Here is a 57671-nt window from a genome sequence, read left to right on the forward strand (position 1 = left end):
TTTCAAGGCCATTTAGAGAAGAACTATCTCAAAGCATTGGAATTCCTCAAGGAAGCACGCAAAAGCCGCGCTCAAGTCGTGCTTTTTCCAGAACTTTGGAGTAGCGGTTATGACCTAAAAAACCAATCTCTATATGCCCAACAAAATCTGGAGTTGATGTCTGAGTTAAGCCAACAGGCTCAAGAAAATGGATTTTTTATTGGCGGGTCTTATATCACCCTTCAGGAAGGTCATTATTATAACTCCTTTATCCTCATTGCTCCCTCAGGACAGATTATCAGCCAATACCATAAAATCCATCTCTTCGCGCCCTTGAATGAAAATCGGTACTTCTCACCTGGTCAAAAACCAGTTACAGCCCAAATTGCTGGGTTGACCGGTGGATTAGCCATTTGTTACGACCTGCGTTTTCCCGAACTTTTCCGCACCTATCTTGATCAAGATGCCGATTCGTTTTTCCTTGTAGCCCAGTGGCCAACATCCCGTATGGACCATTGGGAAATCTTACTGCGCGCTCGCGCTATCGAAAACCAAGCCCTCATTGCAGCATGCAACGCTGTCGGTTTATCTGGAAAAGTAACAAATGGAGGGGGAAGTCTGATCCTATCCCCATGGGGTGAAATCCTAGCCCGCGGAAGCATCAATGATGAAGATTTTGTCCAGGCGACAGTCTCTCTGGAAAGCATTCATGATATCCGCACCAACTTCCCGGTCTTGCGCGATCGGCATGTACATCATTACCCAAAGAATTAATACCTCGTCTCACCCAAACCAATTTCTCGAGGATGGACGGGCCTGGAAAGGCGATAATACACGTGATAATCCCCAATTTTCACTTCCTGATATTTAACCCCCAAACGCGAAAACGCTTGCTTTAAATACTCATCCAACGCAGGATTGTGAGTAGTGATGTAGGCAACACGATCGCTTCTTTCGACCATAGAAGTATAAACCGGATAACGATCATCCCGCGTTGTATAGCGGAGATCAGGATGATAAGGTAATCTTGGGCTAAAAATCAGTCGTTCTTTAGAAACAAAGGCTAGGGGGTAGGCCACCCAATAATTAGAATACCCGCGCGTTTCTCCGGTTTGCTCAAGGAACGCCACAAGGTCAACCAGATAACGCTGATCTATTTGTGCAGGCGCGTAAAATTGGGTCGTAATTCCGGGCGGATTCACTGCTGCACACGCCAACGTCCCCCAGAGATGATAAACAAGAACCAGTCCGGCCCAGGCGATACCTAAAAGTTTTCGACGTAGACTGTAAACCCATCGTGCTGCACCATAGGCCATGGGTAACACCAAAGGCAAGAAATAACGGCCTGAGGGATCCACGCCGAATGGGGTAAACAAAAACCCTATCACTAATGTGAACACCAACCCCATCAAGAGCAGACGAGATGGTGTGATCTTTTTGTCCCCTCGCCAGCGCCAAATGCTATCCCCAACGACTAATAGCCAAAAACTTAACACCATAGGCATTAATGGCAAAACCAGCCACTGTACCGCCCATGGTGGTCGGAACCCCAAAATTACCGTTATGCCCAATACGGCCAGATTAAGTGCATGTTGTATGACACGTGTCAACCAAGGCCCGCTTTCCACAGCCACCGCACTGCCTAACAATTCATCTACTAAAGGTTTCCATCCATGGATAAGTGCGTAATACCACCAAGGCAACGCCCCTAAAACGAAACCCACCCCCAGATTCAAGATCCATCTCATGCCCCATTTTCTTTGTCTGGAGAACCAGAAAAGTGTTACCGCCGCAGGTACACTATAGACCAGAGTAATGCCATGCACCCATAACCCTAAGCCGACCCAGAAGCCCAGAAGAACCCATAATCCTTCAATAGACTTCGTTACATGGCGAGAATTTTGCATCTTGCGCAGGATGTATATCAGCGTAATGAATATAAAGTTACCAATAAGCAATGCTTCACCGTATCCCCCAAGGCTCACGGTAGTGTAAAGGGTAACATTTACATTTGGGATAGCAAGAAATAAACCGGCTAGGATCCCGATCCGCCAGTTATTCCAGATCATCCACCCCAATAAAATTGTGCTTAAAACTGTTATTGCATAGAGCAGGACTTGAACCAAACGAATAATCGCGATTTGCTCACCAAACACTCTAAACCCCAATGCTACCAACCAGGCATCCAAACTCCCCATATAAGCCTGCCCATAAAAAAACACCGGACGCGCACCTTGCAAGATGTGGCGTGCCATCAAACCAACCACCGCCTCATCGGCGTTGAAAGGAAACGCATTCTGAGAAAGAAGGAATGCTTTTAGCAGTATACTCAATAAGACCACTCCAACTGCCCAGCTGAACCAATATATTTGCCTCTGGTTATGAAACAATGACGGCTTTACCACCACCTAATCCTCAACCTCGGAATTGGTTAAATCGCATTAGATTATGGTTGCAAACCCACTTAGAAGCCATAGCCTTATTTTGTGCCATCGCTCTAGTCACTTTATTTTATACGCTTGGAATTTCAGAAGTGCCATTTCACCCCGATGAAAGTACTCAGCTTTACATGAGTCAAGATTGGCTTATCCAATTGCGCAACCCATGGGATCTCGCCTGGCAACCTGGTATTCCTATCATTGATCGAGTTGCGTATCGTCTTCTCGACCCTCCCTTCACCCGACTTTGGCTTGGCTTCTGGCTCGCATTAACTCAAAATCCCGCCCCCGTTCACGACTGGAATTGGAGCGAGGGTTGGGCGAATAACATCCTTACGGGTGCGTTACCAACATCTGATAGCCTATTTGTGGCTCGCTTGGGAATCACACTGCTATTACCATTATCGCTTGTTAGCATTTGGAAATTAGGAAAAGACCTCGGGGGATACCGCAGCGCTTGGATCGCTTTTGCGTTATTGAGCAGCAATGCTTTGGTTCTCCTCCATACACGCCGCGCCATGGCAGAAGGCCCCTTATTAGCATGGAGTACTTTCACATTATGGCTTCTAAGCCAACCCAAAGTTAATCCCTGGTTGATTGGATTGTGCGCGGGACTGGCCTTCAATGCAAAATACACCACGCTCCCCTTATTATTACTTGCCTTATTGGTTTTATGGTTTCAAAAACCCCAAGACAACCCACTCAGATCTCGATTAAGAATAACAGCAATCGTTTTGATTACCTTCATTCTACTCAGTCTGGCGCTAAACCCCGTGCTTTGGAAATATCCCTTCCAAACACTAAAAGAAGCCATCGCGGCCCGCGAGCGCCTGCTTTCCGCCCAAATCACCGACTTTACCAACGCAAATCCTCTGCTGGTTGCAACGTCATTTCCGGATCGGATTCGGAACCTACTGCTTCAGGTCTTTTTTGCCCCACCCCAAACCAGCGAAGCCGCCAACTACGCCGAGGTTCTAGAAACATCCTATCAGCGTTACCTGGCCTCCCCAATCCACCATGCCCTAAGGGGATTGTTAGGGGGAGGGTTTTTGCTCTCTCTGACCACACTGGGGATGTTTTCGTTCCCCCTAAGGCAACACCACACCCTCCCCTCCGCGCGTAAGCCCCTCCTGGTTTTGATCGGAGGCACACTCCTCCAAAGCGCCTTTATTCTTGGCTGGCTACCGCTTACGTTTCAACGGTACTACATCCCATTGATCCCGTATTTCGTCTTGTGGGCGTCATTGGGCTTGGACAGCCTAATTGAGATTCTTTATCGCGCCTCTGATCAAATATGGCGGAAGTAAACCCGATGATTCTTGTATGCTTTACCTCCGATTGTAATGAGATCCTTACGCATTTGCACTGCCGACTCGGCTACCTGAGTCAGTTCAGCATGCTCAAACCCAAAATCAAGAACTGTTTTCTGCATTTCAGCATAGAGTAGCGCATTGCCACCACGCCCATGATATTCGGGTAATACCCCCGCTCCGTTCAACGATACCCACTTGGTTCGCCGCATTTCTAACAGCAAATCCACGATAGCCCATGGAGTCAGTCGGCCTCGGGCACGCTGTAAAGCCTCGGATACATCTGGGAAACCAAATAAAAAGCCAACCACTTTATCCTTGCTTAGGATAATTTTGATCAAACGAGGATTGGCTACGGTGATAAGCGTATCTACGACAAAATCAATCTCCCGCTCGGTCAGTGGATAATACTCCCAATTGTTGATAAAAGTTTCGTTATAGGCTTTGCCGATTTTTTTAGCCCACTGGCGTAATTCGCTCTTCGTCTCAAAACTCTTGACTTCAAAATACCCCCGCTCCTGAACCCGTTTGGCTACCTCTTTTACCTTTTCGGGCAAGACAAAATTGGTTCGATGCAAGTAGCACGAGACAAAGTCCACCTCTTTTTGAAATCCCAAAGCCTCCATGAATTGCGGGTAATAGGGTGGGTTGTAATTCATCATGGTCATCATCTGACGGTGTTCGAACCCTTCGACCAGAATCCCATACCCATCGAACGGGCTGAATCCCTTTGGCCCAACAATTTCGTTCAGACCGCGTTGGCGTGCCCACTCGTAGGCTCGTTCAAACAAAGCCTGTGCCACCTCCAAATCTTCAATCGTCTCAAAGAGATAGAACTGAGCCTGCTGGGTGCCATGATACTGGTTATAGGGGCGATTTTCCATCACAGCAATACGCCCCACAATTTCCCCATCGCGCTTGGCCACAAAGAAATCCGCATCCGAGTGCTCATAAAACGGATGCTTGTTGCGGTTAAGCATGAGCCGAATATCGCTCAAAATTGGCGGTACCCATTGTGGGCAATCTTTGTAGATCTTAAAGGGAAAGCGCACAAATGCCTCAACTTGAGCCTTGTTCGCCGTATCCAACAATTCAACTTGGATCGCCATAAGACCTCGCTTGGGTATAAAGGATGAGATGGTTTTCAGTATACCCTCATTTTTAATAATGGCAAGAGGGTTTCATATTGTTACAACCCAAGATCCTTTACAAGGTTTTCTGGTTATAATCATGACAAGTCTAGTCATATTTCTTCACGGTGGACAATCCGATGAACCGCTTGCAACGTTCAGCATCTCCTTATCTCTTGCAACACGCCAATAACCCCGTTGATTGGTATCCTTGGGGCGAAGAGGCTATTGCTAAGGCACGCCGCGAGGATAAGCCCATTTTTCTTAGCATTGGCTATGCCGCATGCCATTGGTGCCACGTGATGGCTCACGAATGTTTCGAGAATGAGCAGATTGCCGCTTATCTAAACTCTCACTTTGTCCCCATCAAAGTAGACCGTGAGGAACATCCCGATGTGGATACCCTCTATATGAACGCCGTCATAGCCATGTCCGGACAAGGGGGATGGCCACTCTCGGTCTTCCTCACTCCCGAATTAGAACCGTTCTACGGCGGGACGTATTTTCCGCCCGTGCCTCGCTACGGCTTACCCTCGTTTTTACAAGTCTTACAAGCCGTCCACCTCTCTTGGGAACAGGATCGCGAAAGTATACAAACCTTGGCCAAAAAGGTATATGAACATTTGCGTCAAACCCACACTTGGCAACCTTCCCCGCTCCCCACAGATCTCGAAATCGCGCTTACTGCCGCCACAAGTGAACTCGAACGAACCTACGACTGGCACCATGGGGGATGGGGACGCGCACCCAAATTCCCCCAGCCACTGGCAATTGAATTCCTTTTCACTCAGGCCACCCGTGGAAATAAACGGGCATTATCCCTCGCCACCCATGCACTCCACGCGATGGCAAACGGGGGAATTTTTGACCTCATTGGGGGTGGTTTCCATCGTTACAGCACCGACGCTGAGTGGTGCATTCCCCATTTTGAAAAAATGCTTTATGACAACGCTCAATTAGCCACGGTTTATCTCCAGGGCTACTTGCTCACTCAGGATGAGGTTTTCCGCTTTATTACCGAACGCACGCTTGATTTTATCCTGAATGAATTAACGCATCCTTCGGGAGGGTTTTATTCCAGCCTAGATGCCGACTCGGAAGGTGAAGAGGGCAAATTCTACACCTGGGCAATAGACGAACTCAAAACCCTTCTAGGTGAAACGAACGTTTGGGAGCAATTTACTCAAACCTTTCGCCTTGACGATACTGTAATCCATGATGGGAAAATCGTTCTAAAAGCCCAATTGACATGGTCAGAACTCGCTCAGCGTCAAAATCTCCCCCTCTCTGATGTCTTGCCCATGGTTACTGAAATGATCTCACCCCTCTTCCAGCAACGGCAACGTCGTATCCGCCCAGCCACAGATGACAAAATCATCGTGGCCTGGAATGCGTTAGCCATTCGTGCTTTTGCTCTAGCAGGCCGCCACTTGGAAGACCCCCGCTATTTGTCCGCCGCTCAAAATGCCGCCAATTTCATCCTGAATGAACTCTATCGGGAACAGCGCCTCCACCGTTTATGGCGACAAGGCGCGCTGGGGCCCTACGCCCGTCTAGAGGATTATGCCGCTCTAATCCTCGCTCTGCTCGAACTGTATCAATCCGACTTTGACACCGCCTGGTTCAAATGGGCGATAAATCTTGCCGAGGAAATGATCCACCTCTTCCAAGATACATCAGGTGGATTCTTTGATACCCCATTTGATGATACCACCCTCCCCCTGCGGTCGAAAGAGATTCAGGATAGTGCCACCCCATCCGGCAACGCGCTCGCCATACAAGCCCTTTTAACCCTCTCCCTTTTGGAACAACGAGATTCGTGGTACAGCCTGGCACAGAACAATTTATCTTGGATTAGCACAGCATGCCAACGCTATCCCCTAGGGTTTGCCGCCTTCCTGCGCAGTATAGACATTGCCCAAGGGCCGGTACAGCAAATTGCTTTTTTATGGCACGATTTCCAAAAGGTAAAGCCCTATTTGCGATACCTTCATCGCCACTACCGCCCGCGCACGATATTAGCGGGGAGCGCAATCCCACCGGCCCCAGACGCACCATATTTAGTAAGGGCTCATCTCCCCCCTTCAGAAACCCCGGTAACCGTGTTTATGTGTGATCGCTTCGTGTGCCTACGACCAATTACCTCATTCGAAGACTTTGTAGAACTTATCTAAGCCTCAACCCTGCAGTGTGTTTAGAAACTCCGTAGATAATTTACGCACCTCAGCAGCCTTGGCACACGCCAGCGCTTTTTTGCTCAGCACCTGTGCGTCGCTTGACGCCATCGCTCGGATCAGCGCTTTTACCTTGGGAATACCCGCGGGGTTAATACTTAATTCGTCCACACCCAATCCCACCAAAATTGGCACGGCTTCGGGTTCACCAGCCAATTCACCGCAAACACCAACCCATTTGCCCGCTGCGTGCGCTGCTTGTACCACCTCCTCGATTAATCGCAACACTGCCGGATGAAGCGCATCCGCCAGATAAGCCAAACGAGGGTTTCCGCGCTCAGCCGCCAGGGTATATTGGGTGAGATCATTGGTGCCGATGCTGAAAAAATCCACCACAGGCGCCAGGGCATCCGCCTTTATCGCCGCCGAGGGGATTTCAACCATAATCCCGGTATCAATCGGCCAGGCATGTGCAATCCCCTCTTGCGCCAATTCGTTATGAACCTGCGCGAGAAATTCACGCGCTTGCTCCACCTCTTCCAAACTGGCTACCATAGGGAACATAATCCTCAAGGGCGTTATAGCGCCTGCGCGCAGAATTGCGCGTAACTGGGTTCGGAATAAGTCGGGTTGCTGGAGCGATAAACGCAATGCTCGGACCCCTAGGAAGGGATTAGCTTCAGGCTCCATTGGAATATACGGTAAGGGCTTATCCCCTCCCACATCAAGCGTACGCACAATAACTGGTTTACCTTTCAGCGCAAGCCCAATATCCCGAATGGCTTGAAATTGTTCCTCTTCTGAGGGGGGCGTTTGTCGGGTTAGAAAAAGGAACTCGGTGCGAAGTAAGCCAACTCCCTCAGCCCCGTTTTTAGCCGCCAGTTGGGCGTCGGCAAGATTACCCGCGTTTGCTACCACTTCTATCCGCAAACCATCGCGGGTCATGGCGGGTTGCAGGCTGGTCTCTTGAAGCTTCTGACGTTCCTCAAGCCAACGTTTGCGCTTAGTCTCCAATTCGCGCTGCACTTCCTCAGCGGGCTCAACCCAAACGCGCCCTTGAAAACCATCTAAACCCAAGAGGGTGTTTTGCCGCAAGCGCTTAATCGTTGGTGACAAACCGGTGACCGCAGGAATCCCCAGCGAACGGGCCAATATGGCACTGTGTGAGGTGGGTCCCCCGCTCAGTGTAACAATCCCCTGGATGTGCTCAAGATCCAATTGAGCAGTTTCTGTGGGAGTCAACTCATCGGCAACAAGGATGACCGGATGCTCAAAGATCACTTTCTCGTGGATTTCTCCGGAAAGCGCACGCAACACTTGATTTCCCACATCCTGCACATCCAGGGCGCGCTGGCGCAGATAAGGATCTTCCAAACGCTGATACTGAGCCACCACAGCCTCAACACTGCTTTTCCAAGCCCGTGCCGCGTTATAACGCTGATCAAAAATCAACTGCCGCGCTGGTTGTAACAAATCGGGGTCATCTAGTAAAAGGACATGGGCCTCGAATATCGCCGCTTCTTCCGCACCAACGCGCGCTAGCATTTCCTTATGGCGCATTTGGATGGCGTGCCGAACTTTCCCTATTGCCTCCTGTAATCGTTTCCATTCGGCTTCGGGATCAGCAGCATCCTCGGTGGGTATTACCGGTGGCAAAGATTCATAGTGGTAGAGCGGGGCAACAGCCACCCCATCCGAAACCGGAAGCCCCACTAAAATCCCGTGGCCTTCTTGGGCAACGGCTTCGCCTTCTGGCACTTTCGGCGGCATAGAAATCGCCTTCGGTTCAGCGAGAACGCCAGCCGGCTCACCAAAGCGTTCCTCGACTAACCTGCGTAATGCCTCCAGCGCCTCGGTGGCCTGTTTACCCCGCGCCATGATGCGAATGCGATGATCCCGCAGTGCTCCCAGCGTTGCTAATGCATTAAGGCTTTTGGCCGAAACGGGGCCTTTTTGGTTGGTTAGATTGGTGACCAGAATTTCAGCATCAAACTTTGAAGCTAGTTGAACAAACCGCGCTGCAGGACGGGCATGGAGACCGTGGGCGTTTTTGAGCACAACTTCAACCTGTTGATAGTCCTGCCCCTCTTGGGTGGGGGTAATCGTTTCAGCAGGTGGTATAGCCTCAGGGCCTCCTTCGAGTTGCTCGGCTTTGGGCTGCAGGGCACGGTGAGCTTCCTGGCACACGGTCTCGATGTCACTGCCTAAGCTGGCCTGGACACCTGCAGCAATTCCTCCTTCGACAAGTGGGCCGGGGCAAAAACGCACCCGCTGACGTACCTCAGGGGGGATTAATTCCAAAGCCATCTCCGCACTCAGGATAGCACTCCCCAGATCCATTAGCACCAGGATGCCATCCGGGCTATCCACCTCGGTGATCACGCGCGCAATGTCGGTGGCATCGGTGCCGAACTCATTATGATCAGGTCCGGCACCTGCGGCAACGCCAATTTTCAGCGTCTCCCCCGCCATTTGCCGAATTAAGCCCTCTAACGACTCGGCCAACGCCTTGCTATGTGAGACCAATACCAGGCTTACCATATGAGGTGCTCTAAGCCCCCCAGTTAATAACTGCAAATAATAACCAAATCCCGTAGCCCGTAGCCACCAACCCAATGAGGACTAACAATGCGTCGATGATACGCATCACGGCCTTCTTGGGGTTCAAATCCAGTAGAATACTGCGGGTACCGATTAAAGAATGGGATACCACAAAAACCAGGAAGAACCCCTCCATTATAGGCACAATGGGGTAGTTGCGATAATAAGCCACGACCTCCGCGTGTGAGAGCAATCCTTCAGGCGCCAGATAGTGATTGACCAGAAAATGGATAAACAGAATCACCACAATCAATAAACCGGACACAATCTTAATAAACCACAAAAGATAACTTTCACCGGCTTTGGGTTGGGAAATTGTATTTTGCATAGCGCCTCCTCATCAATGCGCTGCAATCATGCGCAGCCCAAAGATCAACGACCCCACGATGGTGAGCGTTAATACACCATAAAGCAACTGCTTTTGGGCATTGACACCTACCCCAAAACTGTTCAAAGCAATGCGTATCCCATTGAGGCCATGATAAAGCCCCCCAATAATCACCAGAATTTCACCAAAGAGGATCAGCGGCTGTTTGGCAAAAGCGATAAACGAATCATAAGCCTCTGGGCCTTGAGCCAATTTTCCTAACATCACCAAGTGAAGGTAAAGATACACGGTCAGCCCAATCGCCGATAAGCGGTTGAGGATGAACCCCCATCCACCAACCTTTCGCCCGCGTGGGTCAAACCAATCCCAAATGCCCCGGGTGTTGGGTTTCTTTTCCGGATTTTCCATGTTGACTCTCCTCCTCTTGGATTAGGCTGCTCCAAACCAACGTCGGATGCGTTGGGCCAAAACTTGTCGTCGCAAATCCATGATCCGCCAACCCGGATCTACATTGGAAGGACAGACTGCCGTGCACTCATAAGCGCTATGGCAACGCCACACCCCATCCACGCAATCCACTATCGCAGTTAGATCCGGTGCACGATTAAGCCCTTGTAATTGAGCCGCCGCTAGAACGGCCGGTCCAAGGTATTCCTCAGCCGTACCGGCTATCGGACACGCACTGATGCACAAACCACACTCAATGCAATCTGCCAAACGCAGATATTCCTTGCCATCATCCATGGGGACTTCACGTGGGGGCTTAATGCCCTCTCCTTCCAACGGTGCCATTGAAAGAGGATGAACCGCGGGCGCATGCACTTTATCCATCCCCACATATAGCCGGCTCATATCCACCACCAAATCGCTGATCACCGGAAAATTGCGCAACGGTTCAATCCGCAATGTGCCGCCGTTGGTGGTAACATCCCGAATACGGGTGATGCAGGTCAACTTTTCCACCCCGTTCACCCGCATACCACAGGCACCACAGGTGGAATGATGACAGGCATGGGCAAAAACCAGCGAACGATCATGGAAAGCCCAGATACGTTCAACCCCATCAATCACATACTCATCTGGGCTGACCTCAAGCGTAAACGTCTGATAATGGGGTTCTCCCTCCCCTTTCTTGCGATACACCACAAAATTTACCGTCCACTTTTCTTCGCTCATAGGTGTGCTCCGGGCAAAGGTTTGGGTTAGTGCAGCCAACTAATTGACGAAGAATTTACGATAGGATATCAGCGGTGTCTCCGCAGTAGTGCAAGGCGCATTGACACCAAGTTTCTTGCATACCAAATCCACTGTTTTCTCCGCCATCAGGCGCAAGGTGGTTGCCTTTCCGCCTGTAATAGTAACCAATCCTTCAACGTTGTCGGTCTCTTTGTGATCATAGGCTTTGAAGGTACGTGAAATGCTTCGGCCGGGTGCACCGCTCCCAATCAATGGACGAGTAGCCATGTAAGCCCCTCGCTCCTTGGTCTGGCGAAGGGCAGGGATCAATTCCGAACCGCGCTCGATCATCAAGGCCACATGATCCGGTAGCACAGGGACATAGTCGGGGTCTTCGATCGAGAACGACGTGGTTCCAACGACCATCATCCGCCGCTGCGGTAGCACAATATCGCCATCGCCGGGTTTATTCAAACGGTTGATAGCCCGTTGGGTTAGACGTTTATCATAAGCAACCATGACCCCCGGCGTTGGGGCAATCGGTACCCGGATACCAGCCATGGAGGTAATTTGGCCCACCCATGCTCCGGTGGCATTGACCACGATATCCCCTTCAATCTCGAAGCGTTTATCCGCAGCCCGATTCCAAACCTTCACCCCCTTAATATTCCCCTGTCCATCGGTCAGTAAGTCCACCACATCGGTGTAGAGATGGAAAACTGCGCCATTAGATTTCGCGGTTGCCGCAAAGGCTAATGCCAGGCGCAAGGGATCAAACGTTCCATCAGGCACGGTGAAGGCGGTTAGCAATTTGGGGTTCAGGTTGGGCTCAATCCGCAGGGCTTCCTTAGGCGTCAATTCTCGAATCGGGATTTTGCACTCCTCGCAGCCCTTAATAAACTTCTCGCGATACTCCAAATCGCTTTCATCCACCGCGATGAAAAGACCGCCGTTTGGCTCAATAGCATCGGGGACAATCAAGCGCAAAATTTGATTCTCCTGGATACACTCAATGGCTGACTCCTGATCATTCACCGCGTAGCGAGCCCCGGAGTGTAACAGACCATGGGTTCGTCCCGAGGTACCGTTGGCAATTGGCCCCCGTTCCACCACCGTAACCCGAAACCCACGTAGGGCCAGATCATGGGCAATCGCTACGCCGGTAAACCCGGCACCTATGACGATCGCGTGATATTGGCTCATAGAAACGCTCCTATCCTGGGTTAAAGTTCCTTGTTAAAAACTCATCTCATCCATGAATCCTGATCACTAGCGGCGGAAGAGACGATGAATCAACAAGAATAACAAAAACACGATCCATATACTGCCGCCAAATACCAAACCCCATAATAAACTCTCACCCAAAGGTTTTGAATAAGAACCCTGCCAGGTTACCCATGCCACCATCAAGACACTTACCACAGCCATGGTAATAATTGCACTTTTCATAGATAGCCAAGGTTGACCGGTAGCAAAAGGATCCGATTCGACCTGGCGTTTTTTCTTTTTGCTCATTAGGCACCATCCGACTATCTGTGAATTTTATCATTATTTAACATTGCAACTTCAAAAAATCACCCGCTTTAGAGGCATACAAAGAGCGGTTTACGGTCAATCCGGCGCCCTGCCCTCTTGACCCCACCGCCCTACACCTTATGATCACAGGTTTGGGGGCAGGGAAACCCTGCCCCCAACCAACATCAAATGAGATTATTCGACCCACCCAAAGGTGCGCTGGACGGCTTTCTTCCAACCGGCATAGAGCCGTTCGCGTTCTTCAGGGCTCATCTGCGGATTCCAGACCTTGTCCACCTGCCAGTTCGCGCGCAATTCATCGAAGTTGGTCCAGAACCCAACCGCCATACCCGCCGCATACGCTGCACCAAGGGAAGTGGTTTCAGCGACCTTCGGGCGAATGACGGGCACACCCAGGATATCCGCCTGGAACTGCATCAGCAACTCGTTGTAGACCATACCACCATCCACCTTGAGGGCAGTTAGCGGCACGCCAGAGTCGGCGTTCATCGCGTCCAACACCTCACGGGTCTGGTAAGCCGTGGCCTCCAACGCAGCCCGAGCAATGTGACCGCGGTTGATGTAGCGGGTCAGGCCCACAATCACGCCGCGGGCATCGCTGCGCCAATAGGGCGCGAAGAGGCCAGAGAACGCCGGCACGAAGTAAATGCCACCATTGTCCTCCACGGTGCGGGCTAACGCTTCTACATCCTTTGAGGACTCGATCATCTTCAGGTTATCGCGCAGCCACTGTACCAAGGCTCCGGTGATGGCAATCGAGCCTTCCAACGCATAAACCGCCGGCTGATTGCCGATCTTGTAGGCTAGCGTGGTTAGCAAACCGCTCTTGCTGGGCACGGGGCGGGTGCCGGTGTTCAACAGCATGAAGCAGCCGGTGCCATAGGTGTTCTTGGCTTCGCCAGGGCTATAGCAGGCCTGACCGAAGAGCGCTGCTTGCTGGTCACCCAAGTCACCTGCGACCGGGATGCCCTCGAGCAAGCCCTTGGCATACCCGTAAACTTCGGAAGATGGGCGAATCGCCGGCAGCATCGCGCGTGGGATGCCCAGGATTCCCAGGATTTCATCATCCCAATCCAGGGTCTCCAGGTTCATTAACATGGTGCGCGAGGCGTTAGAAACATCTGTTACATGCACACCACCCTTCGGACCACCGGTCAGGTTCCAGATCACCCAGGTATCAATGTTTCCAAAGATGACCTCACCTTTCTCGGCTTTCTCGCGAACACCCGGTACATTATCCAAGATCCATTTGATCTTGGGGCCCGAGAAATAGGTGGCTAGCGGTAGACCGGTCTTGGGGCGGAAGCGATCCTGGCCACCATCGGCTGCCAACTCGTTGCAGATCTTATCAGTGCGGGTGTCCTGCCATACGATTGCGTTATACACCGGTTTTCCGGTCGCTTTTTCCCACACGATGGTGGTTTCGCGCTGATTGGTCACGCCAACTGCAGCAATGTCCTTAGGATCTACACCGCTCTTGCGCAGCGCCCCTTCAATGACTTCCTGAGTGCGCGTCCAGATTTCCATCGGGTCGTGTTCGACCCAACCCGGCTTGGGGTAAATCTGCTCATGTTCTTTCTGATCAACACCTACCACGTTGCCGCTGTGGTCGAAGATCATGAAGCGAGTACTGGTCGTACCCTGATCAATCGCGGCAGCATACTTGGCCATACCACACCTCCTGAAGTTTTAGATTTGGGTTTGAGACAATTGTTTACGCGTCACGCCAGACTTCGGCGGCCGCTCGCAACATAAGATAGGATGAGGTTGCTCCTGGGTCCTGATGTCCTGCACTGCGCTCACCCAAATAACTGGCACGACCTTTGCGCGCAACAAGCGGTATTGTGGCTTTCATCCCTTCTTCGGCAGCCCGGGCACAGCGATCCAGGGCCTCGCTTAAGTTATTGCCGTTATCGGCGGCCTGTTTGAGCGCATTCCAGGCTGGCACCAGAGCATCAATCATGGTCTTATCCCCCAGTTCGGCTTTCCCTCGGTTCTTGACCCCGGTGATACCCGCTTCCAGAGCGTTGACCCAGTCCTCTAGGGTTAACTCCATCTTACCCGTGGTCTTCATTCCAGCCTGGAGGAAAAACGTGCCGTAAAGCGGACCACCGGCGCCACCCACGGTAGCCAGCAGGGTCATTCCTACCGTTTTGAGGATCGTGCCTATGTCCTTATCGGCAAGTTCTGGCATTTTATTCAACACCGCTTTGAAGCCGCGATCCATATTTGCCCCATGATCGGCATCACCGATAGCGGCATCCAGTTGGGTCAAATAATCGCGATTCTCCGCCAGAAGATCAGCGTAACGCTTTATCCACTCCAACACTTTATCCCGAGTAATGACCATACGACGCTCCGTTATGGCCGGGGTTCACGCATGGCAAAACCCCGGCAAGTCTTGATGGTAGAAATTACATGCCCCAGCGCAAGCCCGGCGTCTTGACCGGTGCATCCCACAACTTGATCATGTCCTCATCCATCTTGAGTAATGTGATCGAGGTGCCGGCCATCTCCAGGCTGGTGATATAGGAGCCAATCAGGTTGCGCACAACCTTCAGACCATGTTGGGTCGCGATCTGATGCGCCTTGCGATAGACAATGTACAACTCGATGAGCGGTGTCCCACCCATTCCGTTGACGAAGAGTAACACCTCGTCACCCGGTTTGTAGGGGATATCCTTGATGATCGGTTCCATCAGCATTTCCACAATCTCATCTGCCGGTTTAAGTTTCATGCGCGTTCGCCCCGGCTCGCCGTGGATACCGATCCCGATTTCCATTTCATCTTCGGGTAAATCAAACGTGGGCCGACCCACATGCGGGACCGTGCATGAGGTCAGCGCCATTCCCATGCTGCGTCCCCAGTCCTTGACCTTGCGACAAACATCGGCCACCTCTTTGAGTGAGCGCCCTTGCTCAGCCGCTGCACCGCACAATTTCTCGGCCAAAACGGTGCTCCCCACGCCACGGCGACCGGCCGTATAGAGGCTGTCCTGAACGGCTACATCGTCATCAATGATCACCGATTCCACTTCGATCCCTTCGGCGCGGGCGAGGTCGGCAGCCATCTCGAAGTTCATAATGTCGCCGGTGTAGTTCTTAACGATATGCAACACACCAGCCCCACCGTTGATGGCCTTCGTTGCCTCAAGCATCTGATCCGGCGTTGGGGAAGTAAACACTGCACCCGGGCAAGCCGCGTCCAGCATGCCGATGCCGACGAATCCCCCATGCATTGGTTCATGGCCTGAACCGCCACCCGATAGCACACCCACTTTTCCTTTGACCGGCGCATCGGCGCGCACAATATAGTTGGGATCAAAATGCACCCGGATCAGATCGGGGTGGGCAAGTGCCATACCTTCCAGTTCTTCACGAACGACATCTTCGGGTTTATTGATTAACTTCTTCATACCTCACTTCCTTTCTACCCATCAGTGGCTGATGCAACTTTTCGATCCGGCGCACCATCCACACCTACCCATAGTAATGCTCAATTGAGGTGGGCCCACCCCACCCAAGGGGTAGGCCCACTCGTATGAGAATGAATTACTCGCTCTTCTCGGGCAGGAAGGCGCTCACGAACCAATCATAGAGCAGCACGCCCAAGATACCACCGATGATCGGCATAATCACCGGCGCCACAATCCAGTAGGAACCATCGAAGAGGCCCTGTGTCCCAGCCAGCGCGCCGAAGATGCGCGGACCAAGGTCACGGGCCGGGTTGATGGCGTATCCACTCGGGCCGCCCAGGCTCAGACCGACCGAGAGTACCGTACCGCCAACCAGGAAGGGGCCCAGGTTGAATTTCAAGCCCAGGTTGCGCTGATCACCACTCGCCAGCACACCAAAGAGCAGCACCATCGTGCCAAAAATTTCCGCGATGCTGGCGTTCAGCAGCGAGTAGGACCCTTGCGCCGCAGCACCCTGGCCACCCCAGAAGGCCTGACCGAAGACCGACCCGGGGCCGGTGCACCACACGTTGGGCATGCCCGCCGCAACCAAGCCCTCACGGTAAACCAGGTACACACCCAACGCACCCAGGAAAGCACCCACCAATTGCCCTAAGATGTAAGTGGGTACTTTAGACCAGGGGAAACCGCGCTTGACCGCCAAGGCGATGGTCACTGCCGGATTAAGATGGGCACCCGAGACGCCACCCGCAACATAAACCGCAACAATGACTGCGAAGGCCCAGCCGATGGTGATGGTGTTCCAGTTATAGGCTGGTGCAGCCAACCGCGGGGCAAGCCCCACATTGGCAACCACACCATCACCCAGCAAGATCAGGGTGAAAGTACCAATGACTTCGCCCAGAAACTCGCCTAAACCTTTGGATTTCATGTCGGACCTCTCCTTTCATAAAGGATTTGAAGAATAGAATAGACGGGGCAACAGACTACGGCTTCGCTTATTTCTCCGTTCACCTCCTTTGGTATGAAATTTGTGAAACCAACAATCAATGGGTCTCGCAAAAATACCGCCTATCGGGTCTAACCTAATGGCGGTATTTTTTGCGCACGGGAAGAAAAGACTAAATCACACACGGTTCCCCATGCCATTAGCATAGGGTTTGCGGTTATCACCCACCGCTCATAAAGCCACATTGCGTAAGACATCACAATTCATTGTAAGACTTTCAGCCCACCTGTCAACTTAACGTATTTTTAATGTATCATTTTGAAACAATATTTTGGCAATGTGTTTCAATTTGAAACACTACTCCCTTGACCGCCATCTTCACGATAGGCATCCAGTGAAATGTTCATTCGTCGCAAATGACGCCATAGTGTTGTCCGCCCCACACCTAACAGCCGAGCCATTTGAGAAACATTTCCGTGACACTGCTGCGCGGCTTGGAGAATTGCCTGCCGTTCGATTTCCTCAAGGGGCGGCAAATGACGAGTCCACACCTTGTTACCCATTTCCACACCTGTTTGTAATGGGGGCAAATGAACCGGTAAGATGAGATGCCCGGGACTTGCCTGTACCGCGGCTCTCGTCAGGACCGATTCCAATTCCCGTACGTTCCCCGGCCAGGAATGAGACCGGAGTATTCCAAGGGTCTCACGGCTCAGGCTAAGGGGATGTCCCAATTGCCGGGCCAGGCGTTGCAGGATCTGCTCAATCAATAACTCTAAATCCTGCTTGCGTTCACGTAATGGAGGCAACACAATTTCAAATAGGCTCAAGCGGTAAAACAGATCGGCCCGAAAGTTACCTTCAGCCACCAAATGCTCTAAATCTGCTGAACTGGAGGCAATGATACGCACATCCACTTCAACGGGCTTACGACTGCCAATGCGCTGTATAATCCCCAGTTCAAGGTAATTCAATAAAACCGATTGAGCCTCCAGGGGCAAGGCGTCCACATCCTGGAAGAAAAGCGTACCTCCATCCGCTAATTCAAACTTACTGGCATGGGAGACTCCCTCCCCCACTCCCCGCTCAACCCCTAACAACTCAGGGAGCACCAATTCACTCGGCACAGCAGTGCAGGCAAAGACCACAAACGGGCCATGACTACGCGGACTATGATAGTGAATAGCACGTGCAAGCAGATTTTTACCCGTCCCGCTTTCACCCCGTATCAACACGCAACCTCGCGCTGCCGCCGCGCTACGCGCTAAGCGCCGCACACGGCGAATCGCAGGTGATTCGCCTACCAGATTTTGGAGATCAAACGTTGGCGAGCCGACCTGACGCTGTACATATTCGCGGAGAGTCTTCAGCGGGCGCAGAATGGCTAAAATCGCCCGTATGCCACGCCGCCCGCGCACATATTGCAGGCTAAGCAAACACGAGATCGTTTCACCCAAAACCGAAAGATTGACTTCCAAATCAGAAATCGGAATTTGCCGATGTAATGCATCTAACACATAGGGAGGAAGTTTGACAAAGGCGTCCAAATGCGAGCCCATTAGCGTTTCCGGAGCCACCTTGAGGATCTCTGCTGCCGCTGGATTAGCATGAATCACAACCCCATCCGTGTTCCAAACCAGTATTCCCTCGTTGATTCCGGAGAGAACGGCATTGATACCGGCTAATTGGCTATTTTGCTCTTCCAATAACTGATCCGATTGGCGCTGTGCTTCTATTGCCCGTGCGCCTGCCACCACCAAGCCTAAAGCATAAGGATGGAAGTTGCTCACTCGGGTGGCAATTCCCAATGCTCCTAACAACTTGCCACTAATATCAAAAACCGGTGCCGCCGCCCAACCAAAATCATGCAACGGCTGCGAGAAATGCTCATATCCGACGACTTGTAGGGGTTCGCGCTCAAGCAACGCCACCCCAATTGCATTTGTGCCCAATTCACTTTCAGCCAGCAATGCCCCCGGAACGATTTGGAGGCTCTCCAACGTGGCCAGCATACCCGGATCACCCACGCGATCAAGCAAGTAACCAACGCTGTTTGCAAATAGCACTACCGAATTTGAGTTTTCGATATACTGATAAATGTCCTCCATCACAGGTCGGGCAATGGCCATTAATTCAAAGTGATTAACCTGCATAGAAAATAGATGCTGATCCGATAACCGCGGAGGCTTGAGCAAGGCATATGGATCCACCCGCGCCCAGCATCTTTGCCACGAGGTAGCAATAATCGGTCGCACCTGGGGCAGAATAATATGCCGGGTTATAAATGTATGCCACGCATCATAAAGTTGTTCTTTGGTCGTTCGGTCCATTCCAGCGCCTCATTCATCTCCTCACCATTCCAATCCCCACCGATTCCTATTGTAGCAAAAACTCGTCATATCACCAAAGGTATGGATATAATAACTATGGAGGTGGCAATGGAAAAATTTATCATCGAAGGTGGTTTTCCTCTATTCGGAGAAGTAACGCCCTCCGGGAACAAGAACGCTGCCCTCCCTCTCATGGCCGCCTGTTTACTCACCGATGAACCGGTCATCTTACACAACGTTCCCAATATCTTAGATGTGCGTACTATGCGCGCATTACTTGAGTCTTTGGGGGTGGAGTTTACCGACCTCGATGAACATACGTGGAAAATTCAAGCCAAGGAGGTGCGGCCGGCAGATCTTGATCCCGATTTGTGCCGCAAGATACGCGCCTCTATTTTGCTCGCTGGTCCAATGAGCGCTCGCTCCGGTGAATTACGCCTCCCCCCGCCCGGTGGCGACGTCATCGGGCGTCGCCGGGTTGATACCCATCTTTTAGCCCTAAAAAAACTCGGTGTAGATGTCTCTTATGATCGTTATTTCTACTTTCGTGCCAGCGGTCTGCGCGGAGCCAATATCCTGCTCGATGAGGCTAGCGTTACCGCAACCGAAAACGCCATCATGGCTGCTGTTATGGCTAAGGGAGAAAGCGTCATTCGCAATGCGGCATCTGAACCCCATATCCAGGAATTGTGTCACTTCTTGAACTTATTGGGGGCAAAAATAGAAAACATTGGCTCTAACACCCTACACATTACTGGCGTGGAACGCTTACATGGTGGTGAATTCACCATAGGTCCGGATTATCTTGAGGTCGTCTCGTTTATCGGCGCTGCAGCCGTAACACGTGGTGAAATCACCATCCGCAAAGCAGGCCCGGAATACCTGGACATGATCCAATTGGTATTTGGACGCCTTGGGGTCCATTGGGAAGTGCGCGGCGAGGATATTTTTGTCCCCCGCGAGCAACGCCTCACCATCGAGCCCGACTTGGGAGGGGCTATTCCCGAGATCAGTGTCATGCCCTGGCCGGCTTTCCCTACCGACCTGATGAGCATCGCCCTGGTCGTTGCCACCCAATCCAAGGGCACGGTACTCTTCCACGACTGGATGTATCCCAGTCGCATGTTTTTCACGGATAAATTAGTCAGCATGGGCGCTCAAATCGTCCTCTGCGACCCGCATCGCTGCATTGTGCAAGGGCCTACCGAGTTATATGGCGAAAAGCTGGAGAGCCCAGATATTCGCGCCGGCATGGCGCTGGTGCTAGCCGCTTTATCTGCCCGCGGCACCTCGGTCATCCGCAATATCGGACAAATTGATCGCGGCTACGAGCGGGTGGATGAAAAACTGGCTTCGCTTGGCGCCCACATTCAACGCGTTCGCGAATAAGTTCAGCACACATTCAAAACCAGGTAACAAAAAACCCGGGCGTGCACGCCCGGGTTTTTTTTTACTTTCATGGGTTATTACAATCAGGATTTGGATTGGGCCGAAGCCGTTTGTACCACATCCAGAAATTGCTCTACTACATCTCGAAGCATTCCCTCCGGTAATGCCCCCACCTGACGATGGATGACCTTACCATTGGCGACAAAAAGCAAGGTAGGAATTCCCTGCACGCCAAAACGCGTCGCCCACTCCGGATTCTCGTCGGTGTTAACCTTGGCAACAATCAATTTACCGGCATAGTCTTTTGCAATTTTTTCCAGTGCCGGGGCAATCAGGCGGCAAGGACCACACCACGGAGCCCAGAAATCAACCACTACCGGTAAGGCTGATTGCAACACCGTTTTCTCAAACGCTGCATCAGTCACATGAATTGGTGAATCAATCATTCTAACGTTCTCCCTTCATACCCAAAAGTAAATCGGGTTTAGTATATCACAATTTAATGGCTCTAAAAGTCAAGGTAGTTACGACGATTTATTTCTCTTCAGCAGACGGCTTGGGCCGATGATCGGTACTGTACCAACCGCTCCCTTTAAAGATCACGGCAGGCGCCTGATACACTTTACGCACGCGAAGATGTCCCTGCGGACATTGCGGAATGCGTCCGTTTTGGGAAAAATGGGCAAAATACTCAAAGGGTTGCCCACACTCCTCGCACACATATTGATAAACTGGCATCTTGACCTCCTTATCCAAGAGGTTTTCAGCCGCCTCTAGTGAGGCGGCTGCATCTCGTAACTTATTTCGCCTTTACAGTAATGGTCTTCGGTCGCACTGCTTCGGCCTTGGGCAAGGTCAGAGTTAGCACGCCGTTCTCATATTCGGCTTTGGCTTTATCAACCTCCACCGGCACCGGTAATGTAATGCTGCGGGTGTACGTCCCATAGCGACGTTCGCGCAGATGATAAACTGCGTTCTTGACCTCTTCTTCCTGTTTTACTTCACCCGAGATTGTCAACACATTGTTGTTGACTGTTACATGAACATCCTCGGGCTTTACGCCAGGAATAGAGGCTTTGACCACTATATCGTTATCGGTCTGATACATGTCCACCGCCATCCAGTCGGTACCCCGCAGCCAATCTACCTGCCGGGTGAAGAGGTCATCAAAGAGTTGATCCATGGTCGAGCGCAAAGCAGCCAGTTCACGCATAGGATCAAAGACCATCAGGTTTGCCATCGTCCACCTCCCAACCAAGAAGGTTTTGATGACACCTTTTAAAATAAGCCCGATGCATAAGATTTTTACTAGAGAAATATCAATTTTTTGTAGATTCCTGGCTTGCTTCGCTTGGTTTCTGGCGCCGAAAATCCACAAACCGATATCCCACACCGCGTTCGGTCAGGATATATTTGGGATTTGCGGGATCTTTTTCAATTTTCTGACGGAGATAGTTAACATAAAGGCGCACATAATGGGGTTCATCACGATATTCATACCCCCATACTTTGGCGAGAATTTGATCATAGGAAAGCACCCACCCGGCATTCTGTACCAGATGATAGAGCAAACGGTACTCGGTGGGACGCAATTTGACCAGTTTGCCCTCTACCCATACTTCGCGACGTCCAAAGTCAATTTTCAGGCGGTCGTCCACCTCGACCACTTCTTTGGAAATTGGGCTGGCCATCTCGGTGCGCCGTAACACCGCCCGAACCCGGCTGACTAACTCGCGCGGGCTGAAAGGTTTGGTCACGTAATCATCGGCACCAAGCTCCAAACCCCGAATTCTGTCTTCCTCCTCACCCTTGGCCGTGACCATGATGACCGGCACTTGACTGATTTCACGGATCAATTGTAATACCTCGAATCCATCCATATCTGGTAACATCACATCTAAAATAACCAGATCTGGTAGCGCATCACGTAATACACGGATTGCTTCCTCACCACGGTGGGCTTCTACCACCCGAAAGCCATCATGCTCCAGGTTAAGCCGAATAAAACGCGCCATTTTTTCCTCGTCATCAACCACGAGGATTAGGCGGTCTCTTAGACTGGTATCAGTCATAAATATATCACTCCCTCACAAAAGAAATCACTTCCTCTTCTTCGGCTGCAGGCAACACTTCAATGAAATTGATCCGGCTCACCGGCCAGATCACCGTGGTAACATTCGCCTCGATATAGTGAAGATCCTTACCATCCCGCTTGCGAGGGTTCTTGACAATGATCAAATAGTCAGTCGGGGAAGGCAGGGCATCAATTTCACCCAACACTGGATCTTCATTATTCAGGTGGATGATAACACTTGGCATGGTTTCCTCGCCTATTGAATGATAACCTGGATTTTCAATTTACCGAGTGCAACAATGTCATGATCGTTTAGTGGATATTCTACATGAGGCATAATTTTCTGACCATTGACCCGTGTGCCATTAGAGGATCCTAAGTCCATAATCGAGACGCGCTGGGGGGTAATCTTTATCGCCGCATGCAAACGTGAAACTCCTTGGGTATATGCCTCATAAGGGCTCAAATCAATGTCTGGCAAGATTGGCTGTCCCTCCACAACCCGCCCCAGCGTAACCTCTGATCGCCCACCCAAGTGAATGATTTCATCCGAGTCTACAATACGCAGGGCTACTGCCGTCGCAGTTGCCGGACTTTCTCCCTTTTCTATAACGGGAGATAACGGCTTAGAGCGTTTTCTCTCAAAATAATCAGATTGCACCATATTAAAGGTCTGGGTTGCGCTACGATCCATGACCACAAGTTGGGCTCCACATTCACTGCAAAATAGTGCGCCTGGCAATTCCTGATGATGACAATTTGGACAGGTGATCATAGCCTATTCCTTACGTGGTTCGGGCAACATGAGAAGAGATCGCGTGCCATACTTGATTTGTTTTCCACGCTCACCACTCAACTGGTGTGTACGATGTAAATGTTCAGCTTCTAACAGCACGGTGCGGGCCAACGCCCGTTCACCTTTCGCCAGTAGATGGGTCGCTAAATATTGTAAACGTCGGGCCGCTCGAGAAATTTCTCCCACCGAAATTTCCTGACGTGCTCTCTCTTGCATACGGTAAAGTGTCAAGCGCGATAAAGACTGAAGAAGGATTTCTGGAACAGGAACAGATTCCACCTCATCACCGACTTCACAAGCAACCGAAAAGGGAATGCGCCAAAAGCGCGCTTCCAGAGATGGAATCTCCATTGTTAGCTTACCACGCAGAAGATAAATCTCGGTGATCTCTGGAGACAATTGCGGAATTAATAACTCCATCACAACATTCATTTTTTGATCATAATACAGATCCCCCAAGGGCATTGGCGGCTCAACGACCAGAGGTGCCACCTCATCTCCCAATTTAAACGCATAGCGGATGTTGATTCCCGAATTGTTTGTGAAGTGGAGTTCTAATCCTCGTGCAAAGGTTTGCTTAGTACTTCTGCCTTTGCGTTCAAAACACAGGTACAGATCCTCTACATGTTGAATATAATGAGCACTTCCACCCGCAATGCTTGTAAGAGCGTCTAGAAAGTCATCGTTCCAGTCCTCCCCAATTCCAAAGGCATTGATAGTAATTCCCTCTTGGCGTGCACTCGCCGCCAATTCAATGCTTGCCTGCTCGTCGCCATAAGTATGTCCATCGGTAATCAACCAAATTTGGGTGCTCGTGTTGTTCAAATGGTTAGCGTAGCGAGAAAGGTTAACCGCCATTTCAATTCCACGTAGAATTTCAGTACCTCCACTAACCTGTAACTGGTTAACGGCGTGTAGGATATCAATCTGATGTTGAATAGGGGTAGCATGAAGAATGACCTCTGCACGATCACCAAATGCAATTAGTGAGATTAAATCATTAGGTCTTAGGTTACGGACCAAGTATCCAATGCCCTGCTTAACCATCTCGATCCGCTCACCCCGCATTGAAGTCGAGCGGTCAACTACTAAGCAAATATGGACAGGCGGGCCTACGGTCGGATCTAAAGTTGTGGTAACCCTTAGATCTAACATGAGGTAGATCAATTGTGGTTCATTCAGTCGTGGAATAATCGTGCGGCTCAGTATCCATTCTAAGGCAACAGGTGGGGGCTTGCGAAGGTCTGACGGAATATTCGCGTCATAAGTAGCACGCCGTTGAGGATTCGATAGCACTTCATAAGCTTCCTGTACCCGTATAAATAGCTGGCGCGCTTCCGGTGCAGGATTAACATCGGGATGATAAGCACGAGTTGCAGCAAAATAGGCTGAACGTATTTCTTCTGCCGTTGCATCTATGGGAACTCGTAGGAGATTATAGTACTCGGCTATCCCTGTCGTCATAATCCACTGTTAAAGGTATTGAACTAAAATAACGCTGATATTATCTGGTCCACCAGCCGCATTTGCTGCATCTACCAAGTTCTTGCACGCTATGGCTGGGTTGCGTGCACTAGTGATAATTTGAAACATTTCTTTCTCAGAGAGCACCCCCCATAGCCCATCACTACATATAAGCAAAAAGCCCGGGCGAGGCATTGGATGGGTGTGTATATCCGGTCGAAAGGGTTCAGATTGCCCCAAAGCACGATAGAGCACATTCCTTTGAGGATGAACCTGCGCTTCCTGCTCTGAAAGTTGCCCCAATTCCACTAAACGATGCACTAAAGAATGGTCTTGCGTAACAACCTGCATTCGGCCATCAGGATAAACGAAATAAGCCCTGCTATCCCCAACGTGGGCCAAAGTGACTTGCTCACCCACAACCAAGGCAGCCGTTAGCGTCGTCCCCCCACCTGGCGCATACCTAACCACTGCCTGTTGAGCCTGAACAACACCATTTTCCATCACCTCTTGCAAACTGCTGCGCTGGCGGTCTTCCATGGATAAAAAGGGTAGATAAGAACGCGACAAAATAAATTCAGCCATGGCTCGTACCGCCACACCGCTGGCTATCTCGCCATGTTCATGCCCCCCCATCCCATCTGCAACGATGAAAACCCCAAAAGGCAATTCTACGTTTCCATCGGATAAAATTGAGGAGAGTGAAAAGAGGGCATCCTCATTTCGCTCACGTTGCTTGCCCACCGATTGTCCGACCCCGACTAGTAAATGAGCCGGTTCTATAACTAATGGCATTACTGTAACTGGTTGTAATTGCTCTTCGGACAAGGGAGCAGTTTGAACAAATCCGCTCTCATTTCCTGAGGGTTTCGGTTTTTGCCGATTAAGTAAACGTTCTAAAAATTTGATCACCTCTTCCTCCCGCCGAAGTTGGGATCAGGCAAGCAATGCATAAACCATATGATCCGCCGAGCCAAAATAAATCACATTATTAAAAGCCATAGGTGTACCTGTAATCGGGCCGTCAGTCGCAAACTTCCAGCGTAATTTCCCTGTCTTATAGTCTAAACAATAGAGATTCCCATCTGCCGAGCCACAATATAAACTATCTTTGTAGATCACAGGAGAACCGCTAACCTGGTGATCGGTTTGGAAACGCCAGATTTCTTTAGATGTATTGGCGTCCAGGCAGTAGATAAATCCATCGGCAGAACCTGCGAACACAAAGTTATCTACACGACAGGGTGAGGACACAGAGCCCTTGCCCATGCGAAAACGCCAAATCATCCAACCCGATTTTGAATCCAGGGCATAAAACGACGCGTCTAGCGACGTAAAGTACACCATACCTTGGGTCACGGTTGGCGAAGAGGTGATCGCCCGTTTGGCGCGAAAGCGCCACTTAATTTGCCCCCGATAATCCACACACAAGAAGTCACCAGCCTCAGTACCAAAGTAAATAAATTCATTGGTCAAAAAGGGCGTCGAGCGAATCGCTTCACCCGCATCAAGACGCCATGCTCGACGTCCAGAAGTCAGGTTAATCGCATATAAGTAGCCATCATCGCTACCGAAGAAAACGTGTCCCTCACCCACCCGTGGGGAACTATGAATAGCCCCATCTGTTTTATGATTCCATAGAAGCTTTCCGGTTTTAGCCGAGATGCAATATAAATTAGAATCTTTAGAGCCAATTAGCACCATATCCTGATAAACGATTGGCCGGCCGACAATAGCACCTTCAGTGGGAAACTTCCAATGAAATTCCCCTTTGGTTGCATCCAAAGCATACAGATTATTATCATATGAGCCAATGTAAATTACCCCATTATCGTAAAACGGCGATCCTCTCACCTCATCCTCACACTTAAACACCCACAACGGTTTGATTTTTTCCTCTTTCATTGTTACGGGTAATGTGATGCGGGAGAGGATCCCCGTCTTGCGCGCAACGGCGAGCAAGGCTTCTTTCATTGCAATCGCAGAAGGAAAGCGATCTGTGGGGTTGTATTGGAGCGCAGTATTAATGACTGCCTCCAATTCCGGCGAAACACTGGGGTTTATCTTGCGGATTGGGCGTTCGGAAAATGAGAAGGGAGGTTCTAGTCGCGGATCGCGTTTTGTCAGTAGATGGTGTAGTGTTGCACCGAGAGCGTAAATATCAGCTACAGGCGTTGCCTCACCTCGATATTGTTCGGGTGGACTATAACCTTCTGTGCCAATCATCGTGCCTTTTTGACCTTCACGGAAGATTTTGGCAATACCAAAATCAATCAGCATCACGTGCCCATTATGATTAATCATGACATTGGAAGGCTTCATGTCCCGAAAGATGATCGGCTCGGGTTTGTGGTTATGGAGATAATCCAAGACGTCACAAATCTCAATCGCCCATTTAACAACCTGATCCTCTGGGAGGAAACCCTCTGTCTCATTTAAGATGGCTTCCAAATCTTTTCCATTGATATACTCCAAGACCAAGTAAGAACGTTCGTCATGGGTAAAATAATCGAAAATTTTAGGAATGGCAACATGATTTAGCGTAACCAGTAAATTTGCCTCACGCTCAAAATTGTGCAAAATGGTTTGGCGCACCATAGGATCGCGCGCCTGATTGATCATCTCTTTAACCGCAACAATCTTGACCACATTAGGAAAGTGTAAATCACGAGCTCGATAAACTGAGCCCATTCCTCCCACACCAATCACTTCTTGAATCAAGTACCGATCAACAAGCACATAACCGGGAGGAAGTTGGCGATTTGCCCCACCGCCGCTAAAATTTTGAGTAATGCGTTGAGTTTCCAGAGTTGCCTCCCTCGAGCCCCGATAAACTGGAAAATGTTTTTATCTATTATATGCTATGCACGAATAAATCCAAACGATCTATCCCGCTCAATTCCCCTTACAATTGTTCAGCGACCCTCTCTAATAAATTATAATTTCAAAAGTTAGATTTTCAATTCCGTTCTACCGAGGGCCCTAACCGTGAACCTTGCCCCAATATCATATCAATCCCCGTTCTCTTGGCGTTACGGAAGCCCGGAAATGCGGACGCTATGGAGTGAGCATACTAAACGTCAACTATGGCGTCGGATTTGGGTCGCTTTGGCAGAAGCAGAAGCAGAATTTGGGTTAATATCGCCGGAGCAGGTACAAGATCTGCGTGAGCATCAAAATGCGATTGATCTGCAACGTGCCCTCGAAATTGAACACGAAATTCAACATGACCTCATGGCTGAACTGAAAACCTTCGCTGAGCAATGCTCATTGGGTGGAAAAGTGCTTCACCTAGGCGCAACGTCAATGGACATTGAGGACAACGCCGAAGCCTTGCGTTTACGCCAAGGGCTGGGGTTACTGCTTGAAAAACTCTCCTCCTTACTTGCCATATTCGCCGATAAAATTGAACACTACGCCGATCTTCCCATCATCGGCTATACGCATTTACAGCCCGCGGAACCCATCACTCTTGGCTACCGTTTGTCCCTTTATGCGCAAGATCTTCTCGAGGATTACCAAACCCTGAGCGAACTGCAAGGCAAGATTCGAGGCAAAGGTTTCAAAGGGGCTGTGGGAAGTGCGGCGTCATACGCCGAACTTATTGGTGCTGAAAATCTCGAACGCTTTGAATCGCTTCTCAGCCATAAACTAAACTTACCTTTTTATCCAATTACCAGCCAAACCTACCCCCGAAAACAGGACTTTGTCATCCTCAGTGCGCTGGCCAGTTTGGGAGCAACTCTCTATAAGTTTGCCTTTGACCTGCGTCTGCTTCAAAACCCCTTGATCGGAGAATGGCGTGAACCCTTTGGCACCACCCAGGTCGGTTCATCGGCTATGCCTTTTAAACGAAATCCGATTCGCGCTGAGCGCATCAACTCCCTAGCCCGACTTTTAGCCACCTACCCCTCAATTGCTTGGCAAAATGCTGCTCACTCACTCCTTGAACGCACCTTGGACGATTCGGCCAACCGTCGCCTCATCCTTCCTGAGGCATTCCTAGTGACCGATGAACTTCTGATGACCACACTCACAATTCTCAAAGGACTAGAAGTTGATGAGACTGCCATACGTCGCAACCTCAGCAATTACCTACCGTTCGCGGCTATGGAGCGCGTACTTATTAATCTAGTCAAAAAAGGTGCCGATCGTCAAGCCATGCATGAACATTTACGCCAGCATGCGCTAATGGCATGGAGAGCTTTGCAACAAGGTCAACCCAATCCTCTCCCTCAAACGCTCAGCCAGGATGAAATCCTGCTAAACTTTCTCGCGACCGACGAAATATTGGAAATTTTCAAAAACACAACACAATATTTGGGAACATGTGTTGAACGTGCCTTGGCATTAGCTCAGCGCATCCGTCAACTGATCAACTCATAGAACCCCGCTCATTTTTCCCGTGCTGTTGAGTGATAAACGCATAACTCGAGGGTGACGAAAACAACTGGACGCCCTTTCTGGGCTTGGCTAAAATGCTTATGTAAGACTTCGTGGGTTAATATCCGCTAGGCATAAACTGAAAGAATCATTCTAGGGAGGTCTTCCGGTGAGTCAGTTTCCCGGTAAGGGCAAAGTCGCCGTTCTTAAAACCAAACCTGAGACCATACTTGAAGACATCGAACGGCTGATGAGAATGGCTGGCGTGGAACTAGCCCTTCCCCATGGCATAAGAACAGGCTTGAAAATCAATATTTCCTGGCAAACCTGGTACCCCGCTTGCTCCACAACGCCCTGGCAATTAGAAGGAGTGATCCTAGCCTTGCGTAACATGGGATACCAAGACTTGGTGGGCGTTCATAATGATACAGTGGTCGTAGATACCAGGGTGGGTGAATACAATAACAAACATCGCTACATCACCGATAAATATCAGGTGCCTTGTCTCTATCTTTATCAAGATCAATTTGAGTGGATTCGTTATCAGCCCCGCACCCGTCCCTACTTGGTTCTGGATAAAGTCTACCCAGAAGGTGTTTATATTCCTAAAGATCTTATTGGGATAAACATTGTTCACCTTCCAACAGTAAAAACCCATGTATTTACGACCATCACGGGAGCCATGAAGAACGCTTTTGGCGGGCTTCTTCATCGCAATCGTCACTGGACTCATAGCGTCATTCACGAGACGCTTGTTGACTTACTGATGATTCAGCAAGAAATCCATCCGGGCATTTTTGCGGTTATGGATGGCACCTTCGCCGGTGATGGCCCTGGTCCTCGGGCTATGCGCTGGCACGAAAAAGATATTTTGCTTGCCTCTGCTGACCAAGTCGCTATTGATGCAGTTTCGGCTAAACTTCAGGGGTTTGATCCCCTTAGCATTCCTTTCATCCGCATCGCCCATGAACTTGATCTAGGCATTGGAAACCCGCGCCAGATAGAAATTGTAGGCTACGATATCGAGCAGGAACCTCCGTGGAATTTTGTCCAGGAAGACACATTTGCCTCCCGCGGACAGAAAATGATCTACCATGGCCCGCTCAAACCTTTTGAGAAAATCCTTTTACAAAGCCCTCTGGTGCCTTGGAGTTATTTTGCCAGTAACTTCTATCACAACGTGTATTGGTATCCGTTTATCGGTCGCAAGCGCGTTGAGGCAGCATTACAGACAAAATGGGGAAAACTTTTTAAATCCTATGGTGATGGCCAAGTAGTAATGCCAGGCATGGAGCCGAAAACTGTACTTCAGGCTGCAGCGGCTTTGGGAGGATTGATATTGCTGTTGGGTGTGCTGGGCCACCGACGGCGCCAGCAATCTCGGCATTGACCTTAAACTTCACAGCCTGTGGAAACCACAGGCTGTGAAAATCTTACCTCATGGAGCAAAGATGTTCAAAAATTTTTCGGAAGCCCAGGCTTACATTGTCGAACATCATATTCATCAAATAGATTTGAAGTTCTGCGATTTATGGGGCGGCTGGCGTCATGTCACTATTACGGCGCGCGAATTCACCCCCGATTTGCTCACCCATGGAGTTGGTTTTGATGGTTCTAGTGTTGGTTTTAAAAATGTGCGGGCGGGCGACATGGTCCTCATTCCAGACTTGACTACGGGTTTCCGGGACCCCTTTTGGGAACAGCCTACGTTGAGTTTCATCTGCAATGTTCATGAAGCAGATACACGTGAACCCTTTGCACGCGATCCGCGTGAAATTGCTCGACGCGCCGAATCTTACCTTCGACAAACTGGGATCGCCGATCAATCCGTTTGGGGTCCGGAATTTGAATTTTATATCTTCAGCAATGTTGAATACGAGAATGCTATCAATGTGTCCTCATATCGGGTCGAGTCCATCGAATCGGCGTGGAAAAGCAGTACTGGAGGACATGGGCATTACATCGCCCTTCATAGGGGTTACCATGCCATTCCACCTAATGACCAACTCTTCAACCTCCGCGCCCGCATGGTCAATCATCTTGAAGAACTGGGATTACCTGTAAAATACCACCACCATGAAGTTGGAGGACCCGGTCAATGTGAAATTGAAATCCCTCTAATGGGGTTGCTATCTGCTGCTGATGCCACCTTGCTCATAAAATATGTCACAAAAATGACGGCCTGGCGCGAGGGATTATCTGTAACCTTCTTACCTAAACCGCTATTTGGTGAAGCCGGGAACGGCATGCATTTTCACCAATTTTTGAAACGGAATGGGAAAAACGTTTTTTATGATCCCAATGCCCCTGATCATCTCAGTCAAGAGGCGCGCTTCTATATCGGCGGTTTGCTTTACCATGCCCCCGCATTATTGGCGTTTACCAATCCTACAACGAACTCCTACCGTCGCTTAGTCCCGGGGTTTGAAGCTCCAGTCAACTGCTTCTTCTCCAGCGGCAATCGCAGCGCCGCTATACGCCTTCCCAAATATGCAACCGAACCAGAGACCTTCCGTTTTGAATTTCGCCCGCCTGACGCAACCTGTAACCCCTACCTGGCCATGGCCGCCATGTTGATGGCCGGCATAGATGGCATTCATCATCATATAGACCCTTCAGAGCATCATTTTGGTCCTATTGACGAGGACATTTTCTCCTGGTCACCTGAGAAACGCAAGACGATCAAAAGCCTCCCCACCTCGTTAGGGGAAGCACTCAAGGCTCTCCAAGCCGATCATGAATTTCTCCTTCAAGGTGGGGTATTTACAATCGATCTAATCGAAGATTGGATTCGAAAAAAATTCGATGAGGAAAATCAGGTTCGCCTACGCCCTCACCCTTATGAGATTGAACTTTACTACAACCTATAATCCCTCATCGGAATCAAACCATTCCGCGACATTCGGAACAAGGACATAGTTCGCGGAGATAATCCCAACGATAAATACCAAAATGGTGTCCATCTTCCCATTCAATAGTGATGGCGTAGTTCCCCACCGGCTCAATGTTTTTCAGGCGTGTGGCTGGTGAATCGGGCAATATCACATCAAAGACCTCGGGGTCAGGGGATGACCGCATGTATTCATGCCCTCCTCGGCATGTGGCACATGGGCATGCCGCTCGGAGTAAACTGAAAGGATATGTGCTGACATGGCCATCATCCCAAGTGATTTTCAGCCAACCCGCGCTTTTATTCGCAGAAATTGAGACTGGATAATAGGACATGATCAATTCTCCACGGTTAGATTATGGTTGTGGAGTCAATTCCACAATTTTTAAGAAATCTGCTGCCGCCCATCCGCTTCGATTTTTATCATAAGGGGCCTGCAAATACCACCACACATAACCGTCTGCCGGCACCGGGCCGTCCAAAACCTGGAACACCTCTTCCTCCATGGCTAAAAACATCACGGCTGAACTTGTACCTGGTTTCATGCGCAACCGCAGTCCTTCACCCCCAGTCCCATAAACCTGAACATACCCTCCCAATCGAATTCCGGTTGGATTTAGAAGTGGGTCTATGGTTGACGTCGCCGTAGGTGCTTGGAATGCATCCGGTAACGAAGTCGAGGTGGGAGCAGGAATGACCGTATAAACAGCGGTAACTTCGATAGCCGGGGCAGAGCCAGTATGGAGCAATATCATTAAAACTAGCAATATCACAAACCCCAATCCCCCCAAACCTATGCCAGCGGCGATTAAGACACCTAGAGAAGGTTTCGACATAGCTTTTGCCACCTCCCTAACCGCTTGTGGGTAGCAAGAAAAACGCCAACCCCAAAATCAAATAAACCGCAAGTAACGCCGCGCCCTCCAACCAGTTTGATTCGCCATCCATTGCCACCAGAGCAGCCATGAAAATCGTGGCTGTAAGCGCAATGAGTTCAAAGGGATTGAAGATCAGTGTTAGTGGATTACCCATGATGAGGCTGACAAACACTAACAATGGCGCAACAAACAAAGCGATTTGAAGACTCGAAGACACCGCAATCTCAAGGCTCAATTCCATCCGATTTTGTGCCGCAACATTAACTGCAACCAGGTGCTCAGCCACATTTCCAATGACCGGAATAAGGATTATCCCTAAAAAGAACTCAGAAACCCCCAGTGAAGCCACCACATGTTCCACCACCCCGACCAAGAGTTCGCTCAAAATCACTACGCCAAACGTTGCAACAGCCAAGACCCCTACTGCTGTCCTTACCCCCCAATGCGGCACCACCATCTCCATTTGTGTCCCACTTATTGCGACCGGATTTCTCGCCCCCCGCAAACTATAAATCAACCCGGCAGCATATAGAATAATCATTATTCCTGCTACCCCTAAACTAAGCGCTTCTACGCTTGGGCTATTCTCTGGTCCAATGGAGTGGCTGAATAGCGAAGGTATCAATAATGCTACAACGGATATCAGCAATAGAATGGCATAATTAGACGCCTGACGACGATCAAATTTCTGCACCCCATGTCTTAAACCCCCTACCAACATGGAAAAGCCCATCACAAACAGCAGATTGCCCAGGATAGAGCCGGTAATCGAGGCCTTGACCAATTCCAGCAACCCCGCTCGAACAGCCACCAGAGTAATGATCAATTCAGCCGCATTGCCAAGTGTGGCATTCAGTAATCCTCCGATTCTGGGACCAGTATGACTGGCCAGGGCTTCAGTGGCTTCACCGATTAACCCAGCTAAGGGAATGAGTCCAAGCGCCGACAGTCCAAACACCCAATAATCCCCCCATCCCTGGATCTTTGCCAGAATGGCTAGAAGCGCTGCTATCAGCAACCATTTCATTGGATCTTTGAGTAAAACACCTATTTTTACTGCCACCGTTTGATCTCCCACTCCCAGATTTCCGCAATCCCATATAATTTACCACGGTATGACCCGAAACGCAGGCTGAAACTTATACCGTGCGGGGTATGATATAATCGGCTCTGAATGGACGGAGTAGGCTCTAACGTTCAAACCTTGCCGACATTAGGTGGACGCTATCGCCTTCTGCGCGTGATCGGAAGCGGCGGAATGGCTTTAGTCTATTTGGCGCACGATAAAACGCTTGATCGGCGGGTAGCAGTAAAAGTCCTTCGTGAGCCTTTTTCTCGTGAGGCAGGTTTCCGCGAACGCTTCCAAAATGAAGCCCGCGCCGCCGCTAACCTCTCCCATCCCAACATTGTTACGGTGTACGACTTCGGCTATGACGAAAACACAGCCGCCCTTTATTTGGTGATGGAATATGTACCGGGCACGGATCTAAAGAGTATTCTCAAAGACCAAGGCCCTCTACCTTTCGATCAAGCCGTTCAGCTGGTGATTCAAGCCGCCAGAGGTATCGGTTACGCTCATCGTATGGGCGTCATTCATTGTGATGTAAAACCCCACAATATGTTGGTCACCCCAGATGGAACGCTTAAGGTGACTGATTTTGGCATCGCGCGGGCTATTGCTTCAATTCAACCCCACGAGAGCGCCGATGTGGTTTGGGGTTCCCCACTCTACTTCTCACCCGAACAGGCCGCCGGTCACCCTCCTACTCCCGCCTCCGATGTATATTCGCTTGGGGTTGTGCTCTATGAATTGCTCACTGGCCAACCTCCCTTTTATGCCAGTGACCCAGTCGAACTAGCGCGATTACATCGTGAAGCCCCCCCTCGTCCTCCGCGTACTTTGAACCCCAGCATTCCATCCTCACTCGAAACGATAGTGCTCAAACTTCTGGAAAAAGAGCCCGCGCGGCGCTATCGCACTGCTCAGCAATTGGCGCTTGTTTTGGAAGACTGGCTACAAAAAATTCAAAATACTGAAATAACGCAACCCCCTCCCGAATCCCAAACGGTATCTCCCGCTTATGCCCTAAGCGAAGCGCCTCCTGTTCAAAACACCGATGATACGCAAAACATTGACTGGATTACAATCCTGCTGGGTTTGTTGGCTGTTATTGCCGTCGGCGGACTGATTCCATTCTGGCTGTGGATATGGCTCACCTTTAACCCTCCCCGCTAAGGTATTATGGACGACATTATTCTCTCCGCCTCTATCCTTTCTGCTGATTTTGCTCACCTGGCCGATGAAATTGCTCAAGCTGAAGCCGCCGGGGTGGATTGGTTGCATATTGACGTTATGGACGGTCACTTTGTCCCTAATATCACCATGGGACCTTTCATCGTTGAAACATGCCGCCGTATTTCCTCTCTTCCCTTAGATGTGCACCTGATGATTGAAAAACCAGAGCGCTATGTAGAGGCCTTTATTCGCGCCGGTGCAAATTATGTCAGTGTCCATGTCGAAGGCAACCCCAATATCCACCGCACCCTGCAAACGATTCGGAGCCTTGGGGCTAAAGCGGGCATCGTGCTTAACCCTGGCACTCCCGCTTATGCAATCAGTGCTCTTCTTCCAGTAGTAGATTTCATCCTGGTTATGACAGTCAACCCGGGTTACTCTGGTCAATCTTTCTTGGCCGAGAGTGTCCCAAAGATCTCAGAAATAAAAGCCATGCTCGAGCGGCACCCCAGTTCAGCCCTAATCCAGGTGGATGGAGGCATAAACGCGGCGACACTTCCCATAGCCTATCAGGCAGGCGCGCGCATTTTTGTCGCAGCCACAGCCATCTTTAATCACCCCCAGGGTATTCAAGCGGGGGTAAAATCGTTACGTACTGCAGTAAAATAAAAAATGCGGCTGACGCCGCAATTTTTGTTCGAGAGATGATGAGAGAGAAACAACTACGAAGTTTTGGCCAGGGATTTGATGCACTTAGTGCACAACGTCTTACGCACCTTGCGCCCATTGATAAACAGCGTAACACGCTGCAAGTTGGGCTTAAAAGCGCGATTGGTGGCGCGCATAGAGAAGGAACGCCGGTGGCCAAAGGTCGTCGTTTTACCACAGTGTTCACACTTTGCCATGGTTGTCAATCCTTTCCGCATCCAGAAGTAATCAGCAATGGCGAATTTTATCACACTCCGCATCGAATTTCAACCTATTCGGTTAAACTGATAAAAAGGAAGGGTGGGCAGAAATGAAGCAGTCGGCCAATCCATATGGTAACATCTATCTTTCACCAAAAGCAATTGCGACCATTGCTTATCATGCTGCACTTGAGTCTTATGGGGTGGTCGGCCTGGCCCCCAAGAATCTTGCCGAAGGGATCGCGCAGGTCTTGGTTAAAGAACCTACGCATGGTGTGGATGTCCATTTCACGGATGATTCGGTGGTCATTGATCTCTATATCATTGTCGAATATGGCACACGCATTCAAACCGTTGCTTCCAGTGTAGCCGATAACGTGCGTTATCAGATCGAAAAGAGCACCGGGTTACCCGTCAAAGAAGTCAATGTGCACATTCGCGGTTTGCGTGTGAGCAATACCGATTGAATTCCTATCCTAAGGTAGAGGTAAGGTTGTAAACACATGGGCAATGAGATTCACTTTTCTCCCATTCCGGACGGACGCAAGTTACTAGAATCACCCACCCTGGACGGACAAGGGCTTAAAGCCCTCCTCGAAGCAGGATTAACCTGGCTGCGCAACAACCAACAGACGGTAAACGCCCTGAATGTTTTCCCGGTGCCTGATGGTGATACTGGAACCAATATGGTCCTTACATTGCAGGCGGCCTATAACGAAATCGCCACCTCGGGTGAACATAATATTGGCAAAATTGCTCACGCCATCGCCCAGGGGGCTCTGCTTGGAGCACGAGGTAACTCGGGTGTGATCCTCTCCCAAATCTGGCGCGGATTTGCCCGCGCATTGGATAACTTTGAGGTAATGGATGCCCCTCTTCTGGTTAAAGCCCTGGCGGAAGCACGCAACACCGCATATAAAGGGGTCGTTCGCCCGGTGGAAGGCACTATTCTGACTGTGATCAAAGATATTGCCCAGGCTGCCGAAAGTTTTGAGGGAAAAGATCTTCACGTCGAAATGCTAGAAGCCCTTGTCGAGGCAGCGGACCGCTCGGTGCAAAAGACCCCGGATTTGCTGCCCATCCTCAAACAGGCAGGTGTTGTTGATGCAGGGGGTAAGGGCTTATTCTTCATTCTTGAGGGAATGCTGCGGTTCGTAAAAGGTTTATCACTCGATACACCATTGACCACAGTGGTGCAACCCCTTTCTGCGATGAAAATGGATGAGACAATGGAAGAAATAGAGCCTGGGCAAGATTACGAAGTTGTGGTTGACTTTCGCCCCACTGCCCCCTTAGATTTAGAAAAGTTTTACTCTGACCTTGCAGAAATGGGTACCTCCATTCAAGTGGGTGAAGGCGATGGAATGTATCGTATGCACATCCATGTCCCAACCGAGAATCGCTACCGCCCGATAGATTATGTCATGGGACTTGGCACCATCACCAAAGTCTCCATCGAAAACCTGCTCGCTCAAATCGAAGAACGCAAACAGGAACAGGGCTCCGGTACCCGCCTCAACCTGGCAAAAATTGAGCCGGGGCAAATTGCCGTTGTAACCGTATCCCCGGGTGCCGGATTAAGCCGCATTTTTGCCAGCCTTGGTGTGGCCGCAATTGTGGAGGGCGGACAAACCATGAATCCCAGCACCGAAGAGATCCTGCGTGCCTTCGAAAACCTGCCCACCGATAAAATTATTATTCTCCCCAATAACAAAAACATCATTTTAGCCGCCAAAAACGCCGCCAGTATGACGGTCAAAAAGGTCGCGGTAATCCCTTCTAAATCCGTACCCCAGGGGTTGAGCGCCTTATTACGGTATGACCCCAACGGCGAATTTGATACCGTCGTGAGCGAGATGGAAGCCGCACTTCATGACGTCGAAACCGGGGAAATCACCACTGCTACCCGTTCGGTTGAAATCAATGGAGTCAAGGTTTCCCAAGGTGAGGTCATTGCGCTACTGAATGGCAACCTAATCTGCTCCTCGCCCAACATCATGGATGCTTGTTTGACGTTGCTCGAAAAAGCCAACGCACAAGACCGTGAGCGGATTACCATCTTCTACGGTCAAAATATCTCCAAAGCCGAAGTCAACAAAATTGCAGATAAAATCCGCGAGATCTACCCCCGCCATGAGATCGAGATTCATGAAGGGGGACAACCCCATTATCAATTGATCCTTTCTATCGAGTGAATCATCTTTATGGCATCCATCGGCATCCTCACCGACACTACCGCCCATTTTCCTCAGCCCAAGTTTCCCGGGCAAGATCAAATTATCTTGATTGACTTTTCACTTACATTCCAGGGCGCCCCCCTTGGAGAATGCCGCGAAAATAAATCGCTCGATCTTCCCCATACCCTGATTGGGTGGGAACCGGAAAAAGCCCCTCACCTCAGTCCACCGTCGGTGGAAGAATTTTATCAACACTATCTCCTTTTACATCAACGCTTTTCGCACCTGTTGGTCATCACCCATTCGGCCCAATTAAGTCCAACGTATGAGAATGCGCTACAAGCAGCCGAAATCCTTCACGGCACCTCCCGAATCGCTGTCATTAACGCCCAAACCATTTCAGCAGGATTGGGTTTGCTAGTCCAAGCCACAGCCCAATATATTTCTCAGGGTCTCGCGTTTGACCAAATTGAGACTCTGGTGCGCCGAAACATACCAAAAATCTATACCTTGCTGTGTACTCCCGCCTTTTCCTATTTGGCTTATAACGGGTTAATCTCCTATCCTCAGGCTATTGCAGGAGAAATGCTAAATCTGATTCAGGTTTTCACTCTTGAAGAAGATCACTTGGTGCCCATCGAAAAAGTGCGCAACTATCGCCACGCCGTTGAGTTTTTTATCGAATTTCTAAGTGAGTTTGAAGATCTCACCCACGTGGCTCTGGTTCAAACCGGCAATGCACCGCTGAGCGAATCTTATCTATTGCGTCAATACGTTGGCGAAACGTTTCCCAGTACTGCGTTTACCGAGCACAAAGCCAATCTTCCTATGATGACACTTTTCGGTCCACGGTTCGTATGCCTGATTGCCGTCGAGGCTTTTGAACCCTAAGATTAGGGTAAAATAAAAACATGCTACCCGCATTACAGAAACTCCAAAAATTTATCAGGTTAGAGGCCGAGCGTGGCTATGACAACCGGGCAGTTTTAGGTGGCCTGGATAAAATCCTCCCGGTCTGGCAGCAAGAAGCACGCGAAGATGGGGTGCCCGAAGATTTTATCCAGGATGTTATCCATTGTTTGGAAGGCTATGCATCCTACTCCGTCCCGGAACGGGCTGAATGTTTGCAGACCCTCCTCATAAAAATTAACAATCTAACCGCCTCCGAAACCACTGCGACAGCCTCACCCCAGGTCCAGCCCGCAGGAATTTCTTCTCCCTCCCAGACCCAGCGCGAGAAGAGTAAAAGTTCCTCCCGCTCGAGATCACGTGGATATACCCTGCCCGCTGACACCCTCCCAGCCCACGGACTTAAAGCCCCTCTCACGGTGTTGCCGGGAATCGGGCCACGCTATGCCCAAACCCTGCGCCAGCTGGGTTTGGAGACTTTAGAAGATCTTCTCTATTACTTTCCTCGTCGTTATGACGATTATAGCCGCCTCAAGCCCATTAATCGCCTGCGCTACGGCGAAGAGGTAACCGTCATTGGCACCGTGCAAAGCGTCAACAACCGAGATACGCGCGGAGGTCGGCTCAACCTGACCGAGGTTATCGTCAGTGACGGCACAGCCGCATTACGGGTGAACTGGTTTAACCAACCCTGGTTAGCAAAATCCATTACACCGGGTATGCAGATTGTTCTCTCCGGTAAAGTGGATATGTATCTGGGACGATTGGTGATGAACAGCCCCGAATGGGAGCCCCTGGAGCAGGAACATCTCCACACCAATCGCATTGTACCGGTGTATTCCCTCACGGCCAAAGTAACCCAGAAGATGCTGCGCCGGATCATGTATCAAACCGTCTCTTTCTGGGCACCGCGTATTCAGGATTACCTTCCCGAGTGGGTGCGCCAGGCTGGGGAGTTAATGCCCCTGCCACGCGCCCTACTAAATATCCATTTCCCCGAAAGCCATGAAGACCTGAAAGCCGCTCAGGACCGCCTGGCGTTTGACGAGTTGTTCCTGCTCCAACTAGGTGTGCTACAGCAAAAGCGCGCCTGGCAAGCCAACACAGCAACTATCTTCGAGGTTCCCGATTCGTGGCTTGAAAGCCTCATTTTCAACCTACCGTTTGAACTCACCAGTGCCCAGCGGCGTGTGTTGGCTGAAATTCGTGATGACCTGCGTTCAGGCCGCCCAATGAATCGTTTGCTCCAGGGGGATGTTGGCTCTGGAAAAACTATCGTCGCTGCGCTGGCTATTGCCCTGGTGACTTATCACGGAGCACAAGCCGCCTTTATGGCCCCTACCAGCATACTGGCCGAACAGCACTACCGCAATCTCTCCCGATTACTTTCAAACCCCGAGAATCCCCTGCTTGCCCCGGATGCCATTCGCTTACTCGTGGGCGATACCTCTGAGAACGAGAAAGAAGCCATTCGAGCCGGGCTTGCTGACGGCTCAGTGAAATTGGTCATTGGCACTCATGCGTTGATTGAAGACCCGGTCGTATTTGCCGATCTGGAACTTGTCATTATTGACGAGCAACACCGCTTTGGCGTGGAACAACGTGCGGCATTGCGTCTCAAAGGGAATAACCCTCACCTGTTAGTCATGACGGCCACCCCCATTCCGCGTTCGCTGGCCTTGACGATTTACGGCGACCTGGATCTCTCAGTCATGGACGAAATGCCCCGCGGGCGACAACCCGTAGAAACCCACCTGCTTTCTCCTCTGGAACGCGAACGCGCCTATGCCCTTATCCGGGCAGAGATAAAGAAAGGCCATCAAGCCTTTATTATCTATCCTTTGATCGAAAAAGGTCAAAACAATAATAATGATGAGGCCAAGGCGGCAGTTGAGGAATATGAACGGTTGCAGCGCGAGATTTTCCCCGATCTTCGCCTTGGGCTTTTGCATGGGCGTTTACCACCAGCAGAAAAAGATCGCATCATGCGCGCATTCCGGAATGGTGAATTCCACATTTTAGTCTCCACGTCCGTTGTCGAGGTAGGAGTGGACATCCCAAATGCTACCGTCATGCTGATCGAAGGGGCCAATCGTTTTGGATTAGCCCAACTTCATCAATTCCGCGGGCGTGTTGGTCGGGGGCAAGCCCAATCTTACTGTTTGCTCATCCCTGAGACCAATGATGATATCGAAAATGAACGCCTCTTGGCCATGGTCGAAACCAATGACGGCTTTTTGCTAGCCGAGCGCGATCTCCAACAGCGTGGCCCGGGTGAGTTTTTGGGCACACGCCAGGCAGGCTATTCGGAACTACGTATGGCCAACTTGGCCAACGTGCACCTCATCGAAAAAGCCCGCCACTTAGCCCAGTCGCTATTTGAACAAGACCCTGATTTATCCCTCCCAGAGCATCAACCCTTGCGGCTTAACTTTGAGCGATTCTGGCAGGGTGGCCGGGGAGATATCAGTTAGTTTCAGGAGAAGAGAAAATGGTTCGCGCAGTCTTCCCCGGCACATTTGATCCCATTCATTACGGTCACATTGACATTGCCCAGCGAGCCGCTCGCCTGTTCGACGAGGTAATTGTAGCCGTATATGACCGCCCGCTCAAAAATGCCCTCTTCAGCCCAGAAGAACGAATTGCGCTGGTGCGGCAGGCGTTCGATGGCGAAGCAAAAATTAAGGTCACCGGTTACAGTGGCTTAACGGTCAAATTCTGCCGTCAGGTTAACGCTCAGGTCATCGTGCGTGGATTACGCGTTTTTTCGGATTTTGAGCACGAATTCCGCATGGCGTTGGCCAATCATCGCCTTGACCGCGAGATTGAGGTTATTGCGCTGATCACCAGCGAGGAACATTCTTTTCTTTCATCTTCAACCGTTCGTGAAATTGCTTCTTTAGGCGGAGATGTTTCTACCATGGTGCCCGCGCACGTTGCCGAAGCACTGCGGTCCAAATTCAGTGCTAATTTTCACAAAACCGGAAATCAACCCGTAATCATCGATTCGCTACGCGATTAGAAACAATGAGCCAAAAACTGGCCTGAAAATTGCATCGGGGTAGGGAAGAGTAAGGAGGAGGATATGGACATCTTGCATCTGGTGGATCGCCTGGAAGAACTTTTCAACCAAAGCCGTCAGGTCTGGTTTACCCACAGCGTGTTGGTAGATGAAGATCGCCTGATTGATATTATTGATCAAATGCGGGCTACCATTCCGGAGGAAATTCGCAAAGCCCAGCAATTGCTTGCCCAGCGCGACCGCATTCTGGCCCAAGCCCAAGAGGAAGCCAACCGCATTGTGCAGTTAGCACGTGAGAAGGCCGAATCCCTCGTCGAACGCGATGCCATCACCCAGGCCGCCCAAGCGCGCGCGGAGCAAATCATCAATCAGGCCCGTTTAGAAGCCGATGTAACCCGCCGCGAGGCGGATGAGTATGTCCTCGAAACACTCACCCGCCTTGAGGCAGAATTGGAACGTGTGCTTAACCAGGTGCGCAACGGTATCCGCACCTTGCAAAGTGAACGTTACCCCTCTCCTCCTAACTCATCCAATCAATAATACTTATCCTTCTTCGCTTTCGGCTTGCCTTTCCTCTTCACGCTCGCGCCGTTTTTCGCGCGCCAATTCCTGTGAAACCAACCTGACCACTGACTTGCGCCGGCTGTGACTGCGGTCTGGGGGCCGTAACGCAATCTCAATCACCTGATCCATGTGAGTAACGGGGATAATTTCCAGATCCGAGCGAACCTTTTTGGGAATATCCACCAAATCTTTGAGGTTGCGTTCCGGTAAGAGCACTTTCTTTAATCCTGCGCGATGGGCTGCCAGAACTTTCTCACGGATTCCTCCCACCGGTAAGATGCGTCCGCGCAGGGTTATTTCACCGGTCATCCCGATATCTTTGGCCACCCCCCGGTCCGTAAAGGCAGAAATCAAGGCGGTAGCGATCGTCACCCCGGCACTCGGACCATCTTTAGGCACTGCCCCCTCGGGAATATGAATGTGCACATCCAGGCGTTCAAAGATGTCGGGGTCGAGGTTGAAGTCACGTGCACGGGATTTGGCATAAGAGAGTGCCGCTTGCGCCGATTCCTGCATAATCTCCCCGACCTGGCCGGTGATTTGGAGATTGCCTTTCCCCTCCAAAATGAGCACCTCAACCGGCATAATCTCACCACCATTTTCGGTCCAAGCAATTGCCGTTGCTACGCCGACCTCATCCTCTTTCTCGGCTTCGGTCATAAAAAATTGAGGCGGTCCTAAATACGTTTCAACCAGGCGCGGGGTAATGCGATGTGGGTATGAACGCCTTTGGGACTTCAATCGGGCAATTTTACGACAAATCTGCCCGATTTCACGTTCCAAATTACGTACGCCGGCCTCATAGGTGTACTCTCGGATAATTTTGCGTAATGCTTTTTCCTGGAAGTCAACCTCACCTGCTTCCAGACCGCTCTCGTCCAGTTGGCGCGGAATGAGAAAACGCTTGGCAATTTCTACCTTTTCTTCTTCAATGTAACCCGGAAACTCAATGATTTCCATACGATCTAATAGCGCCGGAGGAATGGTCGCCAGTGTATTGGCGGTAGTAATAAACATTACCTTGGAGAGGTCATAAGGTACTTCCAAATAATGATCCGAGAAGGCAAAATTCTGCTCCGGATCCAATACCTCTAATAACGCGGCGGCCGGATCTCCACGGAAATCGGCCCCCAATTTATCAATTTCATCCAGCATAAACAGAGGGTTAATCGTTCCCGCGCGACGCATGGTTTGAATAATACGCCCGGGCAGTGCACCGATGTAAGTGCGGCGATGACCACGAATTTCGGCTTCATCCCGCACCCCACCTAATGACACACGAACGAACTTACGACCAAGAGCCTCGGCAATAGAACGGCCTAAAGAGGTCTTACCTGTACCTGGCGCACCCACAAAGCACAAAATCGGCTGGCGTAAACGCTTGGGCTTTAAACTTCGTACGGCAATATATTCCAGGATGCGATCTTTGGCTTTGCCTAGACCGTAGTGATTCTTTTCCAACACCTCGGCGACATGATTGACATCCAGGTTATCTTCGGTTTCTTCTGTCCAGGGTAACTCCAACAGCCAGTCCAGATAGGTGCGGATAATGCTCACTTCAGGGGACATCGGAGGCATCTGAGCCAGACGTTCTACTTCTTTTAACGCCTGAGTCTTGGCCTCCTCAGGCATGGCTTTCTTTTCCACCCGTTCACGCAGTTCATTGATCTCACGGGTAAAGACATCCCCTTCACCCAATTCGGTCTGAATCGCCTTCATCTGCTCCCGCAGGTAGAATTCACGCTGGGTGCGATCAACCTCACTTTGCACACGTGTCTGGATCTCATCCTCTAACTGTAAAACATCCAATTCCTGGGCTAAGAGCCAATTCACCCGCTTAAGGCGCTCAACCGGATCCGTCTGCACCAGCAACGAGCGTCGTTCCGGGAATGGCAGCGAGATGGCTGTGGCGACCATATCTGCCAACCAACCTGGCTCGTGGATATTTAACGAGAAGAGATGGGCTTCTTCAGGTAAACTGCGGTCCAATTGAACACATTTTTCAAAGAGGTCACGCGTGGTGCGCATGAGTGCTTCTACCTGCCGGTCTACCTCCACGCTTTCCTCTATTGGACGTGCCCGCACACGTAAATACGGCGCCTCTTGTACAAATTCAACCACCTCAACCCGGCGGCGCCCTTGCACTAATGCCGAAGAGTTGCCATCGGGCATGGTCAATAACCGCCCAACGGCCACCTCAACACCAATGGGCAGTAAATCCTCCAGATCGAAAGTTTCTTTCTCCACATCCTTCAAAACCAAGGCGATCATGGTCTCGTAATTATATTGAGCCTCTTGCACAGCCAACAGGTTCGGTCCTGGTGCAATAAAGATGGGCGAGACCATGCGTGGAAAAATGACAATATCGCGCAAGATCAGCACATTGCACTCAATAAGACCTTTGCGGTCCGGTTTTGCATCGGGAATTTGATAAAGTTCTTCCGTCCGCTGGTGCAGAATGGTGCTGAAATCCTCGTCTTCGTCGTCTTGAAACCAATGATTTTTCTTCATATGCCTTATCTGCTCAGAACATTAAAGAATTTTCGGACAGGGTATTATACCCGAAAGTGCTCCCGCCAGGTCTGCCGCACTGCCGCAGCGATAAATAGGCTTCCCGTCGCCAATACCAGAGAGTCATCACCCACTTGGTTCATGGCTAACGATAATGCCTCCTCAACCGGAACGACCACCCGCGCTGGATAACCGAAACGGTGTACCATTTGTACTAAGACTTCGGGGGCTATCGCGCGGGGATGAAACGACTGAGTAGCAATGACGCCTTTTACTTTCGGCAACAATTCTCGTAAGATCCCTTCAATATCCTTATCTTCAGATGCCCCAAAGATTAATACAACCTTCTTGCCTGGAAAATAATCCTCTAACGCCATTCTCAGTTTAAGCGCCGAATCTTGGTTATGCGCTGAATCCACGACCAAATAGGGCTCGCGGCAAAGCACCTCAAACCGTCCCGGCCATTTAACGTGCTGAAATCCTTTGGCGATAGCCGCATCGCCTATCTCCCAACCCTTTGAACGCAGAATATCGGCCACCGCAAACGCCATGGCCGCATTATCCACTTGGTGGGCACCCAACAACGGCATTTCAAAACGGAGCGGCTCATCATGCTCAGCGCCATTTTCAATCCATTCATCCACCTTGGGTTGGTCAGCTGCCTTCCAGACCCAAAAAGCCTGCCCGTCTAAGGAATGAACGGCCAGGCGGTAACGATAATCATCTCCTACTTGTATTATTGGCGCCGATCGCTCTTTTGCGACTTCCCGGATAACTGCCAAAGCCTCCTGACGCTGTGGCGCAACCACCACCGGGGTATGAGGTTTGATAATACCAGCCTTCTCACGGGCTATTTGTCCCAGCGATTCTCCCAGAACCTTCGTGTGATCATATGAAATTGACGTGATAACCGACACCTCAGGTTGCACTAAATTGGTGGCATCTAGCCGCCCCCCTAAGCCAACCTCGATCACAGCCACATCAACCTTAGCACGGAGAAAGGCTAAAAAGGCAACCGCGGTCGTGATCTCAAAAGTGGTCAAACGCTCAATTTGAGCCACAAATGGACGCACTTCATCCACAAGTTCCGCTAGCGTTTCATGACTTAAGGGTACTTGGTTGATTTGGATCCGCTCAACAAAATCCTCCAAATGCGGAGAACTGTAAAAACCGACCTTATAACCTGCGGCCTGGAGGATGCTGGCGATCATGGCAGCGGTAGAACCTTTACCCTTTGTCCCTGCCACATGAACTGTAGGATACTTCAAATGGGGATTGCCCAACAGTTCCAAAAACGCCTTCATTCGCCCCAGGTCAAATTTCTCTGGTGAATACCGCAACTGCCGGGTCAGGCTGTAATCCACAAAACTATAGAGATAATCTAGGGCTTGTTGGTAAGTGAATGGAGACATAAGATAATCCTATCCACAATCTGATACTCAATGCAGGGGGATTGTAATGGAGAGAGGAAGAGTAAGCAAGGTTTTCTCCATATCCGGGTCAAATTATTGACGTCAATTCAGAGATAGATTAGAGTTATGGCAGAACCTCTTGTGAGGGTGCAACTATGATTGGTGTTTTAACGATGCATTTACATCTGCCTACCTGTCTTTCCCTCAAAGAAAAGCGCAGCCGGCTCAAACCCCTTCTGCATCGGCTACACCGCGAATTCAATATTTCCGCCGCCGAGGTTGATTGTCATGATACATGGCAGGAGGCGGTCATCGCTTGTGCGTTGGTCAGTAATGATACCGCCCATGCGCACTCGGTGTTACAAAAAGTGGTAAACTTCACTGCCGTTAATTGGCCGGATATGGATATCCTTGAACATCATATCGAATGCCTTTAAGCAATCTTCACCACGGAGGATTCATCATGGATCTTGGTTTACACAATAAAGTGGCTTTGGTCACTGGAGCCAGTCGTGGGCTCGGATATGCCACCGCATTGGTGCTCTCCCAGGAGGGCGCCCGTGTGGCTATCAACAGCCGCAATGCCGAAGCCTTACAAAAGGCAGTTGCCTCAATCCAAGAACAAACCGGGCATACGGTCCTGGCCATACCCGGGGACATCACTGCTCCAGAAACGGCTCAAACCCTCGTACAGGAAGTGATTTCGACCTATGGCCAGTTGGATATTGTCATCGCAAATGCCGGAGGCCCCCCACCTGGTTCTTTTGCGAGCCTAGATGACGATAAGTGGTATGCAGCAATAGAACTTTCATTGATGAGCCAAGTACGCCTAATTCGGGCAGCACTACCCTATTTGGAAAAATCAACCACTCCTGCAGTTCTTACAGTGACCTCTTATGCCGTCAAACAACCCATCCCTAATCTCATTCTCTCAAACAGCATCCGCGCCGCTACAGTCGGATTAACGAAATCCTTGGCATTGGAATTGGGTCACAAAGGTATTCGGTTCAATTCTATCCTGCCCGGATGGACCGAAACCGAACGGGTCATTGAACTGATGCGCAATCGTGCTGAAATGAACGGTACGACGATCGAGGAAGAAATCCAAAAGCAGGCGCGCGAAAGCCCGTTAGGTCGGATGGGAAAACCCGAAGAATTTGCCCGCGTGGCAGCATTTTTAGTTTCCCCAGCAGCGTCTTATGTAACTGGCGTTATGTTGCAAGTTGATGGTGGAATGTACAAAGGGCTTCTTTAAGCCCCCGTTCAACCACTATTCGTTTTTAGAGGTAGTTACCATGAAGATTAGTGTTACAGACCCCGCGATGATTGAAGCCTGGCTAGAACGCAACCTGATGCGGGTACAAAAGCCCGGACGTTACGTGGGTGGGGAACTTAACCAAATTGTGAAGGACTGGGATTCCATCCCGATCAAGGTGGCGCTGGCCTTCCCGGATATCTATGAGATCGGTGTGCCCAATCTGGCTCTGACGATCCTATATGAAACCATCAATCAGCGCCCAAATGCCTTGGCCGAACGCGTCTACTTGCCCTGGGTAGATATGGAAGCGCTGATGCGCGATGCCGGAATCCCGCTGTACGGGCTAGAAACAAAGCATCCCCTAAACCAATTCGACATCCTTGGAATTACGCTGCCTTATGAGACCCTCTACACCAATGTGCTGAATCTGCTTGACTTGGCCGGTATCCCCCTATTTTCCACCGAGCGAAATGAGCAGCACCCTTTAATCATTGCAGGCGGGCACGCCACCTTCAACCCCGAGCCCATGTCGCCTTTCATAGATGCCTTCGTCATTGGGGAAGGGGAAGACATCATCCACGAGATACTGGATACCTACCGCGAGTGGAAGTCTCGTTCTGGCTCACGCGACGACCTTCTCTACGCGCTGCTTAAGATCCCGGGCGTATATATTCCCCGATTTTACCGCCCTCACTACCACACTGATGGCACCCTACGCCTGATGGAACGCCTAACCGAAGCCGCGCCCCCTGTAATCCACAAGCGCATCCTGGGCCGCTTGCCTCCACCACCCACACGGCCCATCGTTCCTTCAATAGATGTCGTTCACAATCGGATTGCCATTGAAATTATGCGCGGCTGTACCAGAGGATGTCGGTTCTGCCATGCCGGAATGGTTACCCGCCCGGTTCGCGAGCGCAGTGTGGATGAAATCCTCACCGCGATCCAAATAGCACTAAAAAACACCGGTTATGAGGAAGTAGCCTTGCTTTCGCTATCCTCCTCAGACTACAGTCAGATCACCCATTTGGTTGAACGCGTTAGTCAGGAAGCTACTCGTCAGCACCTGGTCGTCTCCCTGCCCTCGTTGCGCATTGAAACCGTCTCGGTCGAACTAATGGAGCGCCTAAAGGGCAAGCGTCAAAGCAGTAGTTTCACTCTGGCGCCAGAGGCCGCTACGGATCGCATGCGGGCAGTTATTAATAAGCCCATCGAAACCGGTCAATTGCTTGAAACGGCTCGTACTATCTTTCAGCACGGATGGTCGAAGATCAAACTCTACTTCATGATCGGACACCCGACCGAAACTCTCGAGGATGTAAAAGCCATTGCCGAAGTAAGTCGGCAAGTTTTAGCCGAGGGACGCCGCATTATCGGACATCGCGCTTCGCTACATCTCGGGGTTAGCACATTCGTCCCCAAACCCCACACCCCCTTCCAATGGCTGCCTTGCGACACCCCCGAGCAAATTAAGACCAAGCAGCATACCCTTCTCGATGCCTTGAAGGGAACCGGAATAAAAATCAACTGGACTGACCCTCGTGAAACACTCTTAGAAGCCTGGCTCTCCCGTGGAGACCGCCGCTTGGCCGAAGTCATTTATAATGCCTGGCGTTTGGGGGCAAAATTCGATGCCTGGCATGATCATTTTGATTACGAAAAATGGATGACGGCCTTTCAAATGGCCAATTTAGATCCTGCCTTTTATACCCATCGTCAACGCTCCCTGGATGAAGTTTTCCCATGGGATCACATCAGCCCTGGTGTACGCAAGGCCTACCTTCAGCAGGAATACTTAAATAGCCTGCAAGGTGTCCTCCGTCTCGACTGTCGGCGGCAGTGCTATGCTTGCGGTATTCTACCTACCTATAAAGAATTGCGTCGTAAATATCCAGGACAGCACTGGAAATGCCCCGAAGTTCCCGTGCATGCACGGGTTTAGAAAATTCCTTCTGTGATGAGAGGTTGCTCCCAACCCGTGATACAACGTTTCCGTATTCATTATGCCAAAACACAACCTTTGCGCTACGTCAGTAGCCTGGACCTACAGAAAGTCTGGGAACGCTATTTGCGGCGCGCAGATCTCCCGTTAGCCTACAGCCATGGATTTACCCCTCAACCTCGCCTGCAACAGGCTCAGCCCCTCCCCTTGGGTTATCTCGGGGCTAACGAGATCATTGATGTGTGGTTAGAAGCAGAATCCGATCTCTCGGCTGAAGAAGTTCAAGCGCATCTACGAGCCACGCCCCAGCCCGGAATTGAGATACTCTCTGTGACCGAAATTTCACTGGAGGCGCCTGCACTGGTCTCCCAAATTGTCAGTGCTGACTATGAAGTCTGGTTTCTCGACCCACTCGACCTGGATGAACTTGGTCATCGCGTAGCCCAATTGCTTAATGCACCCTCAATCCAGCGCGAACGTCGTGGAAAAGCCTATGATCTTCGTCCGCTCATAGAATTTATGGAGATACGGACCGATACCACGGCTAACCGTCTTGGGCTTTTTATGCGTCTTGCCACCCGTGAAGGTGCTACCGGACGTCCGGAGGAAGTGGTCGCGGCCTTGGGCTACGATCCGTTTGCCGTGCGCATAATCCGCACTCGTCTACATGGAGTAAACACCTAGAAATGTGGTGTTATTTTGAATGCCGGTCACCTTCATGCACTTTCCGCTTCCCCGCGGAATGGGAAAAAGGGCAGATGATATCCTGCCCACGTTGTGGGGCTGAGACCCGAGCAATTTTACCCATCCATGAATCGGCCCCTGCTTTACCGGTGCTGGATACCAGCACACCTCTCCACTCTGCCATACTGGATAATCTCCGCAGTGCCTACAACGTGGGCTCGATTTTCCGCACTGCCGATGCCTGCGGGATTCGACATCTTTACCTGTGTGGCATCACCCCACTCCCCACCCATCCTGGGGTGAAAAAAACAGCCCTGGGAGCGGAAGAAAATCTCCCCTGGTCCTACAATCCCAATAGTGTTCTACTCGCTCAGCACCTCAAGCGCGAAGGGCATTATTTTATCGGTGTAGAAACCGCCTCAAACGCGCACTCCCTATTTAAAATCGGAAATCTGCCCAGCACCTTGCCCTGGACAATTGTGGTCGGCAACGAAGTGGCTGGAATAGACCCTGAACTTCAGACATTGTGCGATGTGCTGCTTTGGATTCCTATGCAAGGCTATAAGCGCTCTTTAAATGTCGCCGTTGCCTTTGGTATTGTCGCATATTTCTTGCGCTATCTGGCACAAACCGCGGTCAATATAGACATTGACGAAGCTCTAACCCACGGATAAAATCCTTACGCCGAGACCATCTCGCTGAAAAAGGAATAACGCTATGCCAATCTACGAGTATATCTGTAAAGATTGTGGAGCGCGCTTTGAAAGCATGCGACCGATGAAAGAGGCCGATCAGCCCATCCATTGCAAATCCTGTTTAAGCCCCAATACCTATCGCACCGTTTCGGTTTTCTTTGCTGCCAGCGAAGGCCGTTCCATCACGTCAACCGCAGGCTGTGCCTCGTGTGCGGGCGGTTCATGCGCCTCATGTGGTCATCACTAAACTGCAACGATGCAAACCTTTAATGGTCGTCTGGCTTTGATTACTGGCGGTTCCAGCGGTATTGGGCTGGCGCTAGCTCACCGCCTGTTGGCTGAAGGCGCTCGCGTTGCCCTGCTCGCCCGAGATGGGCAAAAACTAGACCAAGCCCGGGCAAGGCTTCTCGCCTCCTTTCCCCAGGGCGAAGTTAGTCTCTGGCGTGCCGATGTCGCCAATGCACCCCAAGTAACCACTGTATTGCAAACTCTGCTTGAACAACTTGGTGCGCCGGACCTGTTAGTGAATTCTGCCGGCGTTGCGCGCCCGGGGCGATTTGAAGACCTGCCGCTGGACGTGTTTGATCAGATGATTGCGGTAAATTACCTGGGCACGGTCTACGTGACTAAAGCCCTGGTGCCGGCCATGTTGGAACGGGGAAGCGGGCACATTGTTAATATCTCTTCAGTAGCTGGGTTTCTGAACATTTATGGATACACCGCCTACGGCGCCTCAAAGTTTGCCGTGCGTGGTTTCAGTGATGCCCTGCGCATGGAACTTAAACCCCGAGGAATTGGTGTCTCGCTGGTGTTCCCTCCAGATACCGATACCCCGCAACTCGCCTATGAGAATCAATTCAAACCAGAGGTTACCCGGGCACTTGCTGGCAGCGCTGGAGTCCTTTCACCGGATGCGGTAGCCCAAGAGATCCTTCGCGGCATCCGCCGTGGCGCCTATGTCATCCTGCCCGGTTTCGAAACCAAGGTGATCTACCTGTTATCAAGACTGTTGGGGGCGGGGGTTAACCCCATTTTGGACGCTATGGTACGAAACGCCCTCCAGAAGACGCGGGCGAACCAGAACCTGCACCGAAGTTAAGACTAAGGCAATCCAAATCAAATCCGTAATCAATAAATGCAACAGTTGGATGGCAACTGGGGCTAACAACACGACGTTGATCACCCCAATTGCCCACTGGAGAAGGATGAGGGCAATGAGAGTTGTCCCCTCAAGTCCAGACCTTTTTTCTTTCCCTTTTACCCGCAAAACGACTCCAATAATATAAAGCCCAACGACGACAGCAATGAATGGGTGGAATACCCGTAACCGCACGAATACATGCGCCACAGGTGAAACGTCCTGTGCCAATCCTTCGCGCAGGCTGGATACTGGGAAAAGGGTATCCCCCAGGGCGGTGATTGCCCCGCTGACCCCTAGAAGTCCCATGCCCAACCAGGCGCCAAGGAATAACCCTAGATGAGATGGATTCCAATCCCACCCCTGCCCTTCTAGCCACCGCGAAAACCAGGCCGTCAAGGTTAGAGCGGCCAACAACAATAGCGTATTTAGCAAGTGCAAAGACATTGCCCAGGCACGTTCAAGGGAGGTGTTTTGAGCGACTAATTCAAACAACACCAACCCTGCACCAATGAGTGCTTCAGTGAGTGTAAAAAACAGGACGGCATAACTCATCCACCGCACAGGATGAGAGCGAGAATAGGTTTTTATGGCCAGGGCTACTAACCCAAGCACCAGCAATAATGCCAATCCACTGGTTACGCGATGGGTAAATTCAATGAGGGTTTCAATCTGGGGCGCGCGCGGTAGAACTTCACCATTGCATAACGGCCAATGTGATCCACACCCTGCCCCTGAACCAGTGGCCCGCACATAAGCACCCCAAAGAATGACCAAAACGTTATACCCTAAAACCACCCAGGCAAAGCGCTGAAAAGTCTTCATCCTCAATCTGCCTATCAAGTTTAATGCGCTAGATAATATATCATAAACTTGATCTACTCACCCCATAAAATCATCACTTTTTCCTGCTTGACACCATCCTTGGCGATGGCTAAAATCGTTTTGGGGTTGGACAATTCACAAAACTAACCAGAGAGGCTGTGGATTGTCTGATTTCATTCAGTAGGATCCACTTCTATTCCCAAGAAAGGAGGAGCGCATGACCCATATAATCACCAGTCTATGCCTGCGTGACGCTGGCTGCACCACGGTGTGTCCAGTTGACTGCATTGTTCCCGGGAAACCGGTCGAGCAGTGGCCATGGTACTATATTGATCCTGATACCTGCATTGATTGCGGTGCATGTGTCCCAGAATGCCCATATGCCGCTATCTTCCCGGAAGACGAAGTACCTTCCGCCTACGTTGCCAAGGGTGGTGAACGGCTCTCGATGCCGGTGGGCACCCCTGGTTTCACCGAGGTCTATGACGGTGTAAATCATTTCGGGGAGCCAGTGCACTTAGAAGCCACCCGCACTCTGAAACCCGGCGAAACGGTTGATCTGACCCCGGATATCGCTAAGAATTACGCTTACTTCAAAGAGGGACCGGGTTACAGCGCACTCGAGAAATAACACCAACATGTCCTGCCAAAAGAGGAAGTCGTCCAGCGGCTTCCTCTTTTATTCTCTTTCCAATCCACACCAAGGAGGTTTCCTTTGTCCGCTATGAGCGAAGAATACCGGGTTGAACGCGACTCTTTAGGCGAGGTGCGTGTACCTGCCCAAGCCCTCTACGGTGCCCAGACTCAACGCGCTGTAGAGAATTTTCCTATTTCCGGGCGCAGACCTTATCGGGCCTTCATCTGGTCTATGGGGTTAATCAAGCGCGCCGCAGCAGATGTTAACAGCGCCTTAGGATTGCTTGATCCGACACGAGCCCAAGCCATTGTTCAGGCCGCTACTGAGGTGATGGAAGGCCGTTGGGATGACCAGTTTGTGGTTGATCCCTTTCAGGCCGGCGCCGGTACCAGCCACAACATGAATACCAATGAGGTCATAGCCAACCGTGCCACCCTGATCCTGGGGGGAAAACTGGGAGAATACCGTGTTCACCCTAACGATCACGTTAATATGTCGCAATCTACCAATGACACCATTCCCACTGCCATACGCTTGGGTTGCTTATGGCGCTTAGACGAATTGCTCCAAACTATTGACGAACTCACTCAGGCATTACGCGAAAAAGCCGTTGCCTTTGACGATATCGTCAAATCGGGGCGGACCCATTTGCAAGATGCCGTTCCAGTGCGCCTGGGGCAAGAATTTGGTGCTTATGCTCGCGCCATCGAACGTGACCGTGAACGGATCGAACGCGCGGCGGAGGGATTACGTCGCCTTGGCATTGGTGGAACTGCCACCGGCACCGGGCTCAACGCCCATCCCGAATACCACCCGCGTATGGTCGCTCGCTTGTCAGAAATCAGCGGTCTGAGGCTCTACACATCGGATAACCTATTCGAATCTATGCAGTCCATGGCTGACATGGCCGACTTTTCTTCGGCTTTGCGTACTCTAGCCCTAACCCTTACTCGCATTGCCAACGACATTCGCCTCCTCTCCTCCGGCCCCACAACTGGCCTGGACGAAATCCGCCTACCCCCAGTCCAACCCGGATCCTCAATTATGCCGGGTAAAGTTAACCCAGTATTAGCCGAGATGCTAAATATGGCCATGTATCACATCATTGGCCTGGATACCGCGGTAGCCCTTGCTTCTCAGGCCGGACAACTTGAACTCAACGTAATGATGCCCATCATTGCTCATGACCTCTTTGAAATGATGCATGTTATGATTGGTGCCGTTCGCGCGTTTACCCGCAAATGCGTGATCGGCATTCAAGCCAACCGAGAAAAAGCCGAAGGGTGGCTGGCACGCAACCCCATTTTGGTTACCGCGTTGAACCCATTAATCGGTTACATGGCTGGTGCGGCGTTGGTTAAAGAGGCCTTAAGCCGCAACGCGACCATTCAAGAGATAGCCCTGGAAAAAGCACGTCTGGGAGAACTCCGCCATAAAGACACCGGACAGCCGTTGACCGAAGAGGATATCCGCGCTGTATTTCGTGATTTGAGACGACTGACCGAGGGAGGGTTGTTTGGGGGCGGAGGTGGCGGAGGCTAAGCCGCCTCGCCAGCATAAATCGCGGCGCCGATAATTCCGGCGAGATTCTGGAGTTGGGCGGGCACAATACGTGTTCGCAGAGAGAGTAGCGGCAGAAATTTCTCTGCTTGTTTACTCAGCCCGCCCCCAATAATAAACAAGTCAGGCCAGAAAAGGTTTTCCATCTCGTTCAGATATTCTTGCAAGCGTTTAGCATACTTCTTCCAGGTTAGTTTTTTACGTTTGCGCGCCGCATCGGAGGCTCGCCATTCCGCATCCTTGCCTCGAATCTTGAGATGACCAAACTCGGTATTAGGCACCAGATGCCCATCCGTAAAGATTGCCGAGCCAATCCCTGTGCCTAACGTCAGCATGATGACAACACCGCGTGCATTCTCACGTCCCACACCAAAGCGCATTTCGGCAATCCCAGCGGCGTCAGCATCATTGAGGGTAAATGTGGGACAGCCGGTAGCCTCACTTATCAACCGATTAACGTCGGTACCGATCCAATCCTTGTGCACATTCGCCGCGGTCAATGCGACTCCATGATGAACAACTGCCGGGAATCCACAGCCAATCACTCCATCCCATCCCAATGCGCGTACCAAATCATTGACCACTTTCGCTACAGCATCGGGTTTCGAATTCTCCGGGGTGGGCAAACGCACTCGTTCGCTGATCAATTTTCCGCTCTCGATATCCACAATGGCACCTTTGATCCCACTTCCTCCAATATCAATCCCCATCGCCGTTTTCATCCTTATACCTCCCGATTTTTATTAATACGACCTTATCAAGGACAAGCCTCAGACAAGTGTTGCTCGTACGTCTCAGAAAAAACATGTCGCCCGGATTGATCGCACTGCGCTCTGAAATAATAATAAGAGGTTTGAGCCGGATTGGCTACCGCTTGTAACGCCTCCAAACCGGGATTACAAATCGGTGTTGGAGGTAATCCGGCATTGATATAGGTATTATAGGGGGAATTTATCTTGAAGTCTTCAGATTTAAGCGGGTTTTTCCACCAGGTGTTTAAGTGCGCATCGTAACCGAGAGCATACTGCACTGTGGGATCACTGTCCAGCTTCATGCCGGCGCGTAAACGGTTGAGAAAAACCGACGCGATCAGAGGATATTCTTCCTTGACAATCCCCTCCCTTTCCACGATGGAGGCCAAAATAACCCCTTGGTAAAGGCTCAGCCCCTGTCGGGCAAAGCCTTCGCGAATCTCGGGCGTGAGCGTCTGAGCAAACCGCTCCACCATCTGAGCGATAATTTGCTCAACCGTCATACCACGCCGAAATATATAGGTGCCTGGCATAAGAAAGCCCTCCAAACTTAGCGGATAATCCAAGGTCTTAAGCACCTCCCACGCGGGTGGCTGACGCACGATCTTCAGGAACTGGGATTCACTCTCCAGCAAACCCGAAAGTCGTAATGCCTGGGCGATCTCTTCAGCGCGCCAGCCCGGTAGAATGGTGACGGTTATCTCGACCCGTCCCCCTTTTTGAAGTGCGTGGGCTACCTGGATACCATCCATTGTCGGCGAAAGTTCATACTGCCCGGCCTTGATCCCTCTATCCAACCCGGAATAGACCAATAAGATCCGAAAGGCCTCTTCGTCTTGAATCAATCGGGATTGCTTGAGACGTTGAATGATCACCGAAGTAGGCTCGTCATTTCCAATAGTGAAAATGACCTTGTCATCCTCAACATTCGAGGGGGCGTGAAGTTTGCTTTCATTCAGGAACAGTGCCCAGGCATAGTACAAACGCTCAGGCAATGATAACTCTTCCGCCGGCGGCCCAAACCGTTCCGCCACGCGGTTTGGAATATCCACCAATACCACAAACGCGAGGAGTCCCCCCAAACAACTCAGCAAGAGGAAGATAAAAAGCCCTACTCGAGCAGCCCGTTTTTTCCGTGACGTCATGCTTTTTGGCTCTCCTCATCATCTTCCGTATCAGGTTTATGCGTCGGTTTTGTTT

At 50.7% G+C, this 57671-nt stretch carries 55 protein-coding genes and 1 pseudogene (2 of these 56 only partly in view); 25 read left to right on the top strand and 31 right to left on the bottom strand.

Annotation, left to right across the window (positions count from 1 at the left end):
• On the top strand, positions 1-753 hold the 3' portion of the coding sequence (locus tag QYE77_RS03110) for a carbon-nitrogen family hydrolase (RefSeq protein ID WP_315623894.1). It extends 36 nt beyond the left edge of the window; 753 of the gene's 789 nt are visible here — the last part of the coding sequence; the start codon falls outside the window, past its left edge; its stop codon occupies positions 751-753.
• On the opposite strand, the gene QYE77_RS03115 is transcribed toward QYE77_RS03110, so the two are convergent.
• The gene (locus QYE77_RS03115; RefSeq protein WP_315623895.1) at positions 750-2312 is read right to left on the bottom strand and encodes an ArnT family glycosyltransferase; all 1563 of its coding nucleotides are present in this window, start codon (positions 2310-2312) and stop codon (positions 750-752) included. The genes QYE77_RS03110 and QYE77_RS03115 overlap by 4 nt on opposite strands.
• 236 nt (positions 2313-2548) lie before the next feature.
• On the opposite strand from QYE77_RS03115, the gene QYE77_RS03120 reads away from it, so the two are divergent.
• Positions 2549-3724, top strand: a complete 1176-nt coding sequence (locus QYE77_RS03120; RefSeq protein WP_315623896.1) for an ArnT family glycosyltransferase — start codon at positions 2549-2551, stop codon at positions 3722-3724.
• Here the strand turns inward: QYE77_RS03120 and QYE77_RS03125 are convergent.
• A complete protein-coding gene (locus tag QYE77_RS03125; protein ID WP_315623897.1) occupies positions 3706-4836 on the bottom strand; it encodes a GNAT family N-acetyltransferase in 1131 nt (376 codons plus the stop codon). The two genes, QYE77_RS03120 and QYE77_RS03125, sit on opposite strands and share 19 nt — an antisense overlap.
• A gap of 161 nt (positions 4837-4997) precedes the next feature.
• Here QYE77_RS03125 and QYE77_RS03130 point away from each other — a divergent pair, with 161 nt between their 5' ends.
• Positions 4998-7031 carry a thioredoxin domain-containing protein gene (locus tag QYE77_RS03130; RefSeq protein WP_315623898.1) on the top strand — a complete coding sequence of 678 codons (2034 nt, stop codon included), beginning with the start codon at positions 4998-5000 and terminating at the stop codon, positions 7029-7031.
• A 3-nt stretch (positions 7032-7034) separates the two neighbouring features.
• On the opposite strand, the gene ptsP is transcribed toward QYE77_RS03130, so the two are convergent.
• The 11 genes from ptsP to QYE77_RS03185 form a co-directional block, all read right to left on the bottom strand.
• Positions 7035-9572, bottom strand: coding sequence for a phosphoenolpyruvate--protein phosphotransferase (ptsP, locus tag QYE77_RS03135; protein WP_315623899.1), 2538 nt, complete (start codon positions 9570-9572; stop codon positions 7035-7037).
• Between the two features lie 10 nt (positions 9573-9582).
• Positions 9583-9960, bottom strand: a complete 378-nt coding sequence (locus tag QYE77_RS03140) for a succinate dehydrogenase/fumarate reductase transmembrane subunit (protein WP_315623900.1) — start codon at positions 9958-9960, stop codon at positions 9583-9585.
• Positions 9961-9972: 12 nt separating this feature from the next.
• On the bottom strand, positions 9973-10368 hold the full coding sequence (sdhC, locus tag QYE77_RS03145) for a succinate dehydrogenase, cytochrome b556 subunit (RefSeq protein ID WP_315623901.1): 396 nt from the start codon (positions 10366-10368) through the stop codon (positions 9973-9975).
• Positions 10369-10389: 21 nt separating this feature from the next.
• Entirely contained in the window at positions 10390-11136 is a 747-nt protein-coding gene (locus QYE77_RS03150) for a succinate dehydrogenase/fumarate reductase iron-sulfur subunit (RefSeq protein WP_315623902.1), read from the bottom strand.
• Positions 11137-11175: 39 nt separating this feature from the next.
• The gene (locus QYE77_RS03155; RefSeq protein WP_315623903.1) at positions 11176-12339 is read right to left on the bottom strand and encodes an FAD-dependent oxidoreductase; all 1164 of its coding nucleotides are present in this window, start codon (positions 12337-12339) and stop codon (positions 11176-11178) included.
• Between the two features lie 66 nt (positions 12340-12405).
• Positions 12406-12651: a hypothetical protein gene (locus QYE77_RS03160; RefSeq protein ID WP_315623904.1), complete on the bottom strand. Its 246-nt coding sequence runs from the start codon at positions 12649-12651 to the stop codon at positions 12406-12408.
• Between the two features lie 195 nt (positions 12652-12846).
• Positions 12847-14343 carry a glycerol kinase GlpK gene (gene glpK, locus QYE77_RS03165; protein ID WP_315623905.1) on the bottom strand — a complete coding sequence of 499 codons (1497 nt, stop codon included), beginning with the start codon at positions 14341-14343 and terminating at the stop codon, positions 12847-12849.
• Between the two features lie 43 nt (positions 14344-14386).
• Positions 14387-15022 (bottom strand): dihydroxyacetone kinase subunit DhaL, encoded by a 636-nt coding sequence (gene dhaL, locus QYE77_RS03170; protein ID WP_315623906.1) that lies wholly within the window; start codon positions 15020-15022, stop codon positions 14387-14389.
• A 64-nt stretch (positions 15023-15086) separates the two neighbouring features.
• A complete protein-coding gene (gene dhaK / locus QYE77_RS03175; RefSeq protein WP_315623907.1) occupies positions 15087-16088 on the bottom strand; it encodes a dihydroxyacetone kinase subunit DhaK in 1002 nt (333 codons plus the stop codon).
• A 136-nt stretch (positions 16089-16224) separates the two neighbouring features.
• A complete protein-coding gene (locus QYE77_RS03180) occupies positions 16225-17019 on the bottom strand; it encodes an MIP/aquaporin family protein (RefSeq protein WP_315623908.1) in 795 nt (264 codons plus the stop codon).
• A 362-nt stretch (positions 17020-17381) separates the two neighbouring features.
• Positions 17382-19367: a sigma-54-dependent Fis family transcriptional regulator gene (locus QYE77_RS03185; protein ID WP_315623909.1), complete on the bottom strand. Its 1986-nt coding sequence runs from the start codon at positions 19365-19367 to the stop codon at positions 17382-17384.
• A gap of 108 nt (positions 19368-19475) precedes the next feature.
• Between QYE77_RS03185 and murA the strand changes: the two genes are divergently transcribed.
• Positions 19476-20756 (top strand): UDP-N-acetylglucosamine 1-carboxyvinyltransferase, encoded by a 1281-nt coding sequence (gene murA / locus QYE77_RS03190; RefSeq protein WP_315623910.1) that lies wholly within the window; start codon positions 19476-19478, stop codon positions 20754-20756.
• An 83-nt stretch (positions 20757-20839) separates the two neighbouring features.
• Here the strand turns inward: murA and trxA are convergent, their stop codons facing one another.
• The 9 genes from trxA to QYE77_RS03235 all read right to left on the bottom strand — a co-directional run bounded on the left by trxA (position 20840) and on the right by QYE77_RS03235 (position 27811).
• Positions 20840-21202, bottom strand: coding sequence for a thioredoxin (trxA, locus tag QYE77_RS03195; protein WP_315623911.1), 363 nt, complete (start codon positions 21200-21202; stop codon positions 20840-20842).
• Positions 21203-21290: 88 nt separating this feature from the next.
• Positions 21291-21494 (bottom strand): FmdB family zinc ribbon protein, encoded by a 204-nt coding sequence (locus tag QYE77_RS03200; RefSeq protein WP_315623912.1) that lies wholly within the window; start codon positions 21492-21494, stop codon positions 21291-21293.
• A 61-nt stretch (positions 21495-21555) separates the two neighbouring features.
• Positions 21556-21996, bottom strand: coding sequence for an Hsp20/alpha crystallin family protein (locus tag QYE77_RS03205; protein ID WP_315623913.1), 441 nt, complete (start codon positions 21994-21996; stop codon positions 21556-21558).
• 79 nt (positions 21997-22075) lie between these two features.
• A complete protein-coding gene (locus QYE77_RS03210) occupies positions 22076-22828 on the bottom strand; it encodes a response regulator transcription factor (RefSeq protein ID WP_315623914.1) in 753 nt (250 codons plus the stop codon).
• 7 nt (positions 22829-22835) lie between these two features.
• Positions 22836-23075 (bottom strand): hypothetical protein, encoded by a 240-nt coding sequence (locus tag QYE77_RS03215; RefSeq protein ID WP_315623915.1) that lies wholly within the window; start codon positions 23073-23075, stop codon positions 22836-22838.
• A gap of 11 nt (positions 23076-23086) precedes the next feature.
• Positions 23087-23524: an FHA domain-containing protein gene (locus tag QYE77_RS03220; protein WP_315623916.1), complete on the bottom strand. Its 438-nt coding sequence runs from the start codon at positions 23522-23524 to the stop codon at positions 23087-23089.
• Between the two features lie 84 nt (positions 23525-23608).
• Complete coding sequence (locus QYE77_RS03225) at positions 23609-25090, bottom strand: DnaJ domain-containing protein (RefSeq protein WP_315623917.1); 1482 nt, start codon at positions 25088-25090, stop codon at positions 23609-23611.
• Positions 25091-25099: 9 nt separating this feature from the next.
• Positions 25100-26002: a PP2C family protein-serine/threonine phosphatase gene (locus tag QYE77_RS03230; RefSeq protein ID WP_315623918.1), complete on the bottom strand. Its 903-nt coding sequence runs from the start codon at positions 26000-26002 to the stop codon at positions 25100-25102.
• A gap of 24 nt (positions 26003-26026) precedes the next feature.
• Complete coding sequence (locus tag QYE77_RS03235) at positions 26027-27811, bottom strand: serine/threonine-protein kinase (RefSeq protein ID WP_315623919.1); 1785 nt, start codon at positions 27809-27811, stop codon at positions 26027-26029.
• Between the two features lie 267 nt (positions 27812-28078).
• Between QYE77_RS03235 and purB the strand changes: the two genes are divergently transcribed.
• The 3 genes from purB (at position 28079) to glnA (ending at position 32343) form a co-directional block, all read left to right on the top strand.
• Positions 28079-29476 carry an adenylosuccinate lyase gene (gene purB / locus QYE77_RS03240; RefSeq protein WP_315623920.1) on the top strand — a complete coding sequence of 466 codons (1398 nt, stop codon included), beginning with the start codon at positions 28079-28081 and terminating at the stop codon, positions 29474-29476.
• A 166-nt stretch (positions 29477-29642) separates the two neighbouring features.
• Positions 29643-30863: a DUF362 domain-containing protein gene (locus QYE77_RS03245; protein WP_315623921.1), complete on the top strand. Its 1221-nt coding sequence runs from the start codon at positions 29643-29645 to the stop codon at positions 30861-30863.
• A 61-nt stretch (positions 30864-30924) separates the two neighbouring features.
• The gene (glnA, locus tag QYE77_RS03250; protein WP_315623922.1) at positions 30925-32343 is read left to right on the top strand and encodes a type I glutamate--ammonia ligase; all 1419 of its coding nucleotides are present in this window, start codon (positions 30925-30927) and stop codon (positions 32341-32343) included.
• Positions 32344-32356: 13 nt separating this feature from the next.
• On the opposite strand, the gene QYE77_RS03255 is transcribed toward glnA, so the two are convergent.
• The 3 genes from QYE77_RS03255 to cax are packed head-to-tail and all read right to left on the bottom strand — an operon-like array spanning position 32357 to position 34304.
• On the bottom strand, positions 32357-32698 hold the full coding sequence (locus tag QYE77_RS03255) for a gamma-butyrobetaine hydroxylase family protein (protein WP_315623923.1): 342 nt from the start codon (positions 32696-32698) through the stop codon (positions 32357-32359).
• 21 nt (positions 32699-32719) lie between these two features.
• On the bottom strand, positions 32720-33199 hold the full coding sequence (locus tag QYE77_RS03260; RefSeq protein WP_315623924.1) for an SH3 domain-containing protein: 480 nt from the start codon (positions 33197-33199) through the stop codon (positions 32720-32722).
• A 16-nt stretch (positions 33200-33215) separates the two neighbouring features.
• On the bottom strand, positions 33216-34304 hold the full coding sequence (cax, locus tag QYE77_RS03265; RefSeq protein WP_315623925.1) for a calcium/proton exchanger: 1089 nt from the start codon (positions 34302-34304) through the stop codon (positions 33216-33218).
• Positions 34305-34415: 111 nt separating this feature from the next.
• Here cax and QYE77_RS03270 point away from each other — a divergent pair, with 111 nt between their 5' ends.
• The 9 genes from QYE77_RS03270 to QYE77_RS03310 all read left to right on the top strand — a co-directional run bounded on the left by QYE77_RS03270 (position 34416) and on the right by QYE77_RS03310 (position 43033).
• Entirely contained in the window at positions 34416-35477 is a 1062-nt protein-coding gene (locus QYE77_RS03270; protein WP_315623926.1) for a protein kinase domain-containing protein, read from the top strand.
• Between the two features lie 6 nt (positions 35478-35483).
• Positions 35484-36146: a ribulose-phosphate 3-epimerase gene (gene rpe / locus QYE77_RS03275; RefSeq protein ID WP_315623927.1), complete on the top strand. Its 663-nt coding sequence runs from the start codon at positions 35484-35486 to the stop codon at positions 36144-36146.
• A gap of 35 nt (positions 36147-36181) precedes the next feature.
• Complete coding sequence (locus tag QYE77_RS15425) at positions 36182-36499, top strand: hypothetical protein (protein ID WP_462476622.1); 318 nt, start codon at positions 36182-36184, stop codon at positions 36497-36499.
• Positions 36496-36852 carry an Asp23/Gls24 family envelope stress response protein gene (locus QYE77_RS03285; RefSeq protein WP_315623929.1) on the top strand — a complete coding sequence of 119 codons (357 nt, stop codon included), beginning with the start codon at positions 36496-36498 and terminating at the stop codon, positions 36850-36852. Before QYE77_RS15425 ends, QYE77_RS03285 begins: the two co-directional genes overlap by 4 nt.
• Before the next feature lie 36 nt (positions 36853-36888).
• Positions 36889-38580, top strand: coding sequence for a DAK2 domain-containing protein (locus QYE77_RS03290; RefSeq protein WP_315623930.1), 1692 nt, complete (start codon positions 36889-36891; stop codon positions 38578-38580).
• Between the two features lie 9 nt (positions 38581-38589).
• On the top strand, positions 38590-39453 hold the full coding sequence (locus tag QYE77_RS03295) for a DegV family protein (RefSeq protein WP_315623931.1): 864 nt from the start codon (positions 38590-38592) through the stop codon (positions 39451-39453).
• A 20-nt stretch (positions 39454-39473) separates the two neighbouring features.
• Positions 39474-41945, top strand: a complete 2472-nt coding sequence (recG, locus tag QYE77_RS03300; protein ID WP_315623932.1) for an ATP-dependent DNA helicase RecG — start codon at positions 39474-39476, stop codon at positions 41943-41945.
• A 17-nt stretch (positions 41946-41962) separates the two neighbouring features.
• On the top strand, positions 41963-42493 hold the full coding sequence (coaD, locus tag QYE77_RS03305; protein WP_315623933.1) for a pantetheine-phosphate adenylyltransferase: 531 nt from the start codon (positions 41963-41965) through the stop codon (positions 42491-42493).
• Between the two features lie 63 nt (positions 42494-42556).
• Positions 42557-43033 (top strand): ATP synthase F0 subunit B, encoded by a 477-nt coding sequence (locus QYE77_RS03310; RefSeq protein WP_315623934.1) that lies wholly within the window; start codon positions 42557-42559, stop codon positions 43031-43033.
• Between the two features lie 3 nt (positions 43034-43036).
• On the opposite strand, the gene lon is transcribed toward QYE77_RS03310, so the two are convergent.
• Positions 43037-45568, bottom strand: coding sequence for an endopeptidase La (lon, locus tag QYE77_RS03315; RefSeq protein WP_315623935.1), 2532 nt, complete (start codon positions 45566-45568; stop codon positions 43037-43039).
• Positions 45569-45612: 44 nt separating this feature from the next.
• Entirely contained in the window at positions 45613-46980 is a 1368-nt protein-coding gene (locus QYE77_RS03320) for a bifunctional folylpolyglutamate synthase/dihydrofolate synthase (protein ID WP_315623936.1), read from the bottom strand.
• A gap of 155 nt (positions 46981-47135) precedes the next feature.
• On the opposite strand from QYE77_RS03320, the gene QYE77_RS03325 reads away from it, so the two are divergent.
• From QYE77_RS03325 to QYE77_RS03350, 7 genes are read left to right on the top strand one after another with little or no spacing between them, the layout of a single operon-like run.
• A complete protein-coding gene (locus QYE77_RS03325; RefSeq protein WP_315623937.1) occupies positions 47136-47417 on the top strand; it encodes a DUF503 domain-containing protein in 282 nt (93 codons plus the stop codon).
• A gap of 26 nt (positions 47418-47443) precedes the next feature.
• Positions 47444-48235, top strand: a complete 792-nt coding sequence (locus tag QYE77_RS03330; protein WP_315623938.1) for an SDR family oxidoreductase — start codon at positions 47444-47446, stop codon at positions 48233-48235.
• A 40-nt stretch (positions 48236-48275) separates the two neighbouring features.
• Positions 48276-50180, top strand: coding sequence for a TIGR03960 family B12-binding radical SAM protein (locus QYE77_RS03335; RefSeq protein ID WP_315623939.1), 1905 nt, complete (start codon positions 48276-48278; stop codon positions 50178-50180).
• A gap of 36 nt (positions 50181-50216) precedes the next feature.
• Entirely contained in the window at positions 50217-50864 is a 648-nt protein-coding gene (locus tag QYE77_RS03340; RefSeq protein WP_315623940.1) for a TIGR03936 family radical SAM-associated protein, read from the top strand.
• Positions 50865-50866: 2 nt separating this feature from the next.
• Positions 50867-51538 (top strand): TrmH family RNA methyltransferase, encoded by a 672-nt coding sequence (locus QYE77_RS03345; RefSeq protein WP_315623941.1) that lies wholly within the window; start codon positions 50867-50869, stop codon positions 51536-51538.
• Positions 51539-51581: 43 nt separating this feature from the next.
• Positions 51582-51806, top strand: coding sequence for an FmdB family zinc ribbon protein (locus QYE77_RS15315; RefSeq protein WP_399389371.1), 225 nt, complete (start codon positions 51582-51584; stop codon positions 51804-51806).
• A 9-nt stretch (positions 51807-51815) separates the two neighbouring features.
• Positions 51816-52658, top strand: coding sequence for an SDR family oxidoreductase (locus QYE77_RS03350; protein ID WP_315623942.1), 843 nt, complete (start codon positions 51816-51818; stop codon positions 52656-52658).
• Here the strand turns inward: QYE77_RS03350 and QYE77_RS03355 are convergent.
• Positions 52560-53522, bottom strand: a complete 963-nt coding sequence (locus QYE77_RS03355; RefSeq protein ID WP_315623943.1) for a COX15/CtaA family protein — start codon at positions 53520-53522, stop codon at positions 52560-52562. The genes QYE77_RS03350 and QYE77_RS03355 overlap by 99 nt on opposite strands.
• 217 nt (positions 53523-53739) lie before the next feature.
• On the opposite strand from QYE77_RS03355, the pseudogene QYE77_RS15320 reads away from it, so the two are divergent.
• Both QYE77_RS15320 and QYE77_RS03365 read left to right on the top strand, forming a co-directional pair.
• Positions 53740-53949: pseudogene (locus tag QYE77_RS15320) on the top strand (4Fe-4S dicluster domain-containing protein); the annotation flags it as partial.
• A 297-nt stretch (positions 53950-54246) separates the two neighbouring features.
• Positions 54247-55701, top strand: a complete 1455-nt coding sequence (locus tag QYE77_RS03365) for an aspartate ammonia-lyase (RefSeq protein ID WP_315624912.1) — start codon at positions 54247-54249, stop codon at positions 55699-55701.
• On the opposite strand, the gene ppgK is transcribed toward QYE77_RS03365, so the two are convergent.
• The 3 genes in view from ppgK to ruvX are tightly spaced (at most 35 nt apart) and all read right to left on the bottom strand, a layout consistent with a single transcriptional unit that may run on beyond the window.
• Positions 55698-56441 carry a polyphosphate--glucose phosphotransferase gene (ppgK, locus tag QYE77_RS03370; RefSeq protein ID WP_315623946.1) on the bottom strand — a complete coding sequence of 248 codons (744 nt, stop codon included), beginning with the start codon at positions 56439-56441 and terminating at the stop codon, positions 55698-55700. The two genes, QYE77_RS03365 and ppgK, sit on opposite strands and share 4 nt — an antisense overlap.
• Before the next feature lie 35 nt (positions 56442-56476).
• Positions 56477-57616: an endolytic transglycosylase MltG gene (mltG, locus tag QYE77_RS03375; RefSeq protein WP_315623947.1), complete on the bottom strand. Its 1140-nt coding sequence runs from the start codon at positions 57614-57616 to the stop codon at positions 56477-56479.
• Positions 57613-57671, bottom strand: partial view of a Holliday junction resolvase RuvX gene (ruvX, locus tag QYE77_RS03380; RefSeq protein ID WP_315623948.1) — the 3' end only. The gene runs 415 nt beyond the window's last position; 59 of the gene's 474 nt are visible here — the last part of the coding sequence; its start codon lies off the right edge, out of view; its stop codon occupies positions 57613-57615. The genes mltG and ruvX overlap by 4 nt, the downstream gene beginning before the upstream one ends.

This window comes from Thermanaerothrix solaris, from assembly GCF_032334255.1.
GTDB lineage: Bacteria > Chloroflexota > Anaerolineae > Anaerolineales > Anaerolineaceae > Thermanaerothrix > Thermanaerothrix solaris.

Excerpts from the sequence above, each read along its gene's own strand:
- QYE77_RS03120 (WP_315623896.1), top strand. The coding sequence starts at position 2,549 with ATGAGTCAAGATTGGCTTATCCAATTGCGCAACCCATGGGATCTCGCC.
- QYE77_RS03125 (WP_315623897.1), bottom strand. The coding sequence starts at position 4,836 with ATGGCGATCCAAGTTGAATTGTTGGATACGGCGAACAAGGCTCAAGTT.
- QYE77_RS03130 (WP_315623898.1), top strand. The coding sequence starts at position 4,998 with ATGAACCGCTTGCAACGTTCAGCATCTCCTTATCTCTTGCAACACGCC.
- ptsP (WP_315623899.1), bottom strand. The coding sequence starts at position 9,572 with ATGGTAAGCCTGGTATTGGTCTCACATAGCAAGGCGTTGGCCGAGTCG.
- QYE77_RS03140 (WP_315623900.1), bottom strand. The coding sequence starts at position 9,960 with ATGCAAAATACAATTTCCCAACCCAAAGCCGGTGAAAGTTATCTTTTG.
- sdhC (WP_315623901.1), bottom strand. The coding sequence starts at position 10,368 with ATGGAAAATCCGGAAAAGAAACCCAACACCCGGGGCATTTGGGATTGG.
- QYE77_RS03150 (WP_315623902.1), bottom strand. The coding sequence starts at position 11,136 with ATGAGCGAAGAAAAGTGGACGGTAAATTTTGTGGTGTATCGCAAGAAA.
- QYE77_RS03155 (WP_315623903.1), bottom strand. The coding sequence starts at position 12,339 with ATGAGCCAATATCACGCGATCGTCATAGGTGCCGGGTTTACCGGCGTA.
- QYE77_RS03160 (WP_315623904.1), bottom strand. The coding sequence starts at position 12,651 with ATGAGCAAAAAGAAAAAACGCCAGGTCGAATCGGATCCTTTTGCTACC.
- glpK (WP_315623905.1), bottom strand. The coding sequence starts at position 14,343 with ATGGCCAAGTATGCTGCCGCGATTGATCAGGGTACGACCAGTACTCGC.
- dhaL (WP_315623906.1), bottom strand. The coding sequence starts at position 15,022 with ATGGTCATTACTCGGGATAAAGTGTTGGAGTGGATAAAGCGTTACGCT.
- dhaK (WP_315623907.1), bottom strand. The coding sequence starts at position 16,088 with ATGAAGAAGTTAATCAATAAACCCGAAGATGTCGTTCGTGAAGAACTG.
- QYE77_RS03180 (WP_315623908.1), bottom strand. The coding sequence starts at position 17,019 with ATGAAATCCAAAGGTTTAGGCGAGTTTCTGGGCGAAGTCATTGGTACT.
- QYE77_RS03185 (WP_315623909.1), bottom strand. The coding sequence starts at position 19,367 with ATGGACCGAACGACCAAAGAACAACTTTATGATGCGTGGCATACATTT.
- murA (WP_315623910.1), top strand. The coding sequence starts at position 19,476 with ATGGAAAAATTTATCATCGAAGGTGGTTTTCCTCTATTCGGAGAAGTA.
- trxA (WP_315623911.1), bottom strand. The coding sequence starts at position 21,202 with ATGATTGATTCACCAATTCATGTGACTGATGCAGCGTTTGAGAAAACG.
- QYE77_RS03200 (WP_315623912.1), bottom strand. The coding sequence starts at position 21,494 with ATGCCAGTTTATCAATATGTGTGCGAGGAGTGTGGGCAACCCTTTGAG.
- QYE77_RS03205 (WP_315623913.1), bottom strand. The coding sequence starts at position 21,996 with ATGGCAAACCTGATGGTCTTTGATCCTATGCGTGAACTGGCTGCTTTG.
- QYE77_RS03210 (WP_315623914.1), bottom strand. The coding sequence starts at position 22,828 with ATGACTGATACCAGTCTAAGAGACCGCCTAATCCTCGTGGTTGATGAC.
- QYE77_RS03215 (WP_315623915.1), bottom strand. The coding sequence starts at position 23,075 with ATGCCAAGTGTTATCATCCACCTGAATAATGAAGATCCAGTGTTGGGT.
- QYE77_RS03220 (WP_315623916.1), bottom strand. The coding sequence starts at position 23,524 with ATGGATCGTAGCGCAACCCAGACCTTTAATATGGTGCAATCTGATTAT.
- QYE77_RS03225 (WP_315623917.1), bottom strand. The coding sequence starts at position 25,090 with ATGACGACAGGGATAGCCGAGTACTATAATCTCCTACGAGTTCCCATA.
- glnA (WP_315623922.1), top strand. The coding sequence starts at position 30,925 with ATGTTCAAAAATTTTTCGGAAGCCCAGGCTTACATTGTCGAACATCAT.
- QYE77_RS03255 (WP_315623923.1), bottom strand. The coding sequence starts at position 32,698 with ATGTCCTATTATCCAGTCTCAATTTCTGCGAATAAAAGCGCGGGTTGG.
- QYE77_RS03260 (WP_315623924.1), bottom strand. The coding sequence starts at position 33,199 with ATGTCGAAACCTTCTCTAGGTGTCTTAATCGCCGCTGGCATAGGTTTG.
- QYE77_RS03270 (WP_315623926.1), top strand. The coding sequence starts at position 34,416 with ATGGACGGAGTAGGCTCTAACGTTCAAACCTTGCCGACATTAGGTGGA.
- rpe (WP_315623927.1), top strand. The coding sequence starts at position 35,484 with ATGGACGACATTATTCTCTCCGCCTCTATCCTTTCTGCTGATTTTGCT.
- QYE77_RS15425 (WP_462476622.1), top strand. The coding sequence starts at position 36,182 with ATGATGAGAGAGAAACAACTACGAAGTTTTGGCCAGGGATTTGATGCA.
- QYE77_RS03285 (WP_315623929.1), top strand. The coding sequence starts at position 36,496 with ATGAAGCAGTCGGCCAATCCATATGGTAACATCTATCTTTCACCAAAA.
- QYE77_RS03290 (WP_315623930.1), top strand. The coding sequence starts at position 36,889 with ATGGGCAATGAGATTCACTTTTCTCCCATTCCGGACGGACGCAAGTTA.
- QYE77_RS03295 (WP_315623931.1), top strand. The coding sequence starts at position 38,590 with ATGGCATCCATCGGCATCCTCACCGACACTACCGCCCATTTTCCTCAG.
- recG (WP_315623932.1), top strand. The coding sequence starts at position 39,474 with ATGCTACCCGCATTACAGAAACTCCAAAAATTTATCAGGTTAGAGGCC.
- coaD (WP_315623933.1), top strand. The coding sequence starts at position 41,963 with ATGGTTCGCGCAGTCTTCCCCGGCACATTTGATCCCATTCATTACGGT.
- QYE77_RS03310 (WP_315623934.1), top strand. The coding sequence starts at position 42,557 with ATGGACATCTTGCATCTGGTGGATCGCCTGGAAGAACTTTTCAACCAA.
- lon (WP_315623935.1), bottom strand. The coding sequence starts at position 45,568 with ATGAAGAAAAATCATTGGTTTCAAGACGACGAAGACGAGGATTTCAGC.
- QYE77_RS03320 (WP_315623936.1), bottom strand. The coding sequence starts at position 46,980 with ATGTCTCCATTCACTTACCAACAAGCCCTAGATTATCTCTATAGTTTT.
- QYE77_RS03325 (WP_315623937.1), top strand. The coding sequence starts at position 47,136 with ATGATTGGTGTTTTAACGATGCATTTACATCTGCCTACCTGTCTTTCC.
- QYE77_RS03330 (WP_315623938.1), top strand. The coding sequence starts at position 47,444 with ATGGATCTTGGTTTACACAATAAAGTGGCTTTGGTCACTGGAGCCAGT.
- QYE77_RS03335 (WP_315623939.1), top strand. The coding sequence starts at position 48,276 with ATGAAGATTAGTGTTACAGACCCCGCGATGATTGAAGCCTGGCTAGAA.
- QYE77_RS03345 (WP_315623941.1), top strand. The coding sequence starts at position 50,867 with ATGTGGTGTTATTTTGAATGCCGGTCACCTTCATGCACTTTCCGCTTC.
- QYE77_RS15315 (WP_399389371.1), top strand. The coding sequence starts at position 51,582 with ATGCCAATCTACGAGTATATCTGTAAAGATTGTGGAGCGCGCTTTGAA.
- QYE77_RS03350 (WP_315623942.1), top strand. The coding sequence starts at position 51,816 with ATGCAAACCTTTAATGGTCGTCTGGCTTTGATTACTGGCGGTTCCAGC.
- QYE77_RS03355 (WP_315623943.1), bottom strand. The coding sequence starts at position 53,522 with ATGAAGACTTTTCAGCGCTTTGCCTGGGTGGTTTTAGGGTATAACGTT.
- QYE77_RS03365 (WP_315624912.1), top strand. The coding sequence starts at position 54,247 with ATGAGCGAAGAATACCGGGTTGAACGCGACTCTTTAGGCGAGGTGCGT.
- ppgK (WP_315623946.1), bottom strand. The coding sequence starts at position 56,441 with ATGAAAACGGCGATGGGGATTGATATTGGAGGAAGTGGGATCAAAGGT.
- mltG (WP_315623947.1), bottom strand. The coding sequence starts at position 57,616 with ATGACGTCACGGAAAAAACGGGCTGCTCGAGTAGGGCTTTTTATCTTC.